70 protein-coding genes, 2 tRNA genes, 1 rRNA gene and 1 pseudogene (1 of these 74 only partly in view) are annotated in these 53,787 nt (G+C 49.0%); 68 read left to right on the top strand and 6 right to left on the bottom strand.

The features are described from left to right. Together HMPREF9473_RS21100 and HMPREF9473_RS21095 are read left to right on the top strand one after the other, a co-directional pair. Positions 1-176 carry the 3' portion of a hypothetical protein gene (locus HMPREF9473_RS21100; RefSeq protein ID WP_006782244.1) on the top strand. 1,309 nt of this gene lie to the left of the window's left edge, so the window shows 176 of its 1,485 coding nt (coding positions 1,310-1,485); the start codon falls outside the window, past its left edge; it ends in the stop codon at positions 174-176. A gap of 93 nt (positions 177-269) precedes the next feature. Then, positions 270-1,295: an acyltransferase family protein gene (locus HMPREF9473_RS21095; RefSeq protein ID WP_006782243.1), complete on the top strand. Its 1,026-nt coding sequence runs from the start codon at positions 270-272 to the stop codon at positions 1,293-1,295. Positions 1,296-1,370: 75 nt separating this feature from the next. Here the strand turns inward: HMPREF9473_RS21095 and HMPREF9473_RS21090 are convergent, their stop codons facing one another. After that, on the bottom strand, positions 1,371-2,234 hold the full coding sequence (locus HMPREF9473_RS21090) for a class I SAM-dependent methyltransferase (protein ID WP_006782242.1): 864 nt from the start codon (positions 2,232-2,234) through the stop codon (positions 1,371-1,373). Positions 2,235-2,423: 189 nt separating this feature from the next. On the opposite strand from HMPREF9473_RS21090, the gene HMPREF9473_RS21085 reads away from it, so the two are divergent. From HMPREF9473_RS21085 to rpsI, 42 genes and pseudogenes are all read left to right on the top strand, one after another. Continuing rightward, on the top strand, positions 2,424-3,803 hold the full coding sequence (locus tag HMPREF9473_RS21085) for a cell wall-binding protein (RefSeq protein WP_006782241.1): 1,380 nt from the start codon (positions 2,424-2,426) through the stop codon (positions 3,801-3,803). A gap of 347 nt (positions 3,804-4,150) precedes the next feature. Then, on the top strand, positions 4,151-4,468 hold the full coding sequence (gene rpsJ / locus HMPREF9473_RS21080; protein ID WP_006782240.1) for a 30S ribosomal protein S10: 318 nt from the start codon (positions 4,151-4,153) through the stop codon (positions 4,466-4,468). Between the two features lie 208 nt (positions 4,469-4,676). Continuing rightward, positions 4,677-5,309 (top strand): 50S ribosomal protein L3, encoded by a 633-nt coding sequence (gene rplC, locus HMPREF9473_RS21075; RefSeq protein WP_006782239.1) that lies wholly within the window; start codon positions 4,677-4,679, stop codon positions 5,307-5,309. 29 nt (positions 5,310-5,338) lie between these two features. Next, on the top strand, positions 5,339-5,959 hold the full coding sequence (rplD, locus tag HMPREF9473_RS21070) for a 50S ribosomal protein L4 (RefSeq protein WP_006782238.1): 621 nt from the start codon (positions 5,339-5,341) through the stop codon (positions 5,957-5,959). Then, positions 5,959-6,258 carry a 50S ribosomal protein L23 gene (rplW, locus tag HMPREF9473_RS21065; protein ID WP_006782237.1) on the top strand — a complete coding sequence of 100 codons (300 nt, stop codon included), beginning with the start codon at positions 5,959-5,961 and terminating at the stop codon, positions 6,256-6,258. Before rplD ends, rplW begins: the two co-directional genes overlap by 1 nt. 124 nt (positions 6,259-6,382) lie before the next feature. Beyond that, the gene (gene rplB / locus HMPREF9473_RS21060) at positions 6,383-7,228 is read left to right on the top strand and encodes a 50S ribosomal protein L2 (RefSeq protein ID WP_006782236.1); all 846 of its coding nucleotides are present in this window, start codon (positions 6,383-6,385) and stop codon (positions 7,226-7,228) included. A 21-nt stretch (positions 7,229-7,249) separates the two neighbouring features. After that, positions 7,250-7,528, top strand: a complete 279-nt coding sequence (gene rpsS / locus HMPREF9473_RS21055) for a 30S ribosomal protein S19 (protein WP_006782235.1) — start codon at positions 7,250-7,252, stop codon at positions 7,526-7,528. 29 nt (positions 7,529-7,557) lie between these two features. Beyond that, complete coding sequence (gene rplV / locus HMPREF9473_RS21050) at positions 7,558-7,944, top strand: 50S ribosomal protein L22 (RefSeq protein ID WP_006782234.1); 387 nt, start codon at positions 7,558-7,560, stop codon at positions 7,942-7,944. Between the two features lie 9 nt (positions 7,945-7,953). After that, positions 7,954-8,610, top strand: a complete 657-nt coding sequence (gene rpsC, locus HMPREF9473_RS21045; protein ID WP_006782233.1) for a 30S ribosomal protein S3 — start codon at positions 7,954-7,956, stop codon at positions 8,608-8,610. Then, a complete protein-coding gene (gene rplP, locus HMPREF9473_RS21040) occupies positions 8,610-9,047 on the top strand; it encodes a 50S ribosomal protein L16 (RefSeq protein ID WP_006782232.1) in 438 nt (145 codons plus the stop codon). Before rpsC ends, rplP begins: the two co-directional genes overlap by 1 nt. Continuing rightward, on the top strand, positions 9,037-9,243 hold the full coding sequence (gene rpmC, locus HMPREF9473_RS21035) for a 50S ribosomal protein L29 (protein WP_006782231.1): 207 nt from the start codon (positions 9,037-9,039) through the stop codon (positions 9,241-9,243). Before rplP ends, rpmC begins: the two co-directional genes overlap by 11 nt. A 40-nt stretch (positions 9,244-9,283) precedes the next feature. Then, on the top strand, positions 9,284-9,538 hold the full coding sequence (gene rpsQ, locus HMPREF9473_RS21030) for a 30S ribosomal protein S17 (protein WP_006782230.1): 255 nt from the start codon (positions 9,284-9,286) through the stop codon (positions 9,536-9,538). A gap of 24 nt (positions 9,539-9,562) precedes the next feature. Next, complete coding sequence (gene rplN, locus HMPREF9473_RS21025) at positions 9,563-9,931, top strand: 50S ribosomal protein L14 (RefSeq protein WP_006771871.1); 369 nt, start codon at positions 9,563-9,565, stop codon at positions 9,929-9,931. 13 nt (positions 9,932-9,944) lie between these two features. Next, positions 9,945-10,250 (top strand): 50S ribosomal protein L24, encoded by a 306-nt coding sequence (gene rplX, locus HMPREF9473_RS21020; protein WP_006782229.1) that lies wholly within the window; start codon positions 9,945-9,947, stop codon positions 10,248-10,250. A 23-nt stretch (positions 10,251-10,273) separates the two neighbouring features. After that, positions 10,274-10,813 (top strand): 50S ribosomal protein L5, encoded by a 540-nt coding sequence (gene rplE / locus HMPREF9473_RS21015; protein WP_006782228.1) that lies wholly within the window; start codon positions 10,274-10,276, stop codon positions 10,811-10,813. A gap of 16 nt (positions 10,814-10,829) precedes the next feature. After that, the gene (locus HMPREF9473_RS21010) at positions 10,830-11,015 is read left to right on the top strand and encodes a type Z 30S ribosomal protein S14 (RefSeq protein ID WP_002566501.1); all 186 of its coding nucleotides are present in this window, start codon (positions 10,830-10,832) and stop codon (positions 11,013-11,015) included. A 27-nt stretch (positions 11,016-11,042) separates the two neighbouring features. Then, positions 11,043-11,444: a 30S ribosomal protein S8 gene (gene rpsH / locus HMPREF9473_RS21005; RefSeq protein ID WP_006782227.1), complete on the top strand. Its 402-nt coding sequence runs from the start codon at positions 11,043-11,045 to the stop codon at positions 11,442-11,444. Between the two features lie 91 nt (positions 11,445-11,535). Further along, entirely contained in the window at positions 11,536-12,078 is a 543-nt protein-coding gene (gene rplF, locus HMPREF9473_RS21000; protein ID WP_006782226.1) for a 50S ribosomal protein L6, read from the top strand. Positions 12,079-12,095: 17 nt separating this feature from the next. Continuing rightward, complete coding sequence (gene rplR / locus HMPREF9473_RS20995) at positions 12,096-12,464, top strand: 50S ribosomal protein L18 (RefSeq protein WP_006782225.1); 369 nt, start codon at positions 12,096-12,098, stop codon at positions 12,462-12,464. Positions 12,465-12,482: 18 nt separating this feature from the next. Further along, positions 12,483-12,992 (top strand): 30S ribosomal protein S5, encoded by a 510-nt coding sequence (gene rpsE / locus HMPREF9473_RS20990; protein ID WP_006782224.1) that lies wholly within the window; start codon positions 12,483-12,485, stop codon positions 12,990-12,992. Between the two features lie 13 nt (positions 12,993-13,005). After that, positions 13,006-13,188, top strand: a complete 183-nt coding sequence (gene rpmD / locus HMPREF9473_RS20985) for a 50S ribosomal protein L30 (protein WP_006782223.1) — start codon at positions 13,006-13,008, stop codon at positions 13,186-13,188. Positions 13,189-13,212: 24 nt separating this feature from the next. Further along, complete coding sequence (rplO, locus tag HMPREF9473_RS20980) at positions 13,213-13,653, top strand: 50S ribosomal protein L15 (RefSeq protein WP_006782222.1); 441 nt, start codon at positions 13,213-13,215, stop codon at positions 13,651-13,653. A 1-nt stretch (position 13,654) separates the two neighbouring features. Further along, the gene (secY, locus tag HMPREF9473_RS20975) at positions 13,655-14,971 is read left to right on the top strand and encodes a preprotein translocase subunit SecY (protein WP_006782221.1); all 1,317 of its coding nucleotides are present in this window, start codon (positions 13,655-13,657) and stop codon (positions 14,969-14,971) included. Between the two features lie 186 nt (positions 14,972-15,157). Beyond that, the gene (locus HMPREF9473_RS20970) at positions 15,158-15,802 is read left to right on the top strand and encodes an adenylate kinase (RefSeq protein ID WP_006782220.1); all 645 of its coding nucleotides are present in this window, start codon (positions 15,158-15,160) and stop codon (positions 15,800-15,802) included. A gap of 1 nt (position 15,803) precedes the next feature. Continuing rightward, on the top strand, positions 15,804-16,601 hold the full coding sequence (map, locus tag HMPREF9473_RS20965) for a type I methionyl aminopeptidase (protein ID WP_006782219.1): 798 nt from the start codon (positions 15,804-15,806) through the stop codon (positions 16,599-16,601). Between the two features lie 4 nt (positions 16,602-16,605). Next, positions 16,606-16,896 carry a KOW domain-containing RNA-binding protein gene (locus HMPREF9473_RS20960; RefSeq protein ID WP_034859934.1) on the top strand — a complete coding sequence of 97 codons (291 nt, stop codon included), beginning with the start codon at positions 16,606-16,608 and terminating at the stop codon, positions 16,894-16,896. A gap of 28 nt (positions 16,897-16,924) precedes the next feature. Next, positions 16,925-17,143: a translation initiation factor IF-1 gene (gene infA, locus HMPREF9473_RS20955; RefSeq protein WP_006782218.1), complete on the top strand. Its 219-nt coding sequence runs from the start codon at positions 16,925-16,927 to the stop codon at positions 17,141-17,143. 159 nt (positions 17,144-17,302) lie between these two features. Continuing rightward, complete coding sequence (rpmJ, locus tag HMPREF9473_RS27040; RefSeq protein WP_003497809.1) at positions 17,303-17,416, top strand: 50S ribosomal protein L36; 114 nt, start codon at positions 17,303-17,305, stop codon at positions 17,414-17,416. 90 nt (positions 17,417-17,506) lie between these two features. Then, positions 17,507-17,875, top strand: coding sequence for a 30S ribosomal protein S13 (rpsM, locus tag HMPREF9473_RS20950; RefSeq protein ID WP_006782217.1), 369 nt, complete (start codon positions 17,507-17,509; stop codon positions 17,873-17,875). A gap of 104 nt (positions 17,876-17,979) precedes the next feature. Next, positions 17,980-18,381, top strand: a complete 402-nt coding sequence (rpsK, locus tag HMPREF9473_RS20945) for a 30S ribosomal protein S11 (protein ID WP_034859933.1) — start codon at positions 17,980-17,982, stop codon at positions 18,379-18,381. Between the two features lie 17 nt (positions 18,382-18,398). Then, positions 18,399-18,992 (top strand): 30S ribosomal protein S4, encoded by a 594-nt coding sequence (gene rpsD, locus HMPREF9473_RS20940; RefSeq protein WP_034859932.1) that lies wholly within the window; start codon positions 18,399-18,401, stop codon positions 18,990-18,992. A gap of 51 nt (positions 18,993-19,043) precedes the next feature. Continuing rightward, entirely contained in the window at positions 19,044-20,003 is a 960-nt protein-coding gene (locus tag HMPREF9473_RS20935) for a DNA-directed RNA polymerase subunit alpha (protein ID WP_006782215.1), read from the top strand. 141 nt (positions 20,004-20,144) lie between these two features. Then, a complete protein-coding gene (locus HMPREF9473_RS20930) occupies positions 20,145-20,681 on the top strand; it encodes a bL17 family ribosomal protein (RefSeq protein ID WP_006782214.1) in 537 nt (178 codons plus the stop codon). A 188-nt stretch (positions 20,682-20,869) separates the two neighbouring features. Beyond that, positions 20,870-22,144 (top strand): N-acetylmuramoyl-L-alanine amidase family protein, encoded by a 1,275-nt coding sequence (locus tag HMPREF9473_RS20925; protein ID WP_006782213.1) that lies wholly within the window; start codon positions 20,870-20,872, stop codon positions 22,142-22,144. A gap of 24 nt (positions 22,145-22,168) precedes the next feature. Continuing rightward, positions 22,169-22,918, top strand: coding sequence for an N-acetylmuramoyl-L-alanine amidase family protein (locus HMPREF9473_RS20920; RefSeq protein WP_006782212.1), 750 nt, complete (start codon positions 22,169-22,171; stop codon positions 22,916-22,918). 165 nt (positions 22,919-23,083) lie between these two features. Next, positions 23,084-23,989 (top strand): energy-coupling factor transporter ATPase, encoded by a 906-nt coding sequence (locus tag HMPREF9473_RS20915; RefSeq protein ID WP_006782211.1) that lies wholly within the window; start codon positions 23,084-23,086, stop codon positions 23,987-23,989. Beyond that, entirely contained in the window at positions 23,979-24,836 is an 858-nt protein-coding gene (locus HMPREF9473_RS20910) for an energy-coupling factor transporter ATPase (protein ID WP_006782210.1), read from the top strand. The genes HMPREF9473_RS20915 and HMPREF9473_RS20910 overlap by 11 nt, the downstream gene beginning before the upstream one ends. Further along, entirely contained in the window at positions 24,833-25,633 is an 801-nt protein-coding gene (locus HMPREF9473_RS20905) for an energy-coupling factor transporter transmembrane component T family protein (RefSeq protein ID WP_006782209.1), read from the top strand. Before HMPREF9473_RS20910 ends, HMPREF9473_RS20905 begins: the two co-directional genes overlap by 4 nt. 13 nt (positions 25,634-25,646) lie before the next feature. After that, a pseudogene (gene truA, locus HMPREF9473_RS28815) lies at positions 25,647-26,381 on the top strand (tRNA pseudouridine(38-40) synthase TruA); the annotation flags it as partial. 270 nt (positions 26,382-26,651) lie between these two features. Further along, the gene (locus tag HMPREF9473_RS28810; protein WP_434059282.1) at positions 26,652-27,137 is read left to right on the top strand and encodes a GNAT family N-acetyltransferase; all 486 of its coding nucleotides are present in this window, start codon (positions 26,652-26,654) and stop codon (positions 27,135-27,137) included. Between the two features lie 152 nt (positions 27,138-27,289). Further along, a complete protein-coding gene (gene rplM, locus HMPREF9473_RS20895) occupies positions 27,290-27,724 on the top strand; it encodes a 50S ribosomal protein L13 (protein WP_006782207.1) in 435 nt (144 codons plus the stop codon). A gap of 28 nt (positions 27,725-27,752) precedes the next feature. Then, positions 27,753-28,145 (top strand): 30S ribosomal protein S9, encoded by a 393-nt coding sequence (gene rpsI / locus HMPREF9473_RS20890; protein ID WP_006782206.1) that lies wholly within the window; start codon positions 27,753-27,755, stop codon positions 28,143-28,145. Positions 28,146-28,226: 81 nt separating this feature from the next. Here rpsI and HMPREF9473_RS20885 read toward each other — a convergent pair whose 3' ends face one another. After that, complete coding sequence (locus HMPREF9473_RS20885) at positions 28,227-29,129, bottom strand: AraC family transcriptional regulator (protein WP_006782205.1); 903 nt, start codon at positions 29,127-29,129, stop codon at positions 28,227-28,229. 166 nt (positions 29,130-29,295) lie between these two features. Between HMPREF9473_RS20885 and HMPREF9473_RS20880 the strand changes: the two genes are divergently transcribed. Together HMPREF9473_RS20880 and greA are read left to right on the top strand one after the other, a co-directional pair. Next, entirely contained in the window at positions 29,296-31,005 is a 1,710-nt protein-coding gene (locus HMPREF9473_RS20880) for a glycoside hydrolase family 13 protein (protein ID WP_006782204.1), read from the top strand. A 103-nt stretch (positions 31,006-31,108) separates the two neighbouring features. Next, positions 31,109-31,612, top strand: a complete 504-nt coding sequence (greA, locus tag HMPREF9473_RS20875; RefSeq protein ID WP_006782203.1) for a transcription elongation factor GreA — start codon at positions 31,109-31,111, stop codon at positions 31,610-31,612. Positions 31,613-31,670: 58 nt separating this feature from the next. Here the strand turns inward: greA and HMPREF9473_RS20870 are convergent, their stop codons facing one another. Both HMPREF9473_RS20870 and ymfI read right to left on the bottom strand, forming a co-directional pair. Continuing rightward, positions 31,671-32,468: a zinc dependent phospholipase C family protein gene (locus HMPREF9473_RS20870; RefSeq protein WP_006782202.1), complete on the bottom strand. Its 798-nt coding sequence runs from the start codon at positions 32,466-32,468 to the stop codon at positions 31,671-31,673. A gap of 31 nt (positions 32,469-32,499) precedes the next feature. Next, a complete protein-coding gene (gene ymfI, locus HMPREF9473_RS20865; protein ID WP_034859996.1) occupies positions 32,500-33,231 on the bottom strand; it encodes an elongation factor P 5-aminopentanone reductase in 732 nt (243 codons plus the stop codon). A 218-nt stretch (positions 33,232-33,449) separates the two neighbouring features. On the opposite strand from ymfI, the gene trxB reads away from it, so the two are divergent. The 3 genes from trxB to HMPREF9473_RS20850 all read left to right on the top strand — a co-directional run bounded on the left by trxB (position 33,450) and on the right by HMPREF9473_RS20850 (position 35,899). After that, positions 33,450-34,367 carry a thioredoxin-disulfide reductase gene (gene trxB / locus HMPREF9473_RS20860; protein ID WP_006782200.1) on the top strand — a complete coding sequence of 306 codons (918 nt, stop codon included), beginning with the start codon at positions 33,450-33,452 and terminating at the stop codon, positions 34,365-34,367. Between the two features lie 127 nt (positions 34,368-34,494). Then, a complete protein-coding gene (locus tag HMPREF9473_RS20855; protein WP_034859930.1) occupies positions 34,495-34,782 on the top strand; it encodes a helix-turn-helix domain-containing protein in 288 nt (95 codons plus the stop codon). Further along, complete coding sequence (locus HMPREF9473_RS20850) at positions 34,769-35,899, top strand: type II toxin-antitoxin system HipA family toxin (protein WP_006782198.1); 1,131 nt, start codon at positions 34,769-34,771, stop codon at positions 35,897-35,899. The genes HMPREF9473_RS20855 and HMPREF9473_RS20850 overlap by 14 nt, the downstream gene beginning before the upstream one ends. Positions 35,900-35,958: 59 nt before the next feature. Here the strand turns inward: HMPREF9473_RS20850 and hpf are convergent, their stop codons facing one another. Further along, on the bottom strand, positions 35,959-36,489 hold the full coding sequence (gene hpf / locus HMPREF9473_RS20845; RefSeq protein ID WP_006782197.1) for a ribosome hibernation-promoting factor, HPF/YfiA family: 531 nt from the start codon (positions 36,487-36,489) through the stop codon (positions 35,959-35,961). A gap of 607 nt (positions 36,490-37,096) precedes the next feature. Here hpf and secA point away from each other — a divergent pair. The 6 genes from secA (at position 37,097) to HMPREF9473_RS20815 (ending at position 44,321) form a co-directional block, all read left to right on the top strand. Continuing rightward, positions 37,097-39,667 carry a preprotein translocase subunit SecA gene (gene secA / locus HMPREF9473_RS20840; protein WP_006782196.1) on the top strand — a complete coding sequence of 857 codons (2,571 nt, stop codon included), beginning with the start codon at positions 37,097-37,099 and terminating at the stop codon, positions 39,665-39,667. 80 nt (positions 39,668-39,747) lie between these two features. Continuing rightward, a protein-coding gene (gene prfB, locus HMPREF9473_RS20835) for a peptide chain release factor 2 (RefSeq protein ID WP_138670196.1) occupies positions 39,748-40,867 on the top strand; the annotation gives its coding sequence in 2 pieces (ribosomal slippage) (positions 39,748-39,822 and positions 39,824-40,867; 1,119 coding nt in all). 118 nt (positions 40,868-40,985) lie between these two features. Then, the gene (locus HMPREF9473_RS20830) at positions 40,986-41,429 is read left to right on the top strand and encodes an ACT domain-containing protein (protein WP_034859995.1); all 444 of its coding nucleotides are present in this window, start codon (positions 40,986-40,988) and stop codon (positions 41,427-41,429) included. Positions 41,430-41,434: 5 nt separating this feature from the next. Next, positions 41,435-42,673 (top strand): homoserine dehydrogenase, encoded by a 1,239-nt coding sequence (locus HMPREF9473_RS20825; protein WP_006782193.1) that lies wholly within the window; start codon positions 41,435-41,437, stop codon positions 42,671-42,673. Between the two features lie 68 nt (positions 42,674-42,741). Beyond that, a complete protein-coding gene (locus HMPREF9473_RS20820) occupies positions 42,742-43,950 on the top strand; it encodes an aspartate kinase (RefSeq protein ID WP_006782192.1) in 1,209 nt (402 codons plus the stop codon). 23 nt (positions 43,951-43,973) lie between these two features. Further along, a complete protein-coding gene (locus HMPREF9473_RS20815; RefSeq protein WP_006782191.1) occupies positions 43,974-44,321 on the top strand; it encodes a DUF2752 domain-containing protein in 348 nt (115 codons plus the stop codon). A 61-nt stretch (positions 44,322-44,382) separates the two neighbouring features. On the opposite strand, the gene HMPREF9473_RS26540 is transcribed toward HMPREF9473_RS20815, so the two are convergent. Then, positions 44,383-44,919 carry a DUF4190 domain-containing protein gene (locus HMPREF9473_RS26540; RefSeq protein ID WP_006782190.1) on the bottom strand — a complete coding sequence of 179 codons (537 nt, stop codon included), beginning with the start codon at positions 44,917-44,919 and terminating at the stop codon, positions 44,383-44,385. A 122-nt stretch (positions 44,920-45,041) separates the two neighbouring features. Between HMPREF9473_RS26540 and HMPREF9473_RS20805 the strand changes: the two genes are divergently transcribed. The 13 genes from HMPREF9473_RS20805 to HMPREF9473_RS20750 form a co-directional block, all read left to right on the top strand. Beyond that, complete coding sequence (locus HMPREF9473_RS20805) at positions 45,042-47,180, top strand: Tex family protein (protein ID WP_006782189.1); 2,139 nt, start codon at positions 45,042-45,044, stop codon at positions 47,178-47,180. Positions 47,181-47,290: 110 nt separating this feature from the next. Next, complete coding sequence (locus HMPREF9473_RS20800; RefSeq protein WP_006782188.1) at positions 47,291-47,797, top strand: YcxB family protein; 507 nt, start codon at positions 47,291-47,293, stop codon at positions 47,795-47,797. Positions 47,798-47,799: 2 nt separating this feature from the next. Beyond that, entirely contained in the window at positions 47,800-48,228 is a 429-nt protein-coding gene (gene tsaE, locus HMPREF9473_RS20795) for a tRNA (adenosine(37)-N6)-threonylcarbamoyltransferase complex ATPase subunit type 1 TsaE (RefSeq protein ID WP_006782187.1), read from the top strand. Continuing rightward, positions 48,225-48,983, top strand: coding sequence for a tRNA (adenosine(37)-N6)-threonylcarbamoyltransferase complex dimerization subunit type 1 TsaB (tsaB, locus tag HMPREF9473_RS20790; RefSeq protein ID WP_006782186.1), 759 nt, complete (start codon positions 48,225-48,227; stop codon positions 48,981-48,983). Before tsaE ends, tsaB begins: the two co-directional genes overlap by 4 nt. Continuing rightward, positions 48,938-49,126, top strand: coding sequence for a hypothetical protein (locus HMPREF9473_RS27030; protein ID WP_006782185.1), 189 nt, complete (start codon positions 48,938-48,940; stop codon positions 49,124-49,126). Before tsaB ends, HMPREF9473_RS27030 begins: the two co-directional genes overlap by 46 nt. Further along, complete coding sequence (rimI, locus tag HMPREF9473_RS20785; RefSeq protein ID WP_034859992.1) at positions 49,111-49,548, top strand: ribosomal protein S18-alanine N-acetyltransferase; 438 nt, start codon at positions 49,111-49,113, stop codon at positions 49,546-49,548. The genes HMPREF9473_RS27030 and rimI overlap by 16 nt, the downstream gene beginning before the upstream one ends. Before the next feature lie 122 nt (positions 49,549-49,670). Next, complete coding sequence (locus HMPREF9473_RS20780; RefSeq protein WP_006782183.1) at positions 49,671-49,943, top strand: hypothetical protein; 273 nt, start codon at positions 49,671-49,673, stop codon at positions 49,941-49,943. Between the two features lie 82 nt (positions 49,944-50,025). Continuing rightward, positions 50,026-50,934: a ribonuclease Z gene (locus HMPREF9473_RS20775; RefSeq protein WP_006782182.1), complete on the top strand. Its 909-nt coding sequence runs from the start codon at positions 50,026-50,028 to the stop codon at positions 50,932-50,934. Positions 50,935-51,020: 86 nt separating this feature from the next. Then, the gene (gene tsaD, locus HMPREF9473_RS20770) at positions 51,021-52,058 is read left to right on the top strand and encodes a tRNA (adenosine(37)-N6)-threonylcarbamoyltransferase complex transferase subunit TsaD (protein WP_006782181.1); all 1,038 of its coding nucleotides are present in this window, start codon (positions 51,021-51,023) and stop codon (positions 52,056-52,058) included. Positions 52,059-52,077: 19 nt separating this feature from the next. Beyond that, entirely contained in the window at positions 52,078-52,776 is a 699-nt protein-coding gene (gene ispD / locus HMPREF9473_RS20765) for a 2-C-methyl-D-erythritol 4-phosphate cytidylyltransferase (protein WP_006782180.1), read from the top strand. A gap of 242 nt (positions 52,777-53,018) precedes the next feature. After that, a tRNA-Ser gene (locus HMPREF9473_RS20760) sits at positions 53,019-53,104 on the top strand. A gap of 201 nt (positions 53,105-53,305) precedes the next feature. After that, a tRNA-Ser gene (locus HMPREF9473_RS20755) sits at positions 53,306-53,394 on the top strand. Positions 53,395-53,617: 223 nt separating this feature from the next. Continuing rightward, positions 53,618-53,787, top strand: a 16S ribosomal RNA gene (locus HMPREF9473_RS20750); the annotation flags it as partial.

Here is a 53,787-nt window from a genome sequence, read left to right as displayed (position 1 = left end):
TCCAGACGACCAGCAAGTCCTACAAGAGCGATGGCTCCTACGCATACAAGATTGAAAACGGAACCATTTATACCATTGACTCCAACCAGGAAAATGCACAGGAGGTGACGGATTCCGACTGCAAGACACTGCCAGGCATCGTGTACGATAATACTTATGAACTGCCATCAAATTAAAAAATTCTTTTAGAATAACATATTGCGGCTCCGCTCCGGCGTATGATAAGATAGTACGGTAGGCAGACAAGACCCCGGAGAGAGGAGCCGCATATGAAAGAAAACCAGTTTCGCAACAAAATATATTGGTTTACCTTTGCGTTCAGCATCCTGGTAGTCTGGGTGCACGCTTACAATTCGGAATTATTTCTCGGGCGGACAGAAGAGGCGGCATTGATTTATGCAATCGAACACGGCATTGGGGATACCATTGCCCAGATTGCGGTGCCTGGATTCTTTATGATATCCGCCTATTTATTTTATCGCAATTTCACCTGGGAAAAGCTGTGGCCAAAATGGAATTCCAGAATCCGCAGTATTCTGATTCCCTTCATTGTATGGAATACCCTCTATTATCTTGGATATGTGGTTGGAAGCCGTCTGCCCTTTGTGACGGACGTGGTGGGAAAGGGGACCGTCCCCTTCGGCCTGATGCCTGCGGTGGATGCCATCATTCACTATACGTATAACTATGTGTTTTGGTACCTCTACCAGCTGATACTCCTGATTACACTGGCCCCGGTCATCTACCCTGTTATCCGCAGAAGATATCTGGGAGCCGTCCTGATGGTGTTGATGGCCATCGGCGTATACTTCGGCTTTGCCCTTCCCCAATTGAACCTGGACGCGCTTTTGTACTACTGCGCCGGCACCTATGCCGCCATCCATCTAAAACCCCATGTGGAAACATGGAGCCGCTCGACGGCTCTTAAGGGCTTGCTCTTATTCCTGGGAGTCACCATGTACCGCTTCGCCCCCGGCATCATCGGCGACAGCACCATGGCTATCGTCCTCTTCCGCCTGTTCATCCCCGTAGCTCTCTGGATGATGGTGGATGAGCGCAGACTTCCCCCGGCTAAGACCTGGATGAAGCACAACTTCTTCCTCTACGCCACCCACTTCGCCCTGGTCCGCCTCATCAACAAAACCGCGGCGCTGCTTCTCCCCACCGCGCTTTACCTCCCTCTAACCATCTATCTCCTGATGCCCGTGCTGGTTCTGCTTATCAGCTACCCGGTGGGAGCGCTGCTTAGAAGGTATCTGCCGTGGGTGTGGCGGCTGGTGAATGGGGGGAGATAATGTTTTTTGCCTTAATCAAAAAGGGAACTGTGCGAATCGTGCATAGTTCCCTTTACTAATTTGTTTTTCATTTAATTACATCGAACTCCATCTCCCCGACGCCCCGCAAGGCAGCACCAGACCAGTCCCGGTGACTGGGAGGCCGACTTCCTCGGCTTCCACGGTGCCGTGGTATTTGGGGCAGACCTCTACGGCTATCATGTAGGACAGCACGGAGGGGGCCAGGCCGGTGGTGTAGGAGTTGATGAGGAAGAAGAGGGGCGTGTCCGATAAAAGCTGGGCACAGAGTTTTACCAGCGGGTGGATGGCATCCTCGATCTTCCAGATTTCTCCCTTGGGGCCTCGGCCGTAGGACGGCGGGTCCATGATGATGGCGTCGTAGCGGCTGCCGCGGCGGATTTCCCGCTCCACGAATTTGACGCAGTCGTCCACAATCCACCGGATGGGGGCGCTCTCCAGGCCGCTGGATTTGGCATTTTCCTTGGCCCAGCCCACCATGCCCTTGGAAGCATCCACGTGGGTGACGCTGGCGCCGGCCTGGGCGGCCGCCAGTGTGGCCCCGCCGGTGTAGGCGAATAAGTTCAGCACCTTGATGGGACGGCCGGCCCTGCGGATTTTATCTCCAAACCAGTCCCAGTTGGCTGCCTGCTCCGGGAATAGTCCGGTATGCTTGAAGCTGAATGGCTTCAGATTAAATGTGAGCCCCTTATAACCGATAGTCCACTGCTCCGGCAGCTGGAAGAATTCCCACTCCCCGCCGCCCTTGGCGCTCCGGTGATAATGTCCGTTCATTTTCTTCCATCCCCTGTGAGTCTTGGGGGTATCCCAGATCACCTGGGGATCAGGACGAACCAGAAGGTAATCCCCCCAGCGCTCCAGCTTCTCCCCCTGGGAACAATCTATCACTTCATAATCTTTCCAACCATCTGCAATCCACATGCTTACTTACCGACCTTTCTCTATCACACGATTCATTGATTCTGTTCCGATTATACCCTTGACCCGATAAGATAGTCAAGTCGAAGAAAAATGTAATATAATTGAAAGATTATTTCAGTTGAATAATTCTTTGCAGCCTGATACAATGTATGGTAGGAATTGGGATACCATTTACGAAGGAGTGACTATATGAAGAAAAGAAGTTTGTTGATACTGGCAATATCGGCAGTATTGACGTTAGGGACCGGCGTCTCTAGTTCCTTGGCAGCCTCTGGCTGGTCACAGATGAACGGGAGCTGGGTATATTATGATTCAAACGGTTCATTGATAACCAACGAGTGGCGAAAGGGAGCCGATGACAAGTGGAGATATCTGGATAGCTCCGGATACATGGCAGTCAATTCCTGGACTGGCGACGGGTACTATGTAGATTCCAACGGCGTTATGGCCGCTGATAAATGGCTGGAGATTGGTGAGAACATGAATGGCGTCGACTACGGCGAGAAGCACTGGTATTACTTCTTGAGCAGCGGCAAAGTCGTGACAGACACCTGGAAGAAAATCAACAACAAGTGGTATTATTTTGACACGGACGGCGCGATGCAGACCGGCTGGGTTGACGGAGATATGTACTACTGTGGAGATGACGGAGCCGCCAAGACCGGCTGGCAGAAACTGCCGCCGCCCAATGACGACTATGAAAATGACCGGATATCCCCTGGAGATGAGGGCGATGACGGTAAATACTGGTACTATTTCACCAGCAGCACTAAAAAATATGTTCCTGACTTAAGCAATGGCAGTGAGTATGGCGAGAAGAAGATAGACAGCACCTATTACTGCTTCGATTCCACCGGAGCCATGCAGACCGGCTGGGTCTATGTGGGGGACGGCTCCAAGGAAGACGGCTCCATTCTGGACTGCCGGTTCTATGGAAGCGACGGCAAGGTGAAGACCGGCTGGTACTCCGCAGAACCGCCATCATTCTTAAAAGGCTATGAGGACGAGGTGGAGTGGTTCTACTTCTCCAAGAGCGGCGTTCCAAAAGCCAGGGAAGCGGACAAGAATCCTACCGTCAGTGACTTATTCAAGCTGAACAAGAAGACTTATCTGTTCACGGAGCTGGGCAATCCGGCTTACGGACTTCAGAAGGTATACACCAGCGGCAGTGACTACACCGCCTACTACTTTGGCACGAAAGCGGTAAGCAGCATGCAGACCGGCAAGCAGAAGATCGAAGAGGGAGACGGAACCGTCAGCACCTTCTATTTCTCCGAGACGGGACGCGGTTTCACCGGCGTGAAGGACAGTTACCTGTATTACATGGGCAAACTTCAGACAGCAGAGGAGGGAACCCGCTACCAGGTCATCAGTATTCCGTCCGGCAGCAGCTACAACAACTATCTGGTCAATACTTCCGGCAAGGTTGTCAAGTCCGCCAAAGGCGTGAAAGATGCCGACGGTGTGAAGTACACAACCAACAGCGGCGGAATTGTACAGAAGATCGATGAAGAGAACGTAGGAAACGGACATTATAAATCCCCGGTAGAGCCATACTGGACCAACTAAAAACAGTGACATATAATATAGAAGAAACACTTCGCAGGCCGCGGAGTGTTTTCTTTTTGCCAAGGCCAAAATATTTTTGAAAAAGTTCTTGCAATTAAAAAAACTTTGTGATAAAATAACAAGGCTGTGACATGATAGCGTTGAAGCGTGAGGTTGCCGTCCCTTGTGGCGGGTTTTCCGTGGAGCGAATGTCAAGTTAGGAAACTGGCGACAAGTCACTGTACAAACAAATATTCTGCAGCTATGTAGATTAGAAGGATGTGAACCATCAGGACACACCCGGAAACGTGTACAGTCACCGCTTGTCGTACTTCAATAATAAGTGCGAAAAGGAGGCGACTTTTTTTATGGCAAGTCAAGTAATGAGAATCACATTGAAGGCTTATGATCATCAGTTAGTAGATCAGTCTGCTGGAAAAATCATCGAAACTGTAAAGAAGACAGGGGCGCAGGTGAGCGGACCAGTTCCGTTACCAACAAAGAAAGAAGTAGTTACTATCTTACGAGCAGTTCACAAGTACAAAGATTCCAGAGAGCAGTTCGAGCAGAGAACTCACAAGAGACTCATCGATATTGCTACACCAAGCCAGAAGACAGTAGATGCACTGTCCAGACTGGAAATGCCGGCTGGTGTGTACATCGACATCAAGATGAAAACAAAATAAGTCATCAAACGAGCAACAAATGTAATGAGGTAATATCCTGAAGGGTTTAGATATAGAAGTAACACTCACTCTTTCCTGAAGAGGAATCAACATACCATGGCAGTTCCTGCCGCGGTTCATAGTGTTCCACGTATATTTGACTGTTCTAGGATGAACGCGGCAGATTTGCATGCGTTCCGCTGTAGAAAGACAAACAGGAGGTAATGAAATGAAGAAAGCGATTTTAGCGACAAAAGTCGGAATGACCCAAATCTTCAACGAAGACGGAGTTTTAACTCCAGTAACGGTTCTTCAGGCTGGCCCGTGTGTAGTAACACAGGTGAAAAGCGTAGAGAACGACGGTTACAATGCAGTACAGGTTGGATTTGTAGACAAGAGAGAGAAGCTTGTCAGCAAACCGGTAAAAGGCCACTTTGACAAAGCAGGGGTAGCTTACAAGAGATTTGTAAGAGAGTTCCGTTTTGACAATGCAGCTGACTATTCCGTTAAAGACGAAATCAAGGCAGATATCTTCGCTGCTGGCGACAAGATTGACGCGACAGCAATTTCCAAAGGTAAGGGTTTCCAGGGTGCTATTAAGAGACACGGACAGTCCAGAGGACCTATGGCTCACGGTTCCAAGTTCCACCGTCATGCCGGTTCCAACGGTGCATGTTCCGACCCGAGCAAGGTATTTAAGGGTAAAGGAATGCCTGGTCAGATGGGTAACAAGAGAATCACCATCCAGAACCTTGAGATTGTTAAAGTTGACGCAGAGAACAACTTAATCTTAGTTAAGGGCGCTGTACCAGGACCTAAGAAGTCTTTAGTAACATTGAAAGAAACAGTAAAAGCCTGCTAAGGTTTTTATAGGAAAGGAGGAACACACAGATGGCAAACGTATCTGTTTACAATATGGAAGGTAAAGAAGTTGGCACCTTAGAGCTGAACGATGCAGTGTTTGGTGTAGAAATCAACGAGCATTTAGTTCATTTATCAGTAGTTGCTCAGCTGGCCAACAAACGTCAGGGAACACAGAAGGCTAAAACCCGTTCCGAAGTATCCGGCGGTGGTAGAAAGCCATGGAAGCAGAAAGGAACCGGTCATGCAAGACAGGGTTCAACAAGATCTCCTCAGTGGACAGGCGGCGGAGTTGTATTCGCTCCAACACCAAGAGATTACACCATCAGACTGAACAAGAAAGAGAAGAGAGCAGCGCTCAAATCCGCACTGACAAGCAGAGTGAACGACAACAAGTTCATCGTTGTTGATGAGATGAAGTTTGATGAGATTAAGACAAAGAAGTTCCAGAATGTGATGGATAGCTTAAAGGTATCCAAGGCACTGGTAGTTTTAGAGGATGGCAGCAACAACGCAGTTCTGTCCGCAAGAAACATCCAGGATGTAAAGACTGCCTATGTAAACACAATCAATGTGTATGACATTCTGAAGTATAACACAGTAGTAGCTACCAAGGCTGCTGTTGCAGCGATTGAGGAGGTGTATGCATAATGGCAAACGTACAGTACTATGACGTAATCCTCAAACCAGTGGTAACTGAGAAGAGCATGAATGCAATGGCTGACAAGAAGTATACCTTCCTGGTTCACACAGAGGCAAACAAGATTCAGATTAAAGAAGCTGTTGAGAAAATGTTCCCAGGAACAAAAGTAGCCAGCGTTCACACCATGAACTTAGACGGTAAGACTAAGAGAAGAGGTATGACCTTCGGTAAGACTTCCAAGACAAAGAAGGCTATCGTTCAGCTGACAGAAGACAGCAAGGAGATCGAGGTATTCTCTGGTCTGTAAGGATTAGGGAAATGACTTCGTCCATGTAACCTATACGGCATGAGGTTATCTGCAAAGCATTTTTTTGGAGATAACGCCGTGATAAAATATAGAAACGCTCGGATGCGTTGAAAGGAGTTTGACAATGGGAATTAAAACATATAACCCATATACACCTTCCAGAAGAAATATGACCGGGTCTGATTTCAGCGAAATCACAAAGACAACACCAGAGAAAGCTCTGGTATCTTCCTTAAACAAGAATGCCGGCCGTAACAATCAGGGTAAAATCACAGTAAGACACCGCGGTGGCGGTTCCAGAAGAAAATACAGAATCATCGATTTCAAGAGAAACAAAAAGGATGGTATCCCGGCAACCGTTATCGGTATCGAGTACGATCCGAACAGAACAGCTAACATTGCTTTGATCTGCTACGCAGACGGCGAGAAAGCATATATCCTTGCTCCGGCAGGTCTGACTGACGGAATGAAGGTTATGAGCGGCCCACAGGCAGAGGCAAAGGTAGGTAACTGCTTACCACTGAGCGATATTCCTGTTGGTGCACAGATTCACAACATTGAGCTGTATCCAGGCAAGGGCGGCCAGCTGGTTCGTTCCGCAGGAAACGCTGCTCAGTTAATGGCAAAAGAGGGCAAATACGCCACCTTGAGACTTCCTTCAGGTGAGATGAGAATGGTTCCAATCGTTTGCCGCGCAACGATCGGTGTAGTAGGAAATGGCGACCACAACCTGATTAACATCGGTAAAGCTGGTAGAAAACGTCATATGGGCTTCAGACCTACTGTACGCGGTTCCGTTATGAACCCGAATGACCATCCACACGGTGGTGGTGAAGGTAAGGCAGGAATCGGTCGTCCAGGTCCATGTACACCTTGGGGCAAACCGGCGCTTGGCTTGAAGACAAGAAAGAAAAACAAACAGTCTAACAAGTTAATCGTAAGAAGAAGAGATGGAAAGACCATTAAATAATTGAAGGAGGATTAAAAACCTATGGCACGTTCACTTAAAAAAGGACCATTTGCAGATGCGCATTTACTGAAAAAAGTAGATGCTATGAACGCAGCAGGACAGCATCAGGTAATCAAAACCTGGTCTCGCCGTTCTACAATCTTCCCACAGATGGTTGGTCATACAATCGCAGTTCATGACGGCAGAAAGCATGTTCCGGTATATGTAACCGAGGATATGGTAGGCCACAAACTTGGTGAGTTCGTTGCAACAAGAACTTACAGAGGTCATGGAAAAGACGAGAAGAAATCCAAACGTTAATCGTCAGTATTTGAAAGGAGGTTATAGCAATGGCTAAGGGACATAGAAGTCAGATTAAGAGAGAAAGAAATGCCGTGAAGGATACCAGACCGTCAGCAAAACTGTCTTACGCAAGAGTATCTGTTCAGAAAGCATGCTTCGTATTAGATGCCATCAGAGGCAAAGATGTGCAGACTGCACTTGGTATTGTAACTTACAATCCCAGATATGCTTCTACATTAATCGAGAAATTATTAAAATCAGCAATTGCAAACGCTGAGAACAATAACAACATGAGCGTTGAGAACCTGTACGTAGAGGAATGCTACGCAAACAAGGGACCGACCATGAAGAGAGTAAAACCGAGAGCACAGGGCAGGGCGTACAGAATCGAGAAGAGAATGAGCCACATCACAATCGTGCTGAATGAGAGATAGGAGGCAAATATGGGACAGAAAGTTAATCCACACGGCTTAAGAGTCGGTGTTATTAAAGACTGGGACTCCAAGTGGTATGCTGAAGCAGATTTCGCAGACAACTTAGTGGAAGATTACAACATCAGAACATTTCTGAAGAAGAAACTGTACAGCGCTGGAATCTCCAAAATCGAAATCGAAAGAGCATCTGACAGAGTAAAAGTTATCATCTACACAGCAAAGCCAGGCGTCGTGATCGGCAAGGGCGGAGCTGAGATTGAGAAATTAAAAACGGAAGTTCAGAAATTCACAGACAAGAAACTGTTTGTTGACATCAAGGAAATCAAGAGACCGGACCGTGATGCTCAGTTAGTTGCTGAGTCCATCGCACAGCAGTTAGAGAACCGTGTATCTTTCCGCCGCGCTATGAAGTCCACCATGGGACGTTCCATGAAGGCTGGCGTTAAGGGAATCAAGACAGCGGTTGCTGGACGTCTTGGCGGCGCTGATATGGCTCGTACAGAGTTCTACAGCGAGGGAACGATTCCGTTACAGACATTAAGAGCAGATATTGACTATGGTTTCGCTGAAGCAGATACAACCTATGGCAAATTAGGTGTCAAGGTTTGGATTTACAAAGGCGAAGTACTTCCTACGAAGGGAAATAAGGAAGGGAGCGATAAATAATGTTAATGCCTAAGAGAGTTAAGCGTCGTAAACAGTTCCGTGGCAGCATGGCAGGTAAAGCCTTAAGAGGCAATACCATCTCCAACGGTGAGTACGGTTTAGTCGCTTTAGAGCCATGTTGGATTAAGTCCAACCAGATAGAAGCAGCCCGTGTTGCTATGACCCGTTATATTAAGCGTGGTGGTAAAGTCTGGATTAAGATTTTCCCGGATAAGCCAGTTACAGCGAAACCGGCTGAGACCCGTATGGGTTCCGGTAAAGGAGCATTAGAGTACTGGGTAGCAGTAGTGAAACCAGGCCGTGTTATGTTCGAAATCGCTGGTGTGCCAGAAGAAACAGCTCGTGAAGCTTTACGTCTTGCTATGCACAAGTTACCATGTAGATGTAAGATTGCTGCTAAGGCAGATTTAGAAGGCGGTGATAACAGTGAAAATTAATAAGTATGTAGAAGATTTAAAAGCGAAATCAGCTGCAGAGTTAAACGAAGAATTAGTAGCTGCGAAGAAAGAGCTTTTCAACTTAAGATTCCAGAACGCAACTAACCAGTTAGACAATACCAGCAGAATCACTGAGGTTCGCAAGAACATCGCTAGAATTCAGACTGTTATTACAGAAAAATCAAAGATGGCTTAGTTTGTAAATCATATATTCTATCGAAAGGAGAATAGTAATCGTGGAAAGAAATTTAAGAAAAACACGTACAGGTAAAGTCGTAAGCAACAAGATGGATAAGACTATCACGGTTGCAATCGAAGACCACGTAAAACATCCTTTATACGGCAAGATCGTAAAGAGAACGATTAAATTAAAAGCACATGATGAGAACAATGACTGTGCTATCGGTGATACAGTAAAAGTTATGGAGACAAGACCTTTATCTAAGGATAAGAGATGGAGACTTGTTGAGATTATTGAAAAGGCGAAATAATTAATTTCCAGGAAGGAGATCAGTATGATTCAGCAGGAAACAAGACTGAAGGTTGCTGATAACACTGGAGCCAAAGAATTACTTTGCATCCGTGTTATGGGTGGATCTACAAGAAGATATGCTAATATCGGTGATATCATCGTTGCTACTGTTAAAGATGCAACACCAGGCGGTGTTGTAAAGAAGGGCGATGTAGTGAAAGCCGTTGTCGTTCGTACCGTTAAGGGCGCACGTCGTAAAGACGGTTCTTATATCAAGTTCGATGAGAACGCAGCAGTTATTATCAAAGATGACAAGACTCCAAGAGGAACTCGTATCTTTGGGCCAGTTGCAAGAGAATTAAGAGAGAAACAGTTTATGAAGATTGTTTCCTTAGCACCAGAAGTATTATAAGGAGGTGTCGACCGTGCGTAAAATTAAAAAGGATGACCTGGTGAAGGTTATCGCAGGAAAAGATAAAGATAAGACCGGTAAAGTTATTACCGTGAACACAAAGGCAGGCACTGTACTGGTAGAAGGCTGCAACATGATTACAAAGCATGCCAAACCAAGCGCAGGCAACCCGAATGGCGGCATCATCAACCAGGAAGGGCCAATCGATATCTCTAACGTAATGTTAGTGGTTGACGGCAAAGCAACCAAAGTCGGCTTTGAAGTAAGAGACGGCAAGAAGGTTCGTATTGCCAAGGCAACCGGAAAAGTGATTGATTAATCGAAGAGAGGAGGAACAAAACGTTGGCTAGATTAAAAGATATTTATCAGAGCGAAATTGTAGACGCGATGATTAAAAAATTCGGATATAAGAATGTCATGGAAGTACCGAAGCTGGACAAAATCGTCATCAACATGGGTGTTGGCGAGGCAAAGGATAACGCAAAGGTGCTGGATTCAGCCGTAAGAGATTTGGAGATCATCTCCGGTCAGAAAGCAGTGCTGACAAAGGCTAAGAACTCCGTAGCTAACTTCAAAATCAGAGAAGGTATGGCAATCGGATGTAAGGTAACCTTACGTGGTGAGAAGATGTATGAGTTTGCTGACCGTCTTATCAACCTGGCGTTACCACGTGTACGTGACTTCAGAGGTGTTAACCCTAACGCATTTGATGGCAGAGGAAACTATGCTCTTGGTATCAAAGAACAGTTAATCTTCCCTGAGATTGAGTACGATAAAGTTGACAAAGTAAGAGGTATGGATGTTATTTTCGTTACCACTGCTAAGACAGACGAAGAAGCCCGTGAACTTTTGACATTATTCAATATGCCATTTCAGAAATAATTAGGAGGAGATATCCATGGCTAAAACTTCTATGAAGATTAAGCAGCAGCGTCCGGCTAAGTTCTCTACAAGAGAATACAATCGCTGCAGAATCTGCGGCCGTCCACATGCATATTTAAGAAAATACGGTATCTGCCGTATCTGTTTCCGTGAATTAGCATACAAGGGCCAGATTCCAGGTGTTAAAAAAGCAAGCTGGTAATTCATTAATTAAGGAGGAAAATATATCATGACAATGAGTGATCCGATTGCAGATATGCTTACAAGAATCCGTAACGCAAATACTGCTAAACATGATACAGTAGACGTACCTTCATCCAAGATGAAATTAGCAATTGCTGATATCCTGGTAAAAGAAGGCTACATCAAAAAATATGATATGGTAGAAGATGGAGGATTCCAGATCATCCGTATCACTTTAAAATATGGTGCTGACAAGAGCGAGAGAATCATCACAGGTATCAAGAGAATCTCCAAACCGGGTCTGCGTGTATATGCAAACAAGGAAGAACTGCCGAAAGTACTTGGCGGTTTAGGAACAGCTATCATTTCTACAAACCAGGGCGTAGTGACTGATAAAGAAGCTCGTCAGTTAGGTGTAGGCGGCGAAGTACTTGCTTTCATCTGGTAATCAAACCGGAAAAGCAGCTTCATATATAAAACGAATCTGAAAACAGAAAAAGCGCAGACGCTTTTTCCGAAAATTTAAGGAGGTTAACGGCATGTCACGTATAGGAAGAATGCCTATCGCGATTCCAGCAGGTGTAACTGTGACAATCGCAGAAAATAACAAAGTGACTGTAAAAGGTCCAAAGGGTACTCTTGAGAGAGAGCTGCCAGTAGAGATGACCATCAAGGAAGAAGATGGACAGATCGTAGTAACCAGACCAAACGACTTAAAGAAGATGAAATCTTTACATGGTCTGACCAGAACGCTTGTGAACAACATGATCGTTGGTGTTACCGATGGTTATGAGAAGGTTCTTGAGGTTAACGGTGTTGGTTACAGAGCACAGAAACAGGGCAAGAAATTAATCCTTTCTCTGGGATATTCTCATCCAGTAGAGATGGAAGACCCGGAAGGTTTGGAGTCTGTTCTTGACGGACAGAACAAAATCACTGTTAAAGGTATCGATAAAGAAAAAGTTGGCCAGTACGCTGCAGAAATCAGAGACAAGAGAAGACCTGAACCATACAAGGGCAAGGGTATCAAGTATGCTGATGAGACTATCAGACGTAAAGTTGGTAAGACTGGTAAGAAATAATTAAGGAGAGTGTAAAAATGGTTAGTAAACAGTCAAGAAGCGAAGTTCGCGCAAAGAAGCACGCCAGATTACGCAATCGTTTTGCTGGTACAGCCGAGAGACCTCGTCTGGCAGTGTTCAGAAGTAATAATCATATGTATGCTCAAATTATTGACGATACAGTTGGCAATACTTTAGTTGCGGCATCCACCATGGAGAAGGCTGCAAAGGCAGAGCTTGAGAAGACTAATGACGTAGCAGCTGCAGCATATGTAGGTACTTTGATCGCTAAGAGAGCATTAGAAAAAGGTATTGACACGGTTGTCTTTGATAGAGGCGGATTCATATATCAGGGTAAAGTTCAGGCACTTGCAGACGCAGCTAGAGAAGCTGGCCTGAAATTCTAGTAGAGAGGAGAATACAGCATGAAGCGTACAATTATTGACCCAAGTCAGTTTGAATTAAACGACAAGGTAGTGGCTATTAAGCGTGTATCGAAAACTGTAAAAGGTGGACGTACCATGAGATTCTCTGCTTTAGTAGTAGTAGGTGATGGAAATGGACACGTAGGTGCAGGTCTTGGCAAAGCAGGGGAAGTTCCGGAAGCAATCCGCAAGGGAAAAGAAGCTGCAGCTAAAAACCTGGTAGAGATTCCGGTAGATGAGAACAACAGTATTCCACATGATTTCATTGGAAAGTTTGGAAGCGCATCCGTATTATTAAAGAGAGCTCCTGAAGGTACCGGTGTTATCGCTGGCGGCCCGGCTCGTTCCGTACTGGAGCTTGCAGGTATCAAAAACATTCGTACAAAATCCTTAGGTTCCAACAACAAGACCAACGTTGTTCTGGCAACCATCCAGGGCTTATGTTCTTTGAAGACTCCAGAAGAGGTTGCAAAACTTCGTGGCAAATCTGTTGAAGAGATTGTAGGCTAAGGAGGATAGAAAAATGGCTGACAAGTTAAAAGTGACATTAGTAAAATCCCCAATCGGCGCTGTTCCGAAACACAAAGCAACAGTAGAAGCATTAGGGTTAAGAAAACTTAACAAGACCGTTGAGTTACCGGATAACGAAGCCGTTAGAGGTATGCTCTGGCACGTTAAGCACTTAGTAAAAGTAGAAGAAATCTAAATATCAGAGTAAGGAGGTGCAGACATGGATTTATCAAATTTACAGCCTGCTGAAGGGTCAAAGCACAGTGATAATTTCAGAAGAGGCCGTGGCCACGGTTCAGGAAACGGTAAGACAGCTGGTAAAGGCCATAAGGGTCAGAAAGCCCGTTCTGGTGCAGCAAGACCAGGTTTCGAGGGTGGTCAGATGCCTTTATACAGACGTATTCCTAAGAGAGGTTTCACTAATAGAAATTCCAAGACTATCGTAGGTATTAACGTAGAAGCACTGGAGAAATTTGAGAACGAGGCAGTCGTTACTGTTGAGTCTTTAATGGAAGCCGGTATCGTTAAAAACCCAAGAGATGGCGTTAAGATTCTGGGGAATGGAGAATTAACCAAAAAGCTGACGGTTAAGGTTGATGCATTCAGTGCGGGTGCAAAGGCTAAAATCGAGGCTTTAGGTGGAACCTGCGAGGTGATTTAATATGTTAAAAACGCTCCGTGACGCATTTAAAATTAAGGATATCCGGAAGAAATTACTGTACACATTTATGATGTTGATCGTGATTCGTTTCGGTTCCGAGTTGCCGATTCCTGGAGTTAACACAAGTTATTTTGCGGACTTTTTTGCAAAACAGACCGGAGATGCATTTGGATTTTTTAATGCAATGACTGGAGGTTCCTTTACCTCCATGTCCATCTTCGCGCTGAGCATTACCCCATATATTACATCTTCCATCATCATGCAGCTCATGACCATCGCCATTCCAAAACTGGAGGAGATGCAGAAAGAGGGCGAGGACGGAAGAAAGAAGATTGCTGAGTACACCCGTTATGTGACGGTTGGTCTGGCATTGATTCAGTCTATCGCTATGGCAGTTGGCTTTGGCGGACAGGGTCTCTTAAAGGAATTCAACGCGGTAAGCGTTATCGTGGCTGTTTCAGCCATGACCGCAGGCAGTGCGCTCCTCATGTGGATTGGTGAGAGAATCACGGAGAATGGCGTGGGCAATGGTATCTCCATCGTCCTGCTGTTCAACATTATCTCCAGTATTCCGGAGGACGGCATGACCCTGTATTCCAGATTCTTGTCCGGAAAATCCATCGGTCCTGCTGTTGTGACGGCGGTTATCATTATTGCAATTATCGCAGCCATGGTTGTGTTTGTTATCATTCTGCAGGATGCAGAGAGAAGAATTCCTGTTCAGTACTCCCAGAAGATGCAGGGAAGAAGAATGGTTGGCGGCCAGTCCTCCAACATTCCGTTAAAGGTGAATACGGCCGGCGTTATTCCGGTTATCTTCGCTTCTTCCATTATGTCTTTCCCGGTAGTAATTGCACAGTTCTTCCAGGTTGACTACACAACGTTTGGCGGAAAGATTCTGCTGATGCTCAGTTCTTCATCCTGGTTTAAACCGGAGCAGCCGGTATATTCCATCGGTATGGTGATTTATCTTGTATTGATTATTGTGTTTGCATATTTCTATACATCCATCACCTTCAACCCGCTGGAAGTGGCTAATAATATGAAGAAACAGGGTGGCTTTATCCCAGGTATCCGTCCTGGCAAGCCTACCTCTGATTATCTGAACAGCATTTTGAACTACATTGTATTCATCGGCGCCTGCGGACTGATTATCGTCAGCATTGTTCCTATCATTGTATCTGGTTTATTTACCGTAAGCCACTTATCTTTTGCCGGAACATCCCTGATTATTATCGTAGGTGTTATCCTTGAGACAATGAAGGCAATTGAATCACAGATGCTTGTGCGTAATTACAAGGGATTCCTGAATGATTAATTATGCGCTTGATTAAGAGGAAGGGAAGGACTTATGAGGCGGGATTCCGCCTCTGAGGCGACCCTTTCTTTTGGTCTTTCGTAAGATATTGAGATGTTACATAAGCTTCGGACACAGTCTGAGCTTCAAAATGAGCTGGAAGTTGAGTTGGAAAATGGAATTGGAAAAGATAGGAGGACGTACTTTATGAAGATTATCATGTTGGGCGCTCCTGGGGCCGGTAAAGGAACTCAGGCGAAACGAATCGCAGAGAAATACCACATCCCGCATATCTCCACGGGAGATATCTTTCGGGCCAATATCAAAGGAGGCACGGAACTGGGTATGAAAGCCAAGGGCTTCATGGACCAGGGAATGCTGGTGCCGGATGAAATCACCATCGGAATGCTGATGGACCGTATCAAAGATGCTGACTGTGCAAACGGGTATGTTCTGGACGGTTTTCCAAGGACAATTCCGCAGGCGGAGAGCCTGACAAAAGCTCTTTCGGCACAGGGAGAATCCATCGACTTCGCAGTCAATGTGGATGTTCCGGATGACAACATTGTCAGCCGTATGGCAGGGCGCAGAGCTTGTCTGGCCTGTGGCGCTACCTATCACGTGGAATTCAACCCTCCGAAGAAAGAGGGCGTCTGTGATGTGTGCGGCCAGGAGCTGGTGCTGCGTGACGATGACAAGCCGGAGACCGTGCAGAAACGTCTCGACGTTTACCATGAGCAGACACAGCCACTGATTGAGTATTACAAGCAGGCGGGCGTGCTGGCTGAGGTGGACGGAACTCAGAATATGGATGATGTATTTAGCAGCATCGTGGACATCTTAGGAGCATAATATGTCAGTTACGATTAAATCCACAAGAGAGATAGATCTTATGAGGGAGGCGGGAAGAATTCTCGCCATCACTCATGAGGAATTGGCGAAAGCAGTGAGGCCGGGGATATCTACCATGGATATCGACAGGCTGGGAGAAGAGATTATCCGAAGCTACGGGTGCATTCCTTCTTTTAAAAACTATAACGGCTATCCGGCTTCGATCTGTGTCTCCGTGAACGACGAAGTGGTACACGGAATTCCGAGTAAGAAGCGGATTTTGCAGGAGGGCGACATCGTCAGCCTGGATGCCGGAGTCATTTACAAAGGGTTTCATTCCGATGCGGCGAGAACCCACGCAGTGGGAGAAATCAGCCAGGAAGCAGAAAAACTCATCGAAGTTACCAGACAAAGTTTCTTTGAGGGGATTAAATATGCAAAACCTGGTAATCATCTAAATGATATTTCTTCTGCAATCGCGGCCTATGCAGAGAAATTTGGCTATGGCGTGGTACGGGATTTGGTAGGGCACGGGATTGGCTCTCATCTTCACGAGGACCCGGAGATTCCCAATTTCCCACAGCGAAGAAAGGGCATAAAGCTTCAGGCAGGCATGACACTGGCGATTGAGCCGATGATCAATGCGGGACGTCTGGATGTGGAGTGGCTGGATGATGACTGGACAGTTGTAACAGAAGACGGTTCCCTGTCAGCACATTATGAAAACACGATTTTGATATGTGATGATGGTCCGGAGATTTTATCGATGCTTTCCTCGGATGGTAAGTCCCCATCACCGGCATTTGGCGAAAAAGGGTGACAGCATGAGATATGGAATAGGCGCGCTGGCCAAATCACTGGCCGGACACGATAAAGATAATCTTTTTATCATAATAGAAGAAAGTCAAGAATATGTTAGTCTGATGGACGGAAAATTCCGGACACGGCAAAACCCAAAGTGCAAGAACAAAAAGCACGTACAGGTTATTCATGATAACGATGAACCACAGCGCAGAAAGCTGATAGAAGAAAATGGGTTAACCGATGAATATGTGAAACATTTCATCAAATGCTACAAGAAGAAGTCAGTCGCAGAGGAAAATCCCCAACAGTGAGATGCGGGGAAGGTAAGGAGGAGACCATATGTCAAAGGCAGACGTTATTGAGATTGAGGGTGTCGTGGTAGAGAAACTGCCAAACGCCATGTTCCAGGTAGAGCTTGAGAACGGTCATCAGGTTTTGGCCCACATCAGCGGAAAGCTCCGCATGAATTACATCAAGATTTTACCGGGAGATAAAGTTACTATCGAATTATCACCATATGACCTTTCCAAGGGAAGAATCATCTGGAGAGATAAGTAGGCGCTAAAGTGAAAATAATACTTGCAATATAAGGGAATAAGTGTTATAATGCTCTAGCGACTTTGTTGAAATACTGGGTGAACTTTGCCCAAAAGTTCCCTGGTTGGCCGATATATCTAAGAACTTAGGTATATGATGTGAAAGGAAAGGAGAATTGCTGTGAAGGTTAGATCATCCGTAAAACCGATTTGCGAAAAGTGCAAAATCATCAAAAGAAAAGGCAGTATCAGAGTAATCTGTGAAAATCCTAAGCACAAACAGAGACAAGGTTAAAGCGCAGCGGAGCGAAGCGCTACTCGAACGCAGTGAAACGGAGTTAGAGTTTCCCGTTCACAAAACTAATTTAGGAGGTGTACTACACACATGGCTCGTATTTCAGGTGTTGATTTACCAAGAGAAAAACGTGTTGAGATCGGTTTGACTTATATCTACGGTATTGGTAGAACAAGCGCTAACCGTATTCTTGCAGAGGCTTCTGTTAGTCCTGACACTCGTGTTAAGGATTTAACTGATGACGAAGTAAAGAGAATCGCTGCAGTCATTGGTGAGACTCAGATGGTGGAAGGTGATTTACGTAGAGAAATCGCTATGAACATCAAGAGACTTCAGGAAATTGGCTGTTACCGCGGTATCCGTCATAGAAAAAGCCTGCCAGTTCGTGGTCAGAAGACCAAGACAAATGCAAGAACCCGCAAAGGTCCTCGTAAGACCGTAGCAAACAAGAAGAAATAATTAAAATTATTTCAGCAGCACAGAAACTGAAGAATCACGTTACATGTTTTAAAAACAGGAATAACAGGATTCTGGTAATTTTCAAGAAAGTAGGTTAGTTTAAAATGGCTAAAAAAATGTCCACTACTAAAAAAGTGACAAAAAAGCGTGTAAAGAAAAACGTTGAACGCGGACAGGCACATATCCAGTCTTCTTTTAATAACACAATCGTGACATTAACAGATGCTCAGGGTAATGCTTTATCATGGGCAAGTGCCGGTGGTCTGGGATTTAGAGGTTCAAGGAAATCTACTCCATATGCAGCTCAGATGGCTGCAGAAACTGCAACTAAAGCAGCTTTAGTACATGGTTTAAAATCTGTTGACGTTATGGTAAAAGGTCCTGGTTCAGGCCGTGAAGCAGCAATCCGCGCACTTTCCGCATGCGGTTTAGAGGTAACTAGTATTAAGGACGTAACTCCGGTTCCACATAACGGATGTCGCCCGCCAAAACGTAGAAGAGTTTAATTAGGAGGTACTAAACAGTGGCAGTTGATAGAGTTCCTGTTCTTAAAAGATGTAGGTCCCTTGGTCTTGACCCGGTATATTTAGGAATAGATAAAAAATCAAACAGAGAATTAAAAAGAGCTAACAGAAAGATGAGCGAGTATGGTCTCCAGTTACGTGAGAAACAGAAAGCAAAATTCATTTATGGTGTGTTGGAGAAACCTTTCCGTAATTACTATGCAAAAGCATCCAAGATGGATGGTATGGTAGGTCAGAACCTTATGATTCTGCTGGAGAGAAGACTTGATAACGTGGTATTCCGTATGGGATTCGGCAGAACCAGAAGAGAGACAAGACAGATGGTTGACCACAAGAGCATTCTTGTGAACGGCAAATGTGTCAACATCCCTTCCTACCTGGTAAAGGCTGGCGATGTTATCGAAGTAAAAGAGAAGAGCAAATCTTCCCAGAGATTTAAAGATGCAATGGAATCCACTGCTGGAAGAATGGTTCCGGCATGGCTTGACGTTGATGCTGAGAACTTACGCGGTACGGTAAAAGAGATGCCAACAAGAGATGAGATTGATGTTCCAGTAAACGAAATGCTTATCGTCGAGTTGTACTCTAAATAATTAGGAGTATAAGAGCCTCGATTATATGATACCCAAAAGGAGGGGCTATTAGTGTTCGATTTTGAAAAACCAAACATTGAAATCGCAGAGATTTCTGAAGACAGAAAATATGGCAAGTTTGTAGTTGAACCACTGGAGAGAGGCTACGGCACCACATTAGGTAATTCATTAAGGAGAATCATGCTTTCCTCCTTACCGGGTGCGGCAGTCAGCCAGGTGAAAATCGACGGCGTTTTGCATGAGTTCAGTTCTATTCCCGGAGTAAAGGAAGACGTAACTGAAATCATCATGAACATCAAGAGCTTATCTATTAGAAATACCAGCGAGACAAATGAAGCGAAAGTTGCTTACATTGAATTCGAAGGTGAAGGCGTCATCACTGGCGCTGATATTCAGGCAGACCCTGATATCGAGATTCTCAATCCCGAGCAGGTGATTGCCACCTTAAGCGGCGGAGCGGACAGTAAGTTCTATATGGAGCTTACCATTACCAAAGGCCGCGGCTACGTGAGTGCAGACAAGAACAAAAAAGAGGAGCTGCCGATCGGCGTTATCGCGGTTGACTCTATCTACACTCCGGTAGAGCGTGTGAACCTGGCTGTTGAGAATACCCGTGTGGGACAGATTACCGATTACGATAAGCTGACTCTGGACGTATTCACCAACGGAACTTTAGCACCGGACGAAGCAGTGAGTCTGGCTGCCAAAGTGCTGAGCGAGCACTTAAATCTCTTCATCGATTTGTCCGAGAATGCCAAGACCGCAGAGATTATGGTCGAGAAGGAAGACAATGAGAAAGAGAAAGTATTAGAGATGAACATTGATGAGCTGGAGCTTTCTGTCCGTTCATACAACTGTTTAAAGAGAGCCGGAATCAATACGGTGGAAGAACTGTGCAACAGAACTTCCGAGGATATGATGAAGGTTCGAAACCTTGGCCGCAAGTCCCTGGAGGAAGTGCTGGCGAAGTTGAAGGAGTTAGGCTTGCAGCTTAACCCAAGCGATGAGTAAATCGCAGACTGCATAAATGATAAGTGCCCGGCCCGTAAGTCCAACGTGCAGAGGCTGGGTATGTTACAAAAATTGGATGATGCAGGCCAGTAAGACCGACGATGCATGGCTGTGCACTCCACAACAATGGAGGAAAAAGGAATGGCAGGATATAGAAAACTGGGCAGAACCTCTGACCAGAGAAAAGCATTAATCAGAAATCAGGTAACCAACTTATTATACCACGGCAAGATTGTTACCACTGAGACAAGAGCAAAGGAAGTCCGCAAAGTAGCAGAAGGCTTAATCGCTATGGCTGTGAAAGAGAGAGACAACTTTGAGACTGTTAAGGTAACTGCTAAAGTTGCCCGCAAGGACAAAGATGGCAAGAGAGTCAAAGAAGTGGTAAACGGCAAGAAAGTTACCGTTTATGATGAAGTTGAGAAAGAAATCAAGAAAGATTTACCTTCCAGACTTCATGCTAGAAGACAGATGTTAAAGGTTCTGTACAATGTGACAGAAGTTCCTACAACATTAGCTGGCAAGAAGAAAAACACCAAGAGTGTTGATATGCCTGCAAAACTGTTTGATGAGATTGCACCAAAGTATGCAAACCGCAACGGTGGTTACACAAGAATCGTTAAGATTGGCCAGCGTAAAGGTGACGGTGCAATGGAAGTTGTACTTGAATTAGTATAATGATGAATGAGCCTCCGCAATGCGGGGGCTTTTTTGATGCTGTTTAAGAAGATACCGTACAGAAAAAAGAAAGAATATCGTAAGTTGACCCATGGTAGGGCGACGTATATAATAAAGGTAGAAAAGGTAAGAAGAGGGAATGTATCCTGATAATGGGATGCATGTTGGATTACAGGGAGGGGAAAGCGATGAGGAAGACTGTTAAGATACTCAGTATCATAACATTAATTGGCACCATAGTGAATGCGATGCCGCTTACCAGCCTTGCGGCGACCAGTTATGCGGCCATTTCATCCGTCAGCATAAGAGTGGGGACTGACTGTGAGGCGGGGGATTACCTGCCAAGCCGGCCAACGGCTGTGGAGGGGACGACAGATGCACAGAGTGGTACCTATGCCGCAGTTAATTCAAACAAGTATACAATTGATGATGTGGACTGGGCATCGGGTACGAATGAGGACCGAGTTCTTACCGTAGGTTCGGAACCGAAGATGGTGGTGACTCTGCGAAGCAGTTATTACAATGTCGGTGACAGAGATTATATTTTCCGGGGAGGTTATTCCTCCAGCAATGTGACAGTCAAAGGTGGAACCTTCGTATCGGCGAGAATCAGGGAATCCGGCGATGCGCTGGAAGTGACCGTGAAGCTGAAGGGAATCAGCGGTGATTTCCCGGTGCCGACATTGACAGACTGGACCGGTTCCGGATTTGGCAATGCGAGATGGGGTTATTACGATGAGGACGACAGAAAGGCATCATCCGGTTACTATGATGTGTCTCTGTACCGCGGCAGCGGCCTTGTGAAGAAGCTGGAGGCATACCAGGGAACGTCCTATAACTTTTATCCATATATGACAAAGGAAGGCAGCTATTCCTTCAAGGTGCGGGCGGTGCCTGGCACGGAGGCGCAGAAGAAGTATGGCAGCAAGAGCGACTGGGTTCAGTCGGATGAGGTGTATGTAGATAAAGAACACGTGTCTGACGGAACCGGGCAGAGCGATGCCAACGGCAACAGCGGCGGCCAGGTTGGCTGGATTCAGAACGGTGACACCTGGTTTTACCGGTATCCGGACGGCACCTACCAGAAAAATTCCTGGGCGAAGATTAACGACAAGTGGTACTTGTTCGACAACGACGGCAGGATGCTGACAGGATGGCAGTTAAAGAACAACCGTTATTACTACATGGACAATTCAGGGGCCATGATGGTGGGCTGGATTAAGAGTGGTGACAAATGGTATTATCTGAATTCCAACCCAGGAGACTTAGAGGGCTCCATGTGTGTGGGATGGATACAGGTCAATGGCCTGATTTATTATATGAACAGCTCCGGAGCCATGGTAGAAGGCTGGCAGGAGGTAGAGGGCAACTGGTACTACTTCTATCCGGGGTCCGGCAACAAGGCGGTGAATACCACCATCAGCGGCTTCTACGTGGATGGCAACGGTATTTGGAAAAAATAATGGATACCAAAGGATGGGAGAAAGATGAGACAGTTTGAATCGAAACGAGTGAGAATATTGATGACCAGCGTAATTGCGGCTCTGCTCTGTATGATGCTGGCGTTGACCGCATTTGCGGCGCAGGAAAAGTATCAGCTGGGAGAGACGGAGAAGGCATGGTGGGAGAATGAGACCACGGCCCGCTGGAGAAAAGTCGATAAGGCGAAGAAGTATCAGGTGAGACTGTATCAGGATGGCACATCCATTGTCCGTCTGACGGTAGACACCACCAAGGTTGATTTTGCCAAATATATTGAAGATGACAGTGAGTATTATTTTGAGGTATGTGCTTACGCGAAGGATTCTACTCAGAAGACCGGTGAGTGGGTGGAATCGGATTCCCAGTATGTGACTGGAAGGGGAGATACCACCGGAAGGTGGAGAACCTATCAGCAGGGAAAGAAGTACCAGATGCTGGATAACTCCTATGTGACCAATCAGTGGTATCTGATTGCCGGCGAGTGGTATTACTTTAATGCGGACGGATATGCGAAGACCGGCTGGGCGGATATCAACGGCGCCTGGTATTATCTGAATGCCGACGGCAAGATGCTGACGGGCTGGCAGCAGCTTGATGGAGTCTGGTACTTTATGCGCTCCGACGGAAGCATGGCTACCGGATGGGTGGAAGCGAAGCCGGGTGAGTGGTACTACCTGTACACGGACGGCAAGATGGCGGCAAACACCGTGATTGATGGATGTCAACTGAATGAAAGCGGACTGTACGTACAGTAACCTGTGTGTCAGCCAAGCCGAAGCAGTTTGATATAAAGGATAAGGATAAAGATAATCATACGAAAAGGGAATGGCTTTTGTGTCATTCTCTTTTTTTCTTGACTGTTTGGGTAATTTCATCTAAAATTGTAAAGCATAATGAGTATTACCACGGAAAGGTCGATTATGGGCATTATTAAAGCGAGCAAGCTGATTTTTGATTATGTGAGACGTGACGAAGAAGAGAATATAGAAGAGGTGAACCGTGCCATTGACGGGATGAGCCTGGAGATTGAGAAGGGGACGTTTGTGGCGATTCTGGGACATAACGGTTCCGGGAAGTCTACATTTGCGAAGCAGATTAACGGGATTCTCACGCCTACGGAAGGGACGGTCTGGGTTTCCGGCATGAACACGTCGGATGACGAGCAGATATGGGAAATCCGGAAGAAGGCGGGGATGGTATTCCAGAACCCGGACAACCAGATTATCGGCAATGTGGTGGAGGAGGATGTGGGCTTTGGGCCGGAGAACATCGGAATCTCCACGGATGAGATATGGCGGCGGGTGGATGAGAGCCTGGAAGCGGTAGGAATGACGGCCTACCGGTACAAGTCGCCCAACAAGCTGTCCGGTGGACAGAAGCAGCGGGTGGCGATTGCCGGTGTGATGGCTATGCGGCCCGAATGCATTATCCTGGACGAGCCTACGGCCATGCTGGACCCCAACGGGCGGAAGGAGGTCATCAAGACTGTCCGGGCGCTGAACCGGAAGGAGGGTATCACTGTGCTTCTGATTACCCATTACATGGAAGAGGTGATTCATGCGGACCGGGTGATTGTGATGGATGACGGGAAGATTGTGATGGACGGGACGCCCAGAGAGATATTTTCCAAGGTGAAGGAGCTGAAGGGATACCGGATGGATGTGCCCCAGGTGACGGAGCTGGCTTATGAGCTGCGGGAGGGCGGACTGGATATTCCAGAGGGGATTCTGACCAGGAGGGAGCTGCTTGACAGTCTGCTTCCGCTGTTTGCGGAGCGTTTTCCCGGGCAGGTGACCTTGGAGACAGGAGAGAAACATGTCAATTAAAGTAGAGCATTTAACTTATATATACAGTCCGGGGACGGCCTTTGAGCAGTATGCGCTGAAGGATGTGAATTTTGAGATTCCGGACGGGCAGTTTGTGGGACTGATTGGGCATACTGGCTCCGGGAAGTCCACGCTGATTCAGCATTTAAACGGGCTGATCCGGCAGACGGAGGGGACGATTACCTATAATGGAACGGATATATACAGTGAAGGTTACAGTTTGAAGGAACTGCGGAGCAAGGTGGGGCTGGTATTCCAGTATCCGGAGCACCAGCTGTTTGAGGTGGATGTGTTCTCGGATGTCTGCTTTGGGCCGAAGAACCAGGGACTGTCCAAGGAGGAGGTTCAGGAGCGAGCGAGAGAAGCGCTGCAGCTTGTGGGGCTGGAGGAGAAGTTCTGGGAGCAGTCGCCGTTTGAACTGTCCGGCGGACAGAAGCGGCGTGTGGCGATTGCCGGTGTGCTGGCGATGAAGCCGGAGGTCCTTATTTTGGATGAGCCGACGGCTGGGCTGGACCCCAGGGGAAGGGACGAAATTCTGGACCAGATTTCCGAGCTTCACAGAGAGAAGCATATGACGATTATTCTGGTGTCCCACAGCATGGAGGATATCGCCAGGTATGCGGACCGCATCATGGTGATGAACCACGGGGAAAAGGCGTTTGACGGGACTCCCAAGGAAGTATTTGAGCATTATAAGGAGCTGGAGGCCATGGGACTGGCGGCGCCCCAGGTGACTTATATTGTCCATGGGCTGAAGGAACACGGAGTTCCGATTGAAGATGATATTACGACGGTGGAAGAGGCGGCCAGGGCGATTCTGAAGCTGTTTGGGAAGCAGGGCATATGATTAGAGATATTACATTAGGACAATATTATCCGGTGGATTCGGTGCTGCACAAGATGGACCCCAGGACGAAGCTGTTTGGCACCATGGTATTTATTATTTCGCTGTTTCTGGCTAATAATATCTGGGCTTATGTGGTGGCGACACTGTTCCTGGCCATGGCGATTAAGCTTTCCAGGGTGCCCTTCAAGTTTATGGTGAAGGGCTTGAAGGCGATTGTGTTTCTGCTGTTAATCAGTGTCAGCTTCAACCTGTTTCTGACGGACGGGGAAGTGCTGGTGAAACTGGGATTTTTGAAGATTACAAGGGAGGGCATCCGGATGGCCTGCTTTATGGGGCTGAGACTGATGTACCTGGTGGTGGGTTCCTCGATTATGACGCTGACCACCACGCCCAACGAGCTGACGGACGGGCTGGAGAAGAGTCTGGGCTTCTTAAAGAAGATTAAGGCGCCGGTTCATGAGGTTTCCATGATGATGTCCATCGCGCTGCGGTTCATTCCGATTCTCATTGAGGAGACGGACAAGATTATGAAGGCGCAGATGGCGAGAGGGGCGGATTTTGAGAGTGGAAATCTGATTCAGAAGGCGAAGAGCATGGTGCCGCTGCTGGTGCCGCTGTTTATCTCGGCTTTCCGCCGGGCCACGGATCTGGCGATGGCTATGGAGGCCAGATGTTACCGCGGTGGGGAGGGGCGGACGAAGATGAAGCCGCTAAAATATGCGCGTAGAGACGGGATGGCCTATCTGGTGTATGTGGGATATCTGGCTGTGATGGTCGGGATTACCCGGTTCTTGTAGAAGGAGAGTTTAAATGAAACGGGTGAGAATGGTGGTCGCCTATGACGGCACGAATTACTGCGGATGGCAGATTCAGCCCAATGGTATTACAATTGAAGAGGTACTCAACAAAGCTCTTTCAGATCTTCTGAGAGAGCCTGTTGTTGTGATAGGGGCAAGCCGGACGGATTCCGGGGTTCATGCGGAGGGAAATGTAGCCGTGTTCGACACGGAGAACCGGATGCCGGCGGAGAAGATATGTTTTGCGCTGAATCAGCGGCTGCCACAGGATATCCGGATTTTAAAGTCCGAGGAGGTGGCGCCGGACTGGCACCCCAGGAAATGCAACTGCACGAAGACCTATGAATACAAAATACTGAACCGGAAAATTGATATGCCGACGCTTCGGCTGTACTCTCATTTCTGCTATTTCCCTCTGGATGTGGAGAAAATGAAGGAGGCGGCGAAGTATCTGGTGGGGGAGCACGATTTCAGGAGCTTCTGCACGGTGCGTGGTCAGGCGGAGGAAACGGTTCGGACGATATACAGCCTCGACGTAGAGAAAAGCGGGGATATGATTACCATACGAATCAGCGGAAGCGGTTTCCTCTATAATATGGTGCGGATCATCGCCGGCACGCTGATGAAGGTGGGCATGGGCGTCTATCCGCCGGAGCATGTGGAGGAGATTCTGGACGCCAGGGACAGACAGGCGGCGGGACAGACCGCATTGCCGAAGGGCCTGACTCTTATCAGTCTGGACTATGAGACGGAGCTGAAACCGGAGATTGTGGGGGAGAATAAGTACTGGAAGTACCGGCTGATTCAGGGGGAAGTTGGGCCAAAGGGAAAAGCCTATCTGGTGATTGAGCGGTGTGTGAAGGAAGAATTCGACGGCCTGTTGACCCGGGTGACCCACCAGGCGGTGAGAAACGGCGCCCGTGAGGTCTATGTGTGTGATAGAGAGAAAGAGGGGCGGATTCAGACCGGGAAGAACTACGGTTATTACCGGTTTGACTATGCCCACAGCTTTGTGAAAATGGGCTGTCAGGCAGAACAGCTCAATGCTGCCGCCAGGGAGGATGTAAGTCTGAGGGCGGTTGAGGCAGCGGAGGCGCAGTCATTCTGCAATCTGTTTAACGAGGTGTTCTTCTCAGTTCCCAACTCGGCTACCTTGACGGAGGAGGAATTGAAGACGCGGCTGGCCTGTGAGGAGGAATCGGTCTTTTGGGTGATGCAGCAGGACCGGGCGGCCGGATTTGTCATGTTAATCGAGAAAGAGAATGGCGAATGCGAGATTGACAGCCTGGGGATTCAAAAGGAATTTCAAAAACAGGGGCTGGCAGAGGCGGCTCTGGCGGAAACCGCAGTTTTCGCATTGGAAAAGAAACGGGAGAGACTGACGCTCCTGGTGGCTGATTCCAACCAGCCAGCTTACCGCCTATATCAGAAATGTGGGTTTGAAAATGAGAAGCTGTATTCCAGATGGTATGCCACAGTGCCGGAAACCGTGAAAAAACCTTGATTTTATGGGAAAAAGAGGTTGACACACGTGGGAGAGTGTTATATAATGTATAACTGTGACGTTAGACGAAAGTGCTCGACCAAAGCCCCGGTAAGAGCATTTTTAGATAGTTATATTTATTTAAACATGTGATTTTATTAGGAGGTCGACCAATGAAGAGTTTTATGGCTAGTCCAGCGACAATTGAAAGAAAATGGTACGTAGTTGATGCTACCGGATATACATTAGGACGTTTGGCTTCAGAAGTAGCAAAGGTTTTAAGAGGAAAGAACAAGCCGATTTACACACCTCATATGGATTGTGGTGATTATGTAATCGTAGTTAATGCAGAGAAGATTAAAGTAACTGGCAAGAAGTTAGACCAGAAGATTTACTATCATCACTCTGAGTACGTAGGTGGTATGAAAGAGACCACATTGCGTGAGATGATGGACAAGAAACCTGAGAAGGTGATCGAGCTGGCAGTTAAGGGGATGCTTCCAAAGGGACCTTTAGGAAGAAGCATGATGACAAAACTTCACGTATATGCAGGACCTGACCACGAGCAGGCCGCTCAGAAGCCGGAAGTTTTAGAAATCAAATTTTAATTAAAGGTGCTGAAAGGAGGAAATAGCAATGGCTAACAATAAATTTTACGGAACAGGCAGAAGAAAAAAATCTATCGCCAGAGTATATTTAGTACCAGGAACTGGTAAAATCACAATCAACAAGAGAGATATCGATGAGTATCTTGGTCTTGAGACATTAAAGCTGGTTGTTCGTCAGCCGCTTGTAGCAACAGAGACAACTGACAAGTTCGACGTACTGGTAAACGTACGCGGCGGCGGTTTCACCGGTCAGGCTGGTGCCATCAGACATGGTATCTCCAGAGCCTTATTACAGGCAGATGCAGAGTATCGTCCGATTCTCAAGAAAGCTGGCTACTTAACCAGAGACCCAAGAATGAAAGAGAGAAAGAAGTACGGCTTGAAAGCAGCTCGTCGTGCGCCACAGTTCTCCAAGAGATAATGGCTTGGCAGGGTTACCTGTCGATATATGGATTTACAAGGCTCCGCAGAAGATTCTGCGGAGCTTTTTTGATGTTCGTTATCATTCTTCTTTGCCATTGTCTGTCTGGGAGAGAAAGGTACGCGGAGTAATGCCGTATTTCTTTTTGAAGGCCCGGTGGAAGTAGGACAGGTTGCCAAAGCCTACGGACAGGGAGACTTCCAGGATGGAGGTGTGGCCCTGCTCGAAGAGCTGGACGGCTTTCTCCAGGCGGAGGTTGTTGATGTATTCGACGCAGGTCATGCCGGTGTGCTTCTTGAAGAAGCGCATGAAATGATATTCGCTGAAGCAGCAGATATCAGCAAGCTGGCTGACGGGGATGGCGGTGTCGTAGTTGGTTTCGATGTAGTTTAAGACGGCTTTCAGTTTCTCGGAGGCCGCGAACCAGGGCGTGGGAGCGGAGGGCTCCTGCTGGCGGTAGGGGAGAAGCAGAAAGATGACCTGAAGAAGGCAGGATTTCAGGGCGAGTTCATAGCCTAGCGGGCGTTCGGTGTAGAGAGAGCTGATCTGGCGGAAGATTCCGAGAAGGGATGGATAGGCCGGATGGCTCTCTTTTATGATGGCTGGAAGCGCAAACTTCTGCTTCATCAGCGGCGTAAAATATTTCATGGAGCAGATATCGGCGGAGTTGCCGCCCAGGAAATTCAGGTGGAAAACGTAGGTCAGGGAGCGCATGGGGGCATCACCGGTGTGCTGAATGGAATGGAGAATCATGGGCGGGACTAAAAGCAGGTCCCCGGCCTCCACCGGGTACTCCTGAAGATTCAGGTGATAGATGCTGCTTCCCTCCGTGATGAGTGTCAGTTCCGCCTCCTCATGCCAATGCGGGGTCAGGATGGGCTCTGCCTCGTCAAACAGGCAGTGGTATTCCTGGATGGGGAAAATGTATTCGCCGTGGCGGACGTCTTCTTTTTGTGCGGGGGTCAGGAAAGTGGTATTTTGCATGGGATGGGTATCCTCCGAAATGTTTTGGGATAGTATGTGAGATATCCTGCAAGAGCAGAATTGTGTTATATAACGCTACTATAATGCAAGATATTTTTCGGTTATGTTCTTATAATAGCAGTATCATACAAAAAAGGCAATACATAGCGGAAAAGAGGACATTTTCATGAAAAAATTATGGTGGCATGACAAGGTTGCGTATCAGATATATCCGAAGAGCTTTATGGATTCCAATGGGGACGGGATTGGAGATTTGAGGGGGATTATCTCGAAGCTGGATTATTTAAAGGAGCTGGGGATTGATATTGTGTGGATATCTCCCATCTATCAGTCGCCTTTTGTGGACCAGGGGTATGATATCTCGGACTATTATCGGATTGCGCCGGAATTTGGGACTATGGAGGATTTTGAGGAGCTGCTGGCCGAGGCGAAGAAGCGGGATATGTATATCGTCATGGATTTGGTGATTAACCACTGTTCCTCGGAGCATGAGTGGTTTCAGAAGGCGCTGGCGGACCCAGATGGGGAGTATGCGGAGTATTTCTATTTTGAGAAGGGGAAGGACGGCAATCCGCCCAGCAATTACCGCTCCTATTTTGGCGGAAGCACCTGGGAGCCGGTGCCGGGGACGGACAAATATTATCTCCATATGTTTGCCAAGGAGCAGCCGGATTTGAACTGGAACAATCCGAAGGTGAAGCGGGAACTGTTTGACATGGTGAACTGGTGGCTTGATAAAGGGCTTGCTGGTTTCCGGGTGGATGCAATTATCAATATCAAGAAGGATACCAGCTTTCCGAATTATGAGCCGGACGGAGCTGACGGGCTGGTGCGGTGCACGAAGATGGTGGAGTCCGTGGACGGCGTCGGGGAGCTGCTTCAGGAGCTGAAGCGGGAGACATTTGACAAATACCAGGCGTTTAGCGTAGGGGAAGTGTTTAACATGAAGGAGGGAGAGCGGGAGGCGTTTATCGGCGAGAATGGACATTTTTCCGCAATCTTCGATTTTGAACCGCTCTCTACCATGGAGGGGAAACACGGGTGGTATGACGCAAAGCCCTATGATTTTTATGCGTGGAGGGACGCCATTGTGGATTCCCAGCTGAAGGCCCAGGGGATTGGATTTGAGGCCAATATCATTGAGAATCATGATGAGCCGAGAGGGGCGTCCACGTATCTGCCGGCGTATGCGCAGAATCCGGCTGGGACGAAGATGCTTGCCACGGTGACGGTTCTGCTTCGGGGAATCCCGTTTATCTACCAGGGGCAGGAGATTGGGATGAGGAACTGCCGGATGGCCGGGATAGAGGAATATGACGATTTGGAGACGAAGAATCAGTACCGGCTGGCCCTGGAGGCCGGGTTTGATGAGAAGGCGGCGCTGGAAATCTGCTATCGGCGCAGCCGGGATAATGCCAGAACGCCCATGCAGTGGAGCAATGATGAAAATGGCGGCTTTACGACAGGGACGCCGTGGATGAAGCTGAATCCGGATTATAGGGATATCAACGTGAAGGAGCAGCAGCAGGACCCGGATTCCGTGCTTTCCTACTACAAGAAGCTGCTGGCGCTTAAGAAGTCGGAGGCGTACCGGGAAACATTGACCTATGGAAGATTTACACCGGCTTACGACGGGGAGGAGAAGGTGTTTGCATTTTTCAGGGAGGATGAGAAGAAGAGAATCTGGATTGGAACCAACTATGGGGAGGGCGATGTGACGCTCCATGTGCCGGGGGCGGCGGCCAGGATTCTGCTTACGAATATGGAGGAGCCAGAGGGGGAAGTGGCTGTGGGAGCCGCTTTGGAAGCGGGTGATTCCGGCGTTGTGGAGATAACGCTGAAACCCTGCCAGGCTGTGGTGGCGGAGCTTTGCTAGAACGGAATCTGCCTTGTTCCCGTTCAAAACCTGTGATATAATGGCGATAGACTGCCGGCATGGAGTATGGCCGGCAATGGAAAAAGACAGGTGGGATTGGAACATGGCAGAGAGATTGACGAAAAGTGATGTGAAGAAGATAGAGGAAGAGATTGAGTATCGGAAACTAGTGGTCCGCAAGGAGGCTATCGAGGCGGTGAAGGAAGCCAGGGCCCAGGGCGATTTGAGCGAGAATTTCGAGTATTACGCGGCGAAGAAGGACAAGAATAAAAATGAAAGCCGCATCCGCTATCTGGAGAGAATGCTGAGAACGGCCCATATCGTATCGGATGAGTCCCGGGATGATGAGGTGGGGCTCAACAACACGGTGGAGCTGTATATCGAGGAGGATGACGAGACGGAGACTTACCGGCTGGTGACCTCCATCCGTGGCAGTTCCCTCAACGGCCTTATCAGTATTGAATCGCCTATCGGCAAGGCCATCCTCCGCCACAAGGTTGGCGACCGGGTGGAAGTGAAGGTCAATGACAATTACAGCTATTATGTGGTAATTAAATCTATCCGCAACACGGAAGAGGACGAGAACGATAAAATCCGCAGCTTTTAACTTCGGCCGCAGGCATAAAAATATCCGGGGAATCAATCCCCGGATATTTTATATTCTCCTAAAATTCGCCAAAAGTATGTCCAAACCTGGCGTCCAGTTTCTGGTCACCCAAAAGATAAGCCTGATAATTTATAATCAGCTCCACCGCAAGTGGAATGGCGGTGAGATACAGGTTCTCCAGTGTGGTGCAGATGGTAGCACAGGCGGGATTGGGTTTGTAGTTGATAATCATTCCGTGTACAGAGTCATAGCTTCTGCCCAGTTTCAACAGACGGTAGATCAGCCGCCGTTTCCATGGCTGGGGGGCAACCAGCTGGTTGCAGTACCACCGGATGGAGCGGATGGAGCGGTATATCTGTTTTTCCCGTATTGTTGGGAAGAACCTGGCGATGACCTGGGCGTTTGGCCTGGTGGCCTTCAAGTGGCCGGTTGGATGCCAGGTGATGGGATTATGCCCGTCCATCACCATAAGCGCCCGGTCAAGCTCCGCCTCTATCTCGCTGTGGGTAATCCCGGTCTGTCGAATCTTCTCCTCAATATAGGGATGACAGGAGGAGTCCAGCGCAAAATGGCAGATGAAACCGAACAGGTAAGCCAGGCAGGGACCCGGCTCTGACGTCTGGTCCATAGCCAGCTTGGCGGAGCGGAAAAATTCTCTGGCAGGTTTGTCATGCATGGCCACTCCGGTCTGGTTGACTGCATTTTTCTTCAGCGCCTTGTAGTAGAACAGCAGATCCGGTCCGTGAAGACCGATGTCGTAAAGGTCCCGGTATGGGACAATGGTCTCTCTGATATTGTCGGGAAGCTGCTTTAAAACGTCTCTTCCAAAACGGTAATGTGTATAAGTCGTGGGCATAGGTACGCCCTCCTTTCAGTCGCTTTTCAGTCTAAATCCAGCCCCCGTCCAGACCGATAATTTGACCTGTCAGATAGGAGTTTTTGTACCCTAGGTGATAGACGAGGTCCGCCACCTCCTCGGCGCTGCCCAGTCTGCCGGCGGGAATCTCATCCACCAGCGCAATCAGCTCGTCCTCCTCCAGAAACTGATTCATCTCCGTGTCGATAGCGCCGCAGGCCACCGCGTTGACCTGGATATTGCTGGGTGCCAGCTCCTTGGCCAGCGCTTTGGTAAACGCGTTGATGCCGCCCTTGGTAGCGGAATATGCCACTTCGCAGGAAGCGCCCACCACGCCCCAGACCGAGGAAATGTTGATAATTTTCCCGTATTTCTGGGCTACCATGCCGGGGATAGCCAGCTTGCTGCAATTAAATACGGAGGTTAAGTTGGTCCGTATGATTCTGTCCCAGTCGGAACTGGTCATATCCTGAAGCTGTCCGATATAGGAAATGCCGGCGTTGTTGACAAGGACGTCCAGCGTGCCAAACTGCTTTCGAATCTTGTCAAATAAAAGCTGGCACTGCTCCATATTACCCATGTCGCCCATCTGGGCCAGACAGGATACCTGGTAGGATTCAATCTCCCGCTTGGTCTGTAACAGCCGTTCCTCGTTCTGAATGCAGTTTATCACCACATTATAATTTTTCTTGGCAAATTTGACGGCGATTGCCTTGCCAATTCCTCTGGATGCTCCAGTGATTAATACTGTCTTCTGTGCCATCATTATCACCCTTTCCTAAAATAAAATCCATTGTTTACCCGGTGCAGTATAAAACCGGTAACATGGAAACGAGTTACTTACAGTATAGCACAAATTCGTATAAATTGAATGGAAAGAGAGAGAAAAACGAAATTAGTTTGGATTATTACATAGGGCTGTGATATACTAATTTAGGAAGCAATAACAGGCAAACAGAAACGAAGGACAGGTGAACATGTATGGGAAATGTATATGATGTCATTATTATAGGCTCCGGCCCCGCCGGATTGTCAGCGGCTATCTATGCCCAGAGAGCGAAACTCGCCACACTGGTGCTGGAAAAAGAGATGATGAGCGGAGGACAGGTACTTAACACCTATGAGGTGGACAATTACCCGGGACTTCCGGGAATTAACGGATACGATATGGGGATGAAGTTCCGCAGCCATGCGGATTCGCTGGGGGCGGAGTTTGTCACCGACGAGGTCATCCGGATTGAGGTGGACGGCGCTGTCCGCCGTGTCGTGTGTGAAAACGGCGCCTATGAGGCGAAAAGCATTGTGATTGCTACCGGAGCGGCCCACCGGAAGCTGGGCGTGCCGGGAGAAGAGGAACTGACAGGCATGGGCGTCTCTTACTGCGCGACCTGTGACGGAGCATTTTTCAGGAAGAAAGTGACTGCCGTTGTGGGCGGCGGCGATGTGGCTCTGGAGGATGCTATCTTCCTGGCCAGAATGTGCGAGAAGGTGTACGTTCTCCACAGAAGAGACGAATTCCGCGGCGCCAAGACCCTCCAGGAACGCCTGATGGAGCAGGAAAATGTGGAGATTCTGTGGGATACGGTGGTAGATGAGATTCAGGGTGACGGCAAGGTAAACAGCCTGAAAATCACTAACAAGAAGACCGGCGTTTCCTCAGAGCTTCCGGTGGACGGCGTATTCGTTGCCGTAGGAATCACCCCCAACAGCCAGAAGTTCGAGGGCCTTCTGGAGATGGACCACGGCTACATCACAGCCGCCGAGGACTGCAAGACTTCCGTCCCTGGAATCTTCGCCGCCGGTGACGTGAGAACCAAACAGCTTCGTCAGATTGTAACAGCAGTATCCGACGGCGCCAACGCCATCACCAGCGTGGAGCGGTATTTGACGGAACATTAAAAAGATAGGCGGATATTGGAGAGCAGAGACCTTTGGATGATATTCAGAGGTCTCTTTTGAATTTGAAATTTAGATAATATATGATTTATTATTGACATAATATTTAAAAAAGATTAATATATTATCTATGAAAGAGATAGACATGATGTTTGTAAAAACCCCGGATGAAGTCAGTGCTATGATAGTAGAGCAGATGAAAAAAAGGCGAAAAGAAGGAAAACTTACCCAGGAACAGTTGAGCAGGAAAGCGGGGGTGAGTCTTGGGTCATTGAAGCGGTTTGAGACAAGTGGTGAGATTTCTCTTCGTTCGCTGATAAAGCTGGCTATTGCATTGGGGTGCGAGGATGATTTTTCTTCTTTGTTTGCAAAGAAACAGTATTCATCCATTCAGGAGATATTAGATGAAAATATTTAAAGCATTAGAAGTATTTATGGGAGAGGAGAAAGTAGGAACGCTGGCGGCGATGAAGGATGGCCGGGTGGCGTTTGAGTATGATGAGCAGTGGCTTGTGGATGGATTTTCCATAAGTCCCTTTTCTCTGCCATTGGAGAAAAAGGTGTTTATTCCAAAACCGGAGCCTTTTGATGGACTGTTTGGCGTGTTTGCCGACAGTCTGCCGGATGGCTGGGGGAGACTTTTGGTAGACAGAATGCTGGTGCGGGAAGGGGTGAATCCATATACCGTGGACAGTCTGAACCGGCTGGCGATTGTGGGAGATTCCGGAATGGGGGCATTGTCTTATCGGCCGGTTCATGAGCTGGGGGAGAAAAGGGAAAATCTGGACTATGACCATTTGGCTGATGCGTGCAGGGAATTGTTGAAAACAGAGTATACGGAAGATCTGGACGAGCTGTTTCTGTTGGGAGGTTCTTCGGGCGGCGCCAGACCTAAGATTTATACCACATATGAAGGAGAGGACTGGATTGTGAAGTTTCCATCCTCCATGGACAGAGAGGATATTGGGGAGACGGAGTATCGGTATAGTCTGTGTGCCAGGAAGTGTGGCCTTGAGATGATGGAGACCAGGCTGTTCCCGTCACAAAGATGTGCCGGATATTTTGGTACAAAACGGTTTGACCGCAGTCATGGAAGAGATGGGAAAAAGGAGAAGGTTCATATGGTTTCTGTCAGCGGTCTTTTGGAGACCTCTCATCGGATTCCTAATCTGGATTATCATCTGCTAATGAAGCTGGCGCTGAGCCTGACGAAGGATTACAGTCAGGTAGAACTTCTATTTCGACAGATGTGCTTTAATGTGTTTGCCCATAATCGGGATGATCATTCAAAGAATTTTACATTTCTATATTGCAGGGAGGAGAATGGGTGGAGGCTGTCTCCGGCCTATGACCTCACTTACAGCCACTCCGTTGGTGGAGAGCATGCCACTTGTGTGGATGGCAATGGAAGAAATCCAGGGCATAAGGAACTTTTAAAGGTGGCCGATACCATTGGCCTGGAGAGGGAACGTTCAGCAAGAATGGCAAAAGAGATTGAAGAGATTGTTGAACATGAACTGGGAGATTTGCTGTAAGGTCTTTGAAAATTATCAGGAGCGGCTGCAAGCAGCCGCTCCTGTGTTTTGTCTGGTATTTAAAATTCCGGTTCGATTAAACCGTAGGTGTTGCTCTTTCTCTTGTAAACGACGCTGACCTGGTCGGTATCGGAGTTTAGGAATACGTAGAAGTTGTGTCCCAGAAGTTCCATCTGGAGGCAGGCTTCCTCGGGGTCCATGGGTTTTACGGCAAATTTCTTGGTTTTGACTATCTTGATTTCTTCGTCGGCTGCTGTCGGTTCTTCGTTTATGAACAGTTCGGAGAAGGACTGGGCTGCCTGTTTTTTGTCGATTAGTTTGGTCTTATATTTTTTAATCTGACGCTCGATTATCTCCTCTACTAAATCTATGGACACATACATATCACTGCTGGATTCTTCTGCCCGGATGATGTTCCCCTTTACCGGGATGGTCACCTCGATGTTCTGCTTGTCCTTCTGGACGCTTAAGGTAACAATCACTTCGGTATCAGGGTTAAAGTAGCGGTCAAGTTTACCGATTTTATCCTGAATGGCATCTCTTAGTCCTGGGGTCACCTCAATATTTCTTCCTGTAATGGTATAACGCATAAGTCATCAACTCCTTCTTTTGAGATGGTTTCAGTATACCACATGTATTCGAAAAATTCAACGAGAAAAGCTGGAATGTTGTGACAATTAATCTGAATTTTTTATAAAATCCATCGACTTTTTACTTGTAAAATTCTGTCGAAATTTGAAAGTTTATGACATCTTCACAAAAATAAAATATTTTGCGGCTTTTGGAGAAAAAGGGTGGATTATGGAAAAAAATTGTGGATAATGTGGATAACTCGGTGCATAACTACTTTTCCCGCTAAAATGGCCCCCCTTGGGTGTGGATAGAAATCCACCAAAATGGGGAAAATCAATGTGGATAATGTGGATAACTTGGAAATCGAACGTAATTTTTGTGCAATGTGCTAGGTTTACCATAACCACCCTTATTATGTCGCCAATTATCTGTCCGGTTATCCACCAGTAACTGTCAGCCTTTCCTGGGTCTTCCATTATGAATGTTTATGAATGTTCACAAAAGTTAATTTTTTGTGAATAAGATTAGAATCGGTTGAATTCACAGGGGGTTGGTGCTACAATATATAAGATTGTATCGTAAAATCAACGCATATATTATATAGAAATTATAGGAGTGTGACTCATGAATCTCATTGAGAAGATGTTCGGAACTCACAGCGAGCGAGAACTAAAAATGATATATCCCATTGTCGATAAGATTGTGGCATTGCGCCCGGAGATGATGGAGTTGTCCGACGAGCAGTTAAAGGACAAGACCAGAATCTTCAAGGAGCGTCTGGCTGCAGGGGAGACGCTGGATGATATTCTGCCTGAGGCATTTGCCACAGTCAGAGAGGCAGCCAGAAGAACTCTGAACATGGAGCATTACCCGGTTCAGTTAATCGGTGGTATCGTTCTTCATCAGGGACGTATCGCGGAGATGAAGACCGGTGAAGGTAAGACCCTGGTTTCCACGGCGCCTGCTTATTTGAATGCGCTGACGGGAAAAGGGGTTCATATTGTAACGGTTAACGACTACTTGGCCAAGCGTGACGCGGAGTGGATGGGACAGGTTCATGAGTTTCTGGGCCTGACGGTAGGCGTGGTGCTCAATGCCATGACTTCCGACGAGCGGCGTGCGGCTTACGCCTGCGACATCACCTATGTCACCAACAACGAGCTGGGATTTGACTATCTGAGAGATAATATGGCGATCTACAAGGAGCAGATGGTGCTCCGGGAGCTGGATTACGCCATCATCGATGAGGTCGATTCCGTATTGATTGATGAGGCCAGAACTCCGCTTATTATCTCCGGCCAGAGCGGCAAGTCTACTAAATTATATGAAGTCTGCGACATTCTGGCGCGCCAGTTGGAGAAGGGCGAGGCTTCCGGTGAGTTCTCCAAGATGAACGCCATCATGGGCGAGGAAATCGAGGAGACCGGCGACTACATTGTCAATGAGAAGGACAAGGTGGTGAACTTAACCGAGGACGGTGTCAAGAAGGTGGAGGAATTCTTCCATATTGAGAACCTGGCAGATCCGGAGAATCTGGAGATTCAGCACAATATCATCCTGGCTCTGCGCGCCAACAACCTGATGCACAGAGATAAGGATTATGTGGTAAAAGACGACGAGGTTCTGATTGTCGATGAGTTTACCGGTCGTATCATGCCGGGCCGCCGCTATTCCGACGGTCTCCATCAGGCGATTGAGGCGAAGGAGCATGTGAATGTAAAGCGGGAGAGCAAGACTCTGGCTACCATCACCTTCCAGAACTTCTTTAATAAGTTCCGCAAGAAGGCCGGTATGACCGGTACGGCTCTGACGGAGGAGAAGGAGTTTCGAAGCACCTACGGAATGGATGCCATCGAGATTCCGACCAACAAGCCGATTGCCCGTATTGATTTGAATGACGCGGTTTACAAGACCAAAAAGGAAAAGTTCAACGCGGTTGTGGATGAGATTGAGCGGACCTATGAGAAGGGACAGCCGGTTCTGGTTGGTACCATCACCATAGAGACTTCCGAGATGCTCAGCAAGATGCTGAAAAAGCGTGGAATTCCCCATAAAGTATTGAATGCTAAGTTCCATGAGCTGGAGGCGGAGATTGTCGCCGACGCCGGTGTTCACAAGGCGGTTACTATCGCCACCAACATGGCAGGCCGTGGTACGGATATCAAGCTGGACGAGGATGCCAAGGCGGCAGGTGGTCTGAAGATTATCGGTACGGAGCGCCATGAGTCGAGACGTATTGACAATCAGCTGCGCGGACGTTCCGGACGTCAGGGAGACCCGGGTGAGTCAAGATTCTACATCTCCCTGGAAGACGACCTGATGAGACTGTTCGGCTCCGAGAAGCTGATGGATATGTTCAATGCCATGGGCGTGCCGGAGAATGAGCAGATTGAGCACAAGATGTTGTCCAACGCCATCGAGAAAGCCCAGAAGAAGATAGAGACCAACAACTTTGGTATCCGTGAAAACCTGTTGAAATACGACGAGGTGATGAACGAGCAGCGTGAGGTTATTTATGAGGAGCGCCGCAAGGTGCTGGATGGGGATAACATGAGAGATGTTATCTTAAAGATGGTAACCGATATCGTGGAAAATGCTGTGGACATGGCCATCCCGGATGAGCAGGCCACAGAGAACTGGGATTTGAAGGAACTGAATTCCCTGCTGCTTCCTATCGTTCCCCTGCACCCGATTGTGCTGAGGGATGAGCAGAAGAACATGAAGAAGAACGAGTTAAAGCACATGCTGAAGGAAGAGGCCATCAAGCTGTACGAGGCGAAAGAGGCGGAATTCCCGGAATCCGAGCAGATTCGTGAGATTGAGCGTGTGATTCTTCTGAAGGTGATTGACAACAAGTGGATGTCCCATATCGACGATATGGACCAGCTGCGCCAGGGTATCGGTCTTCAGGCTTACGGCCAGAGAGATCCGCTGGTAGAATACAAGATGAGCGGCTATGAGATGTTCGACGGCATGACGGCGGCGATCCGTGAGGATACGGTCCGCATTCTGTTCCACATCCGCGTAGAGCAGAAGGTGGAGCGTGAGCCGGCGGCCAAGGTGACCGGAACTAACAAGGATGACAGCGCTATGCGCGCGCCGGTCCGCAAGGTGGCGGATAAGATTTATCCAAACGACCCATGTCCATGTGGAAGCGGAAAGAAATATAAACAGTGCTGCGGACGTATTAAATAACTGCATCGATAAGAATGCCTCAGCTATCCGGCTGAGGCATTTTTAAAGAATATATTTATTAAATGAAAGAAGGTGACACAGTGGTAGAGCTTGACCAGTTTAAGTACACATTATCAACGTTTCAAAAACCATTAGTGGAAGTGAGGGATTCACTTTGACCTGGATAACAAGGTAAAGCGAATCGACGAGTTTGACAAATCCATGGAGGAACCAGGCTTCTGGGATGATCCGGAGCGCTCCACCAGGATTATGAAGGAAGCAAAGAATTTAAAGGACACGGTGGAGAGCTATCGGAGACTGGAGACCCAGTTCGAGGAGATTGGTCTCCTGATTGAGATGGGCTACGAGGAGAACGACCCGGAGGTGATACCGGAGATTCAGGAAATGATGACGGAGTTTGAGGAGAAACTGGAAAACCTGCGCATCAGCACCCTGCTTTCCGGGGAGTATGACAGCAGCAATGCCATTCTCAAATTAAATGCGGGGGCAGGCGGGACGGAGTCCTGCGACTGGTGCAGCATGCTGTACCGGATGTACTGCCGGTTTGCGGATAAGATGGGATTCACCACGGAGGTGCTGGATTATCTGGACGGCGACGAGGCGGGTATCAAGTCCGTCACGATTCAGGTCAACGGAGTCAATGCCTACGGCTATCTGAAATCGGAGCACGGGGTACACCGGCTGGTCCGCATTTCCCCGTTTAACGCGGCGGGAAAACGCCAGACATCCTTTGTGTCCTGCGATGTGATGCCGGATATTGAGGAGGATTTGGATGTGGATATCAACCAGGATGATTTGCGGATTGATACCTACCGTTCCAGCGGCGCCGGCGGACAGCATATCAACAAGACGTCCTCGGCCATCCGTATCACCCACATTCCCACGGGAGTGGTGGTACAGTGCCAGAATGAGCGCTCCCAGTTCCAGAACAAGGACAAGGCCATGCAGATGCTGAAGGCCAAACTGTTCCTGTTAAAGCAGCAGGAGAACGCCGCCAATCTATCAGATATCCGTGGCGACGTGGCGGAGATTGGATGGGGCAACCAGATCCGCTCCTATGTATTACAGCCCTACACCATGGTGAAGGACCACAGAACTAACGAGGAGAGCGGCAATGTGTCCGCGGTGCTGGATGGGAATCTGGATGCGTTTATCAGCGCCTATCTGAAGTGGATGAGTCTGAATGGAGAAAAGAAATAGAGGCAGAATCAACGAGAAAATAGTTGCACCCTTGGTTTAGATGTGTTAATATCTTTCTCATGAGCACAAATGTGCATGTAACACGTACATGCTGGGCGCATGGGGAGGACGCATGATGATGGAAGATAAGAGTAAATATTTTGTAGTGAAGCAGAAGGCCGTGCCGGAAGTACTGTTAAAGGTGGTGGAAGCCAAGAAGCTGCTGGAATCGGAGCGGGTTATCACCGTTCAGGAGGCCACGGAGCAGGTGGGCATCAGCCGCAGTTCCTTCTATAAGTACAAAGATGACATTTTCCCGTTTTATGACAATACGAAGGGGAAGACAGTGACCTTTGTGACGCAGATGGATGACGAGCAGGGCCTTCTGTCTGATTTACTGCATGTGGTGGCGGTTTACAAGGCCAATATCCTGACGATTCACCAGAGTATTCCGGTGAACGGGGTGGCGACGCTGACACTCAGTGTGGAAGTGCAGGCCAACACCGGCAATGTCTCCAAGATGGTGGAGGATATTGAGGAAATGCAGGGGATTCACTATGTAAAAATCTTAGCCAGGGAGTGATAAGTATGATGAATGTAGCGATTATGGGATTTGGAACCATCGGTTCCGGTGTTTACGAAGCGTTAGAGGCCAACAGACAGCTGATTGCTGAGAAGGTGGGCCAGGAGATAGCGGTTAAGTATGTCCTGGACTTGAGAGACTTCCCGGGGACTCCGGTGGAGGACAAAATTGTACATGATTTTTCGAGAATTGTGGAGGACGACGACATTTCCATCGTGGTGGAGACCATGGGGGGACTGAATCCGGCGTACCCGTTTGTGAAGGCATGCCTGGAAGCGGGGAAGCATGTGGCGACTTCCAATAAGGCGCTGGTGGCGGCATATGGAACGGAGCTTCTTGCCATTGCAAGGGAGAAGCAGGTGAACTTTATGTTTGAGGCCAGTGTGGGCGGCGGAATTCCCATTATCCGTCCATTGTACCGGTGTCTGATGGGAGAGCAGATTTTAGAGATTACCGGCATTTTAAACGGTACCACCAACTTTATTCTCACAAAGATGGATAAAGAGGGGGCTTCGTTTAACGGCGCGCTGAAGGAGGCCCAGGATTTGGGCTATGCGGAGCGGAACCCGGAGGCGGATGTGGAGGGCCATGACACCTGCAGGAAGATTGCGATTCTGACGGCGATGGCTACCGGCCGGGAAGTGAATTACGAAGATATTTACACCGAGGGTATCACGAAGATTACGGATACGGACTTTAAATACGCGGAGAAAATGGGAACCAGCGTCAAGCTGTTCGGCTCCAGCCGGATGGACGGGGACACGGTTCACGCATGGGTGGCGCCTTTGATGATTGGCAAAAACCATCCGCTCTATTCGGTGAATGATGTATATAACGGCATTATGGTGAAGGGAAATATGGTGGGGACTACCATGTTTTACGGAAGCGGCGCAGGCAAGCTGCCTACCGCCAGCGCAGTTGTGGCGGATATTATGGAGGCCGCGACCCATCCGGATTCCAATGTGCCGCTGGGGTGGAGCAGTGAGCGACTGAGCATTGCCCCTATGGAAAGTTCCTCCCACCGCTATTTTGTGCGGATATCCGGGCGGTATGAGGCGTCCAAGGATATGGTGGCAAACCATCTGGGGAACATAGAAGTTATCACACTGGAAGGATTAAATGAATATGCAGTAGTAACGGACCGTATGGGTGAGGCGAAATTCCGTCAGGCAGCCGAGGGGCTTGCCGCCGATTTGAACCAGTCTTACCAGGAGGTGCTGCAGACGATACGCGCGGAGCTGTAAGAAGCTAAAAGCGCGGGTCTGCGGACACGGCGTAGAATGCATAGTAAGCGATAGAGGAGACCAAAAACATGCTTGTTGTGAAAAAATTTGGCGGCAGTTCGGTGGCGGACAGCGAGAAAATCATGAATGTGGCAAAGCGCTGTCTGGAGGATTATGAGAAGGGACATGATGTGGTTGTGGTTCTGTCCGCCATGGGCAAGACCACGGATAAGCTGATTGCCCAGGCAAATGAGATTAATCCCCATCCGCCGAAGCGGGAGATGGATATGCTGCTGGTGACAGGGGAGCAGATATCGGTATCCCTGATGGCCATGGCGTTTCATGCGCTGGGAGTGCCGGCGGTATCGTTGAATGCCACCCAGCTTCCCATGGTGACCACCTCCGCCTACGGCAATGCCAAGCTGAAACGGATAGAGACGGAGCGCATCCGCCACGAGCTGGAGGCCAGGAAGATTGTGATTGTCACCGGGTTCCAGGGAATCAACAAGTATGATGACATGACGACGCTTGGAAGAGGCGGCTCGGACACCACGGCAGTGGCGCTGGCGGCCGTGCTTCACGCGGAGGTTTGTGAGATTTATACGGATGTGGAAGGTGTTTACACGGCGGACCCGAGGATTGTGCCCAATGCCAGGAAACTCCAGGAGGTGTCTTACGACGAGATGCTGGAATTTGCGTCCCTGGGGGCCAAGGTGTTACATAACCGCTCGGTGGAGATGGCTAAGAAGTACGGAGTAAAGATGGTGGTGCGCTCCAGCATGACAAGGGCGGAGGGAACCGTCGTAAAGGAGGAGACAAAAGTGGAAAGAATGTTAGTCAGCGGCGTGGCGGCGGATAAGAATGTGGCGCGTATCTCTGTTTTGGGAGTGAAGAACGTGCCGGGCATTGCTTTTAAGATATTCAACCTGCTTGCGAAGAACAACATTAACGTGGATATCATCATCCAGTCCATCGGGCGGGAGGATACCAAGGATATCTCCTTTACGGTGGCGAAGCAGGACCTTCAGGATGCCGTTGAACTTCTTGAGAAGAACCAGGAAGTCACCACGGCACAGGATATTGCCTCGGAGGAAGGGGTGGCGAAGCTGTCCATCATCGGGGCCGGTATGTGCAGTAATCCGGGCGTGGCGGCCAAGATGTTTGAGGCCCTTTACAGCGCCAATGTGAATATCAAGATGATTGCCACATCGGAGATTCGGATTACGGTTCTGGTGGCGGAAGAGGATGTGAACCGGGCTATGAGAACGGTGCATGACGCCTTTGATTTGGCGGATTAGAATAGAGACTGGGTTAGGATACTATGATAGAGACTGTTAAGTTTTTAACATCTATGTTCAGGCAGGGATTTCCCTGCCTGTTTCAAATGATAACCGGGTATTACTGTCCCGGCTGTGGTGGGACGAGGGCCACGGTGTTTCTGCTTCACGGGGATATCCTGAAAAGTGTTCAGTATCATCCGCTTGTGCTTTATATGGCGCTGGTGGTGGTACTGGAGCTGGGGAGTTTCGGGTTGTCGAAGGCGTTGAAGAGGCCGAAACTTTTTGTGGAGCGGTATGCCATGTTTACGTACATCGGGATTGGAATCGTTGTGGTGAACTGGATTTTTAAGAATTATATGCTGATGAGAGGGATTGACCTTCTGCCATGAGACAATAAGAATGCCACGCAATCTTTTAGGGGACTGCGTGGCATTTTGCATGCGTTTATGGTTATTGAATCGGTGCTGTTTCGTACATCTTGTAAATCTCTTCCATGAGAGGAGCCATCTGGGGGTCCTTAAGCATGGCATAGCCGATTATCGTATAAACAATGAAAACAATACTGATAAGCAGGGCTATAATAGACATCACAAGGCCGGCGATGGCAAAGCCACTCCACGGTTTACCGCCTCTTTTGGAGAAGATAACCAGCACAATTCCGGTGACTCCTAAGGCAATCTGAAGCGGCCAAAAGCAGCAGGACAGCAGAGAAAAAATGCCGACGATCATGGCGGCTAATGCCATATTGTTCTGCTGTTTGTATGGCGGCTGCGGCGGGTAAGGGTTATAGCCGTTGTTGGGGCCACCCGGATTGTAGCCGTTGTTGGGGCCACCTGGATTGTAGCCATTGTTTGGGCCGCCTTGATTGTAGTTTTGGTTCCCTCCGTTGTAGGGAGTTTGGTTATTGGGATTATAATTGCCGTTATTATCATGGCTCTGTTCACTGTTATTAGGGTTATCGTTGTTGTAATTATCGTAATTATCCATGTCGTTATCCTCCGTGTTTATTGGTTATGATTGTAGCACGAAAACAAATTACTGTCTAGACGTAGGCTGGCTTTAGCTTTATAATGATAGAGTTAGATTACGATTGTGAGGACACGGAAAATATGGATATTTTAAAAGTACTGCAGGAAGAATTAAAGATTGGACGCCACCAGGTAGAGGCGGCGGTCAAGTTAATCGATGAAGGGAATACGATACCGTTTATTGCCAGATACCGGAAGGAGGCCACGGGCTCTCTGGATGACGAGGTGCTGCGTAATCTGGATGAGCGTCTCAAATATCTGCGTAATCTGGAGGAGAAGAAGGAGCAGGTGATTTCTTCCATCCGGGAGCAGGAGAAGCTGACGCCGGAACTGGAGAGACAGATCCAGGAGGCCGCGACGCTGGTGGCGGTGGAGGATTTATACCGTCCTTACCGGCCGAAGCGGAGAACGAGAGCCACCATTGCCCAGGAGAAGGGGCTGGCGCCGCTGGCGGATTTGATTGCGCTCCAGCTGTGTAAAGGGCCGGTGGAAGAGGCGGCGAAGGAGTACATTGACCAGGAGAAGGGAGTGGCTTCGGCGGAGGAAGCCATCGCCGGGGCGAAGGATATTCTGGCGGAGCGGATTTCGGACCAGGCGGAGTACCGGACTTATATCAGAAGAGTGACCATGGCGGAGGGGACGATTCAGTCATCCGCTAAGGAAGAGGGCGAGTCGGTCTACGAGATGTATTATCATTATGAGGAGACACTCAAGAAGACGGCAGGCCACCGGATACTGGCGCTGAACCGGGGGGAAGCGGAGAAAGTGCTGACGGTGAAGATACTGGCGCCGGAGGAGCAGATTATCCGATATCTGGAAAAACAGGTGGTTACCAGGGACAACCCTTATACATCCCCGATTTTAAGGGACGTGGTGGAGGACAGTTACAAGCGTCTGATTGCGCCGGCCATCGAGCGTGAGATTCGAAATGATTTGACGGAGAAGGCGGAGGATGGCGCCATCAAGGTGTTTGGCAAGAACTTGGAGCAGCTTCTGATGCAGCCGCCAATTGTGGGACAGGTTGTGCTTGGCTGGGACCCGGCTTTCCGTACCGGCTGTAAGCTGGCTGTGGTGGACGCCACGGGGAAGGTGCTGGACACGGTGGTGATTTACCCGACGGCTCCGCAGAACAAGGTGGAGGAAGCCAAGGCCACGTTGAAGAAGCTGATTAAGAAATATCACATTACCCTGATTTCCGTGGGAAACGGGACGGCGTCCAGGGAGTCGGAGATGATTATTGTGGATTTGCTGAAGGAAATTCCGGAGCATGTCCAGTATGTGATTGTCAATGAGGCCGGTGCGTCGGTGTATTCGGCCAGCAAGCTGGCGACGGAGGAATTTCCCAACTTTGACGTGGGACAGAGGAGCGCGGCTTCCATCGCGAGACGGCTTCAGGACCCGCTGTCAGAGCTGGTGAAGATTGACCCCAAGTCCATCGGTGTGGGGCAGTACCAGCACGATATGAACCAGAAGCATTTGAGCGAGGCGCTTCAGGGCGTGGTGGAAGACTGTGTGAATAAAGTAGGCGTTGATTTGAATACGGCTTCAGCGCCGCTTTTGGAGTATGTGTCTGGGATTAACAAGGCGCTGGCCAAGAATATTGTGGCGTACCGGGAGGAAAACGGGGCATTTGCCAGCAGAAAGCAGCTTTTGAAGGTGGCGAAGCTGGGGCCGAAGGCTTATGAGCAGTGCGCCGGATTTATGAGGATTCAGGGCGGGAAGAACCCCCTTGACGGGACCAGCGTGCATCCGGAGAGCTATGAGGCGGCCGGGACTCTGCTTGAGAAGCTGGGATACCAGCCGTCCCAGATTGCGGCCGGAGGACTTCACGGAATCAGCAAGAAAGTGCTGGATTATAAGAAAATGGCGGCAGAACTGGGGATTGGCGAGATTACCCTGCGGGACATCGTGAAGGAGCTAGAGAAGCCGGCCAGAGACCCGCGTGATGAGATGCCGAAGCCAATTCTGCGGACGGATGTGCTGGAGATGAAGGATTTGACGCCGGGCATGATTCTGAAGGGTACGGTCCGCAATGTCATCGATTTCGGGGCATTTGTGGATATCGGAGTCCATCAGGACGGGCTGGTTCACATTTCCCAGATGACAGACCGGTATATCAAGCACCCCATGGAAGTGGTGAGTGTGGGTGATATTGTGGAAGTGAAGGTAATCAGCGTAGATTTGGCGAAGAAGCGGATTGCGCTGACGATGAAGATGTAGATGCAAAGGTAGAAGCAGAATCTGATTGGAGATGCAGATGAGTCCGTGGATGCGAGCTGTCAGGTGACAAGAGGCGTACTGGGATTTGAGTTTATGATAGGAGTGTGACGATGGAGAGTCAAGAGAGATATGAGTTTAAGGCGGAGATGAATGAGAGGAATCTCTGGTATTTTTCCCTGCACCATGCAAACCGGGGATTTCTGGGGATTTTTAATGTGCTGTTTAGTCTGGCGGCGCTGTATCTGCTGATTACCACCTGGAATGAAAATGAACTGCCTTACCGGATTCTTCTGATTGTCTGTGTGCTGCTCTTTACGGTGTATCAGCCGCTGCAGCTGCGGCTGAAGGCGAAGAAGCAGGCGTCGCTGGCTGTGATGAAGGAGCCAATTTATATGACGTTCACGAGAGAGGGATTTACGGTGCGCCAGCTGGACCAGGAGCAGACGCTGGCCTGGAATCAGGTGGTGCGGGTGGAAGGAACGAAGAATCTGATGATTTTTTATATGGACCGGGTTCACGCGTTTCTGCTTCCGGCGGAGGCCATGGGAGCGGAGCGGGAAGCATTTACGAATATGGTTCGGGAAGTGCTGCCGAAAGCGCAGCGAAAGAGGGTCTAGCTATGGTGTGGGAGACGAATGGACCGGAGGAGACGTTTGCCCTTGGAAAAGAACTGGGGCAGAAGGCGAAGGCCGGAGACGTGTACTGCTTAAATGGGGATTTGGGCGTGGGAAAGACGGTGTTTACGCAGGGGTTTGCAAGCGGACTTGGGATTGAAGGTCCGGTGAACAGTCCTACGTTTACCATTTTGCAGGAGTATGAGGATGGGCGGCTGCCGTTGTACCACTTTGATGTGTACCGTATTGGCGATGTGGAGGAGATGGACGAGATTGGGTATGAGGACTGTTTCTACGGGGAAGGGGTGTGCCTGATTGAGTGGTCGAATCTGATTGAGGAGATTTTGCCGGAGAAGGTGACTTCGATTGGGATTGAGAAGGATTTAAGTAAGGGATTTGATTACCGCAGGATTGTTGTGGAGGAGCGGATATGAGGATATTAGGAATCGAGAGCTCGTCTCTGGTGGCTTCCGTGGCGGTTGTCACGGATGACGTGATGACGGCGGAATATACGGTGAATTTTAAGAAGACACACTCCCAGACGCTGCTGCCGATGATTGATGAGGTGGTGAACATGCTGGGGATAGAGCTGGACAGTGTGGACGCCATCGCGGTGTCCGGCGGGCCGGGCTCTTTTACGGGGCTTCGGATTGGCTCGGCCACGGCCAAAGGGCTGGGGTTTGCCATGAAGAAGCCGCTGGTTCAGGTGCCCACGGTGGATGCCATGGCTTACAATCTGTTTGGGTCGGATTTGCTGATCTGCCCGATTATGGACGCCAGGAGGAACCAGGTGTATACGGGGCTTTACCGCTGTAAGGAGGATTTGGAAGTGGTGAAAGCGCAGTGTGCCATGGATATGGGAGAGCTGGTGAGAGAGCTGGATGAGAGAGGGGAGACGGTGGTGTTCCTGGGGGATGGTGTCCCGGTATACCGGCCGTTGATTGGGGAAATGATGAAGACACCCCATCTGTTCGCGCCGGCCCATATGAACCGCCAGCGGGCCGGAGCTGTGGCGGCGCTGGGGGCGAAGTACCTGGCGGAGGGAAATGTGGTTACGGCGGAGGAATTTAAGCCGGATTACTTGAGAAAGTCCCAGGCGGAGCGGGAAGCGGCGGAGAAGGAATTGGAGGCCGCGGAGCGGGAATGGGAAGAGGCGGAGCGGAAGCGGGAAGAGGAGCGGCGGAGATAGAGGCCGTGGAAGCGGAGCGTGAAGCTTGCGTGAGAGTGATGAGAAGCTGGGGAAGCGGAGTGTGGAACTTGCGTGAGAGTGATGAGAAGCCGTGGAATGGGAGCAGGAAGCGGCGGAATGGATGGATATGGAGATACGTTTGATGTGTGAGGGGGATGTGCCGGCGGTCCGGGAGCTGGAAGAGCTGTGCTTTGCGGATGCCTGGTCGGAGGCGCTTCTCTTGCAGGGGTTAGGCAGCAGGCTTGACACGTTCTGGGTGCTGGAAGAGGATGGAAAGATTTGCGGCTACGCCAATCTCCGGGTGATTGCCGGAGAAGGGGAGGTGGAGCGGATTGCGGTCCATCCGGACTTTCGGGGCGGCGGGTTTGGCAGGAAGTTGATGGAACAGATGGTTTCTTCTGGCAGGATGCAGGGGGTGACAGACATGACCCTGGAGGTCCGTGCCGGCAACGAAACCGCCATAAAACTATATGCTTCCTGCGGTTTTCAAAAAGAGGCCGTCCGCCGGGGGTATTACAGGGAGCCGGTGGAGGACGCCGTCATCATGTGGAACCGCGGCATTTGAAACATTTACCACTTAAAAATTGAGCCGGAAACGATTATAATGTAGGGGTATCCATTAGGGTAACCCTTTTTGCTTTTTGGGGCAGGCGGACTGTCGTCCTCTGCAGGGAGCAGAATGCGGATATGGAGGAAGATAAGAAAGGTGAGACGAACATGAGAAGATACAAAGGCGGTAATCAATTGGAGAGTGTGGTATGCAACTGCTGTGGAAAAAAACTGGTAGTGAAAGACGGAATTATCAGAGAAGGTGTACTGACGATAAACCATGCATGGGATTTCTTTTCGGAGAAGGACGGCGAGGTGCATCACATGGATTTGTGTGAGGAATGTTATGACGAGATAATTTCCGGGTTCCGGATTCCGGTGGATGTTGAGGAACAGACGGAATTATTGTAGGGTTGATTATTTGCTCTGTTTTGTGTTATGATTCCATATAGACGTTAAAAATGACTGCGGATATTTGGAAATGAGGAGCATTATGTTAGATATATGTTTGTTGGGAACCGGCGGAATGATGCCGCTGCCTTACCGCTGGCTGACGGCCATGATGGCGAGATGCGAGGGGAGCAACCTGCTGATTGACTGTGGAGAGGGGACCCAGATTGCCTTGAAGGAGAAGGGCTGGAGTCCGAAACCTATCGATGTCATCTGTTTTACCCACTATCACGCGGACCACATCAGCGGTCTGCCGGGGCTTCTTCTCACGATGGGAAATGCGGAGCGGACGGAACCCCTGGTGCTGATTGGCCCCAGAGGTCTGGAGCGGGTGGTTGGCAATCTGCGGACCATCGCGCCGGAGCTGCCCTTTGAACTGCGGTTTATCGAGCTGGCGGAGCCCAGGGAGCAGGTGAAGATTGGCCCCTATGTGATTGACGCGTTTCGGGTGAATCACAATGTGGTCTGCTATGGGTATTCGATTTCCATTCCGAGAGCCGGCCGTTTTGATGTGGAGCGGGCGAAGGAGCGTGGTGTGCCTATGAAGGCGTGGAGCCGTCTGCAGAAGGGGGAGACTCTGGAGATGGACGGTGTGGTTTACACGCCGGATATGGTGCTGGGACCAGCGAGACGTGGGCTGAAAGTCACTTACTGTACGGATACCAGGCCGGTGCCGGTGATTGCGGAGTACGCCAGGGAGGCGGATTTATTTATCTGTGAGGGAATGTACGGCGAGGAAGGCAAGGAGGCCAAGGCCAGGGAATACAAGCATATGACCTTTTATGAGGCGGCAAGACTGGCGAAGGAAGCACAGCCGAAGTGCATGTGGCTGACCCATTACAGCCCGTCGCTGACCAGACCGGAAGAGTTTATGGATAAGGTGCGGGAGATATTTCCCCAGGCCATTGCGGCGAAGGATGGCAGAACCATAGAGATGGACTATTCAGATTAGCAGTGAGCCCCGCATGATCGGGTAGGAAGCGCAGCGGAATCGAGGTGCATGGCGGGGACGAAATTTGAAAAAAAGAGGGTCATATCATGAAGAAACATTCAACGGAAGAAGATGTATATATCCTGGCTATCGAGAGCTCCTGTGATGAGACGGCGGCGGCGGTGGTGAAGAATGGCAGAGAGGTGTTGTCCAATGTCATCTCATCGCAGATTGCGCTTCACACGCTGTATGGCGGGGTGGTGCCGGAGATTGCATCCAGAAAACATATTGAGAAGATCAACCAGGTGATTCAGGCGGCCCTCGACGAGGCCGGCATGACGCTGGAGGAGATCACGGCCATCGGTGTGACCTACGGACCGGGGCTGGTGGGAGCGCTGCTGGTGGGTGTGGCGGAGGCCAAGGCTATCGCTTATGCGGCGAAGAAACCGCTGGTGGGAGTCCATCATATTGAAGGGCATGTTTCCGCAAACTTTATTGAGCACCCGGATTTGGAGCCGCCGTTTATCTGCCTGATTGTGTCGGGCGGGCATACCCATCTGGTGGTGGTGAAGGATTACGGAGAGTTCGAGATCATCGGGCGGACCAGAGACGACGCGGCCGGGGAAGCATTTGACAAGGTGGCGAGAGCTGTGGGGCTGGGATATCCCGGCGGACCGAAGGTGGATAAGGCGGCGAGGGAAGGCGATAAGAACGCGATTAAGTTCCCGCGGGCCAAGGTGGAAGGAGCGCCCTATGATTTCAGCTTCAGTGGGTTGAAATCGGCGGTGTTAAACCATATCAACCATGCCAACATGATGGGCGAGGAAATCCATGTACCGGATTTGGCGGCATCATTCCAACATGCGGTGGTTGGCGTTCTGGTAGACCATGCGGTGGAGGCGGCGAAGGAGTTTGGCTACGACAAGCTGGCGATTGCCGGCGGTGTGGCCTCCAACTCGGCGCTTCGGGAAGGGATGAAGGAAGCCTGTGGGAAGGCGGGGATTACCTTTTATTATCCGTCACCGGTATTTTGTACGGACAACGCGGCTATGATTGGCGTGGCGGCTTACTATGAGTACATCAATGGAGCCAGAAGCGGATGGGATTTGAACGCGGTGCCGAACCTGAAGCTGGGAGAACGGTAGAAGACGGGAGTCTGGGGTTATGAAGGAGAAAGTGACGGCGGTTGTGCTGGCAGCAGGCCAGGGCAGGCGGATGGAGAGCAAGATACAGAAGCAGTATATGGAAGTCAATGGAAAACCGCTGATTTTTTATGCGCTGGATGCATTTGAAAAAAGCGGAGTGGACGAAGTGGTGCTGGTTGTCGGAAGCGGTGAGTGCGAGACCTGCCGCAGGGAGATTGTGGAGCGGTTTGGATTTTCCAAGGTGGCGCATATCGTGGAAGGCGGGAAAGAGCGCTATCATTCGGTGTATGAGGGATTGAAGGCGGCTTTTGGCGCGGATTATGTTCTGATTCATGACGGGGCCAGGCCCTGTGTGGGTGAGAGGATCATCGCGGATGCCATGGCGGGCGCCAGGGAGTATGGAGCCTGTGTGGTGGGAATGCCGGTGAAGGATACCATCAAGATCGCGGATGAAAATGAGTTCGCCAAGGAGACGCCGGACAGACGGGGGCTGTGGATGATTCAGACGCCGCAGGCATTTTCCTATGAACTGATTGCCGGGGCTTATGAGAAGCTGTTAGAGGATGAGAAGAACCAGGTGGGAATCACGGACGACGCCATGGTGGTGGAGAGTATGACGGCCCGGAAGGTGAAGCTGATTCGCGGGAGTTATGAGAATATGAAGGTGACGACGCCGGAGGATATTGCGATTGCCGAGGTGCTGCTTCGAGGGCGTTGAGGCATGGATTTTTAAGGGTTTCAAAAGTTCTTAAAAGTTTTTGGAAAATGTGGTTGACAGATAGAGAAGTAGATGATAGAATAATCGAGTTGCTGTAAAAAAGCAGACGAAAAATGCGGTTTAAAGCTACACTGGAAACCGCTTGTGATATAAAGGGATTTGAGACCGGAAATGACTTAAAAAACAATCAAAAAACTGCTTGACAAAATGCGGAATATTCTGTAAAATAGAAAAGCACGTTTGGAGAGGTATCGAAGTGGTCATAACGAGGCGGTCTTGAAAACCGTTTGTCCGCAAGGGCGCGTGGGTTCGAATCCCACCCTCTCCGTTGGCATTGAGTACTTAGCGAGGTACTTTCGAGCTTAGTACGAAAGCCCATCCCGAAACTTGGCGACGCATTGAACACTTGGTGAGGTTTTGTCGAACCTAGTGTGAAAGCGGATACTCCGAACAGAGTGAGGATGTATCAATAGAGCCTAGTTGAGTGGATGACACATGGAAATTAACTTAATAATAAGAGATATATTCAGCAGAAGTACCCAAGTGGCTGAAGGGGCTCCCCTGGAAAGGGAGTAGGTCGTTAGTAGCGGCGCGAGGGTTCAAATCCCTCCTTCTGCGTTTGGCTGGACAAGTTCTGGTCAGAACAATGTGAACCTTGATAATTGAAGATTGAACAGTATGTAAAACCCTGAAAATTCTAATAAATAAGCCACGTTTGATATGGCTTTGAATGAGAAAATTCAGAACGAATACAATGTAATTGTATACGAACCAAACAACAAGTAAAACGGGAAATAAATTAGCTAGTTAGTTGATTTTGACCCCGGATTAAACAACCATTTAACATGAGAGTTTGATCCTGGCTCAGGATGAACGCTGGCGGCGTGCTTAACACATGCAAGTCGAGCGAAGCATTTTTAATGAAGTTTTCGGATGGATTTAGATTTGACTTAGCGGCGGACGGGTGAGTAACGCGTGGGTAACCTGCCTTATACTGGGGGATAACAGTTA

Source organism: Hungatella hathewayi WAL-18680 (genome assembly GCF_000235505.1).
In the GTDB taxonomy this organism is placed as follows: Bacteria; Bacillota; Clostridia; order Lachnospirales; family Lachnospiraceae; genus Hungatella_A; species Hungatella_A hathewayi_A.
Note: the sequence above shows the minus strand (reverse complement) of the source record. Positions and strands in the feature narration are given on the sequence as shown.

Excerpts from the sequence above, each read along its gene's own strand:
- HMPREF9473_RS21095 (WP_006782243.1), top strand. The coding sequence starts at position 270 with ATGAAAGAAAACCAGTTTCGCAACAAAATATATTGGTTTACCTTTGCG.
- HMPREF9473_RS21090 (WP_006782242.1), bottom strand. The coding sequence starts at position 2,234 with ATGTGGATTGCAGATGGTTGGAAAGATTATGAAGTGATAGATTGTTCC.
- HMPREF9473_RS21085 (WP_006782241.1), top strand. The coding sequence starts at position 2,424 with ATGAAGAAAAGAAGTTTGTTGATACTGGCAATATCGGCAGTATTGACG.
- rpsJ (WP_006782240.1), top strand. The coding sequence starts at position 4,151 with ATGGCAAGTCAAGTAATGAGAATCACATTGAAGGCTTATGATCATCAG.
- rplC (WP_006782239.1), top strand. The coding sequence starts at position 4,677 with ATGAAGAAAGCGATTTTAGCGACAAAAGTCGGAATGACCCAAATCTTC.
- rplD (WP_006782238.1), top strand. The coding sequence starts at position 5,339 with ATGGCAAACGTATCTGTTTACAATATGGAAGGTAAAGAAGTTGGCACC.
- rplW (WP_006782237.1), top strand. The coding sequence starts at position 5,959 with ATGGCAAACGTACAGTACTATGACGTAATCCTCAAACCAGTGGTAACT.
- rplB (WP_006782236.1), top strand. The coding sequence starts at position 6,383 with ATGGGAATTAAAACATATAACCCATATACACCTTCCAGAAGAAATATG.
- rpsS (WP_006782235.1), top strand. The coding sequence starts at position 7,250 with ATGGCACGTTCACTTAAAAAAGGACCATTTGCAGATGCGCATTTACTG.
- rplV (WP_006782234.1), top strand. The coding sequence starts at position 7,558 with ATGGCTAAGGGACATAGAAGTCAGATTAAGAGAGAAAGAAATGCCGTG.
- rpsC (WP_006782233.1), top strand. The coding sequence starts at position 7,954 with ATGGGACAGAAAGTTAATCCACACGGCTTAAGAGTCGGTGTTATTAAA.
- rplP (WP_006782232.1), top strand. The coding sequence starts at position 8,610 with ATGTTAATGCCTAAGAGAGTTAAGCGTCGTAAACAGTTCCGTGGCAGC.
- rplN (WP_006771871.1), top strand. The coding sequence starts at position 9,563 with ATGATTCAGCAGGAAACAAGACTGAAGGTTGCTGATAACACTGGAGCC.
- HMPREF9473_RS21010 (WP_002566501.1), top strand. The coding sequence starts at position 10,830 with ATGGCTAAAACTTCTATGAAGATTAAGCAGCAGCGTCCGGCTAAGTTC.
- rpsH (WP_006782227.1), top strand. The coding sequence starts at position 11,043 with ATGACAATGAGTGATCCGATTGCAGATATGCTTACAAGAATCCGTAAC.
- rplF (WP_006782226.1), top strand. The coding sequence starts at position 11,536 with ATGTCACGTATAGGAAGAATGCCTATCGCGATTCCAGCAGGTGTAACT.
- rplR (WP_006782225.1), top strand. The coding sequence starts at position 12,096 with ATGGTTAGTAAACAGTCAAGAAGCGAAGTTCGCGCAAAGAAGCACGCC.
- rpsE (WP_006782224.1), top strand. The coding sequence starts at position 12,483 with ATGAAGCGTACAATTATTGACCCAAGTCAGTTTGAATTAAACGACAAG.
- rpmD (WP_006782223.1), top strand. The coding sequence starts at position 13,006 with ATGGCTGACAAGTTAAAAGTGACATTAGTAAAATCCCCAATCGGCGCT.
- rplO (WP_006782222.1), top strand. The coding sequence starts at position 13,213 with ATGGATTTATCAAATTTACAGCCTGCTGAAGGGTCAAAGCACAGTGAT.
- secY (WP_006782221.1), top strand. The coding sequence starts at position 13,655 with ATGTTAAAAACGCTCCGTGACGCATTTAAAATTAAGGATATCCGGAAG.
- HMPREF9473_RS20970 (WP_006782220.1), top strand. The coding sequence starts at position 15,158 with ATGAAGATTATCATGTTGGGCGCTCCTGGGGCCGGTAAAGGAACTCAG.
- map (WP_006782219.1), top strand. The coding sequence starts at position 15,804 with ATGTCAGTTACGATTAAATCCACAAGAGAGATAGATCTTATGAGGGAG.
- HMPREF9473_RS20960 (WP_034859934.1), top strand. The coding sequence starts at position 16,606 with ATGAGATATGGAATAGGCGCGCTGGCCAAATCACTGGCCGGACACGAT.
- infA (WP_006782218.1), top strand. The coding sequence starts at position 16,925 with ATGTCAAAGGCAGACGTTATTGAGATTGAGGGTGTCGTGGTAGAGAAA.
- rpsM (WP_006782217.1), top strand. The coding sequence starts at position 17,507 with ATGGCTCGTATTTCAGGTGTTGATTTACCAAGAGAAAAACGTGTTGAG.
- rpsK (WP_034859933.1), top strand. The coding sequence starts at position 17,980 with ATGGCTAAAAAAATGTCCACTACTAAAAAAGTGACAAAAAAGCGTGTA.
- HMPREF9473_RS20930 (WP_006782214.1), top strand. The coding sequence starts at position 20,145 with ATGGCAGGATATAGAAAACTGGGCAGAACCTCTGACCAGAGAAAAGCA.
- HMPREF9473_RS20925 (WP_006782213.1), top strand. The coding sequence starts at position 20,870 with ATGAGGAAGACTGTTAAGATACTCAGTATCATAACATTAATTGGCACC.
- HMPREF9473_RS20920 (WP_006782212.1), top strand. The coding sequence starts at position 22,169 with ATGAGACAGTTTGAATCGAAACGAGTGAGAATATTGATGACCAGCGTA.
- HMPREF9473_RS20915 (WP_006782211.1), top strand. The coding sequence starts at position 23,084 with ATGGGCATTATTAAAGCGAGCAAGCTGATTTTTGATTATGTGAGACGT.
- HMPREF9473_RS20910 (WP_006782210.1), top strand. The coding sequence starts at position 23,979 with ATGTCAATTAAAGTAGAGCATTTAACTTATATATACAGTCCGGGGACG.
- HMPREF9473_RS20905 (WP_006782209.1), top strand. The coding sequence starts at position 24,833 with ATGATTAGAGATATTACATTAGGACAATATTATCCGGTGGATTCGGTG.
- HMPREF9473_RS28810 (WP_434059282.1), top strand. The coding sequence starts at position 26,652 with ATGGGCTGTCAGGCAGAACAGCTCAATGCTGCCGCCAGGGAGGATGTA.
- rplM (WP_006782207.1), top strand. The coding sequence starts at position 27,290 with ATGAAGAGTTTTATGGCTAGTCCAGCGACAATTGAAAGAAAATGGTAC.
- rpsI (WP_006782206.1), top strand. The coding sequence starts at position 27,753 with ATGGCTAACAATAAATTTTACGGAACAGGCAGAAGAAAAAAATCTATC.
- HMPREF9473_RS20885 (WP_006782205.1), bottom strand. The coding sequence starts at position 29,129 with ATGCAAAATACCACTTTCCTGACCCCCGCACAAAAAGAAGACGTCCGC.
- HMPREF9473_RS20880 (WP_006782204.1), top strand. The coding sequence starts at position 29,296 with ATGAAAAAATTATGGTGGCATGACAAGGTTGCGTATCAGATATATCCG.
- greA (WP_006782203.1), top strand. The coding sequence starts at position 31,109 with ATGGCAGAGAGATTGACGAAAAGTGATGTGAAGAAGATAGAGGAAGAG.
- HMPREF9473_RS20870 (WP_006782202.1), bottom strand. The coding sequence starts at position 32,468 with ATGCCCACGACTTATACACATTACCGTTTTGGAAGAGACGTTTTAAAG.
- ymfI (WP_034859996.1), bottom strand. The coding sequence starts at position 33,231 with ATGGCACAGAAGACAGTATTAATCACTGGAGCATCCAGAGGAATTGGC.
- trxB (WP_006782200.1), top strand. The coding sequence starts at position 33,450 with ATGGGAAATGTATATGATGTCATTATTATAGGCTCCGGCCCCGCCGGA.
- HMPREF9473_RS20855 (WP_034859930.1), top strand. The coding sequence starts at position 34,495 with ATGAAAGAGATAGACATGATGTTTGTAAAAACCCCGGATGAAGTCAGT.
- HMPREF9473_RS20850 (WP_006782198.1), top strand. The coding sequence starts at position 34,769 with ATGAAAATATTTAAAGCATTAGAAGTATTTATGGGAGAGGAGAAAGTA.
- hpf (WP_006782197.1), bottom strand. The coding sequence starts at position 36,489 with ATGCGTTATACCATTACAGGAAGAAATATTGAGGTGACCCCAGGACTA.
- secA (WP_006782196.1), top strand. The coding sequence starts at position 37,097 with ATGAATCTCATTGAGAAGATGTTCGGAACTCACAGCGAGCGAGAACTA.
- HMPREF9473_RS20830 (WP_034859995.1), top strand. The coding sequence starts at position 40,986 with ATGGAAGATAAGAGTAAATATTTTGTAGTGAAGCAGAAGGCCGTGCCG.
- HMPREF9473_RS20825 (WP_006782193.1), top strand. The coding sequence starts at position 41,435 with ATGATGAATGTAGCGATTATGGGATTTGGAACCATCGGTTCCGGTGTT.
- HMPREF9473_RS20820 (WP_006782192.1), top strand. The coding sequence starts at position 42,742 with ATGCTTGTTGTGAAAAAATTTGGCGGCAGTTCGGTGGCGGACAGCGAG.
- HMPREF9473_RS20815 (WP_006782191.1), top strand. The coding sequence starts at position 43,974 with ATGATAGAGACTGTTAAGTTTTTAACATCTATGTTCAGGCAGGGATTT.
- HMPREF9473_RS26540 (WP_006782190.1), bottom strand. The coding sequence starts at position 44,919 with ATGGATAATTACGATAATTACAACAACGATAACCCTAATAACAGTGAA.
- HMPREF9473_RS20805 (WP_006782189.1), top strand. The coding sequence starts at position 45,042 with ATGGATATTTTAAAAGTACTGCAGGAAGAATTAAAGATTGGACGCCAC.
- HMPREF9473_RS20800 (WP_006782188.1), top strand. The coding sequence starts at position 47,291 with ATGGAGAGTCAAGAGAGATATGAGTTTAAGGCGGAGATGAATGAGAGG.
- tsaE (WP_006782187.1), top strand. The coding sequence starts at position 47,800 with ATGGTGTGGGAGACGAATGGACCGGAGGAGACGTTTGCCCTTGGAAAA.
- tsaB (WP_006782186.1), top strand. The coding sequence starts at position 48,225 with ATGAGGATATTAGGAATCGAGAGCTCGTCTCTGGTGGCTTCCGTGGCG.
- HMPREF9473_RS27030 (WP_006782185.1), top strand. The coding sequence starts at position 48,938 with ATGGGAAGAGGCGGAGCGGAAGCGGGAAGAGGAGCGGCGGAGATAGAG.
- rimI (WP_034859992.1), top strand. The coding sequence starts at position 49,111 with ATGGAGATACGTTTGATGTGTGAGGGGGATGTGCCGGCGGTCCGGGAG.
- HMPREF9473_RS20780 (WP_006782183.1), top strand. The coding sequence starts at position 49,671 with ATGGAGGAAGATAAGAAAGGTGAGACGAACATGAGAAGATACAAAGGC.
- HMPREF9473_RS20775 (WP_006782182.1), top strand. The coding sequence starts at position 50,026 with ATGTTAGATATATGTTTGTTGGGAACCGGCGGAATGATGCCGCTGCCT.
- tsaD (WP_006782181.1), top strand. The coding sequence starts at position 51,021 with ATGAAGAAACATTCAACGGAAGAAGATGTATATATCCTGGCTATCGAG.
- ispD (WP_006782180.1), top strand. The coding sequence starts at position 52,078 with ATGAAGGAGAAAGTGACGGCGGTTGTGCTGGCAGCAGGCCAGGGCAGG.